This is a genomic window from Streptomyces sp. NPDC048297, from assembly GCF_043201585.1.
Lineage (GTDB): Bacteria > Actinomycetota > Actinomycetes > Streptomycetales > Streptomycetaceae > Streptomyces.
On record NZ_JBICZA010000015.1, the window covers coordinates 57,275 to 110,914 of the forward strand.

At 71.4% G+C, this 53,640-nt stretch carries 43 protein-coding genes and 3 pseudogenes (1 of these 46 running past the window's edge); 29 read left to right on the plus strand and 17 right to left on the minus strand.

Translation table 11 applies throughout. From position 1 onward, the window contains the following. Window positions 1-241, minus strand: the start of a protein-coding gene (locus tag ACGFYV_RS18380) for an ADP-ribosylglycohydrolase family protein (protein ID WP_393879429.1). The gene continues 848 nt to the left of window position 1, outside the view; only the first 241 of its 1,089 coding nucleotides appear in the window; the start codon lies at window positions 239-241; its stop codon lies off the left edge, out of view. Between the two features lie 193 nt (window positions 242-434). On the opposite strand from ACGFYV_RS18380, the gene ACGFYV_RS18385 reads away from it, so the two are divergent. Further along, the gene (locus ACGFYV_RS18385) at window positions 435-1,586 is read left to right on the plus strand and encodes a glycerate kinase (protein ID WP_393879430.1); all 1,152 of its coding nucleotides are present in this window, start codon (window positions 435-437) and stop codon (window positions 1,584-1,586) included. Window positions 1,587-1,819: 233 nt separating this feature from the next. Here ACGFYV_RS18385 and pssA read toward each other — a convergent pair whose 3' ends face one another. The 9 genes from pssA to ACGFYV_RS18430 form a co-directional block, all read right to left on the minus strand. After that, window positions 1,820-2,638: a CDP-diacylglycerol--serine O-phosphatidyltransferase gene (pssA, locus tag ACGFYV_RS18390; protein WP_094220827.1), complete on the minus strand. Its 819-nt coding sequence runs from the start codon at window positions 2,636-2,638 to the stop codon at window positions 1,820-1,822. Window positions 2,639-2,660: 22 nt separating this feature from the next. Then, window positions 2,661-3,317 (minus strand): phosphatidylserine decarboxylase, encoded by a 657-nt coding sequence (locus tag ACGFYV_RS18395; protein ID WP_393879431.1) that lies wholly within the window; start codon window positions 3,315-3,317, stop codon window positions 2,661-2,663. A 170-nt stretch (window positions 3,318-3,487) separates the two neighbouring features. Beyond that, window positions 3,488-4,702, minus strand: a complete 1,215-nt coding sequence (locus tag ACGFYV_RS18400) for an acyl-CoA dehydrogenase family protein (protein ID WP_393879432.1) — start codon at window positions 4,700-4,702, stop codon at window positions 3,488-3,490. Window positions 4,703-4,705: 3 nt separating this feature from the next. Next, the gene (locus tag ACGFYV_RS18405) at window positions 4,706-5,218 is read right to left on the minus strand and encodes a MaoC family dehydratase (protein ID WP_393879433.1); all 513 of its coding nucleotides are present in this window, start codon (window positions 5,216-5,218) and stop codon (window positions 4,706-4,708) included. Window positions 5,219-5,233: 15 nt separating this feature from the next. Then, complete coding sequence (locus ACGFYV_RS18410) at window positions 5,234-6,196, minus strand: HpcH/HpaI aldolase/citrate lyase family protein (protein ID WP_393879434.1); 963 nt, start codon at window positions 6,194-6,196, stop codon at window positions 5,234-5,236. Then, window positions 6,193-8,241: a protein meaA gene (locus ACGFYV_RS18415; RefSeq protein WP_393879435.1), complete on the minus strand. Its 2,049-nt coding sequence runs from the start codon at window positions 8,239-8,241 to the stop codon at window positions 6,193-6,195. Before ACGFYV_RS18415 ends, ACGFYV_RS18410 begins: the two co-directional genes overlap by 4 nt. 17 nt (window positions 8,242-8,258) lie before the next feature. Then, window positions 8,259-9,596 (minus strand): crotonyl-CoA carboxylase/reductase, encoded by a 1,338-nt coding sequence (gene ccrA / locus ACGFYV_RS18420; RefSeq protein ID WP_393879537.1) that lies wholly within the window; start codon window positions 9,594-9,596, stop codon window positions 8,259-8,261. Between the two features lie 534 nt (window positions 9,597-10,130). Beyond that, window positions 10,131-10,955 carry a TetR family transcriptional regulator gene (locus tag ACGFYV_RS18425; protein WP_393879436.1) on the minus strand — a complete coding sequence of 275 codons (825 nt, stop codon included), beginning with the start codon at window positions 10,953-10,955 and terminating at the stop codon, window positions 10,131-10,133. Between the two features lie 319 nt (window positions 10,956-11,274). Continuing rightward, entirely contained in the window at window positions 11,275-13,080 is a 1,806-nt protein-coding gene (locus ACGFYV_RS18430) for a 3-hydroxyacyl-CoA dehydrogenase family protein (protein WP_393879437.1), read from the minus strand. 410 nt (window positions 13,081-13,490) lie between these two features. On the opposite strand from ACGFYV_RS18430, the gene ACGFYV_RS18435 reads away from it, so the two are divergent. Both ACGFYV_RS18435 and ACGFYV_RS18440 read left to right on the plus strand, forming a co-directional pair. Then, entirely contained in the window at window positions 13,491-14,075 is a 585-nt protein-coding gene (locus ACGFYV_RS18435) for an adenylosuccinate lyase (protein WP_393879438.1), read from the plus strand. A gap of 68 nt (window positions 14,076-14,143) precedes the next feature. Beyond that, on the plus strand, window positions 14,144-14,869 hold the full coding sequence (locus tag ACGFYV_RS18440; protein ID WP_393879439.1) for a hypothetical protein: 726 nt from the start codon (window positions 14,144-14,146) through the stop codon (window positions 14,867-14,869). Here the strand turns inward: ACGFYV_RS18440 and ACGFYV_RS18445 are convergent. The 3 genes and pseudogenes from ACGFYV_RS18445 to ACGFYV_RS18455 all read right to left on the minus strand — a co-directional run. Beyond that, window positions 14,856-15,374, minus strand: coding sequence for a GNAT family N-acetyltransferase (locus tag ACGFYV_RS18445; RefSeq protein ID WP_393879440.1), 519 nt, complete (start codon window positions 15,372-15,374; stop codon window positions 14,856-14,858). The genes ACGFYV_RS18440 and ACGFYV_RS18445 overlap by 14 nt on opposite strands. Before the next feature lie 101 nt (window positions 15,375-15,475). Then, entirely contained in the window at window positions 15,476-17,056 is a 1,581-nt protein-coding gene (locus tag ACGFYV_RS18450; protein ID WP_393879441.1) for an alpha/beta hydrolase, read from the minus strand. Between the two features lie 219 nt (window positions 17,057-17,275). Further along, a pseudogene (locus tag ACGFYV_RS18455) lies at window positions 17,276-17,947 on the minus strand (radical SAM protein); the annotation flags it as partial. Window positions 17,948-17,985: 38 nt separating this feature from the next. Here ACGFYV_RS18455 and ACGFYV_RS18460 point away from each other — a divergent pair. Then, window positions 17,986-19,620 carry a recombinase family protein gene (locus ACGFYV_RS18460; protein ID WP_393879442.1) on the plus strand — a complete coding sequence of 545 codons (1,635 nt, stop codon included), beginning with the start codon at window positions 17,986-17,988 and terminating at the stop codon, window positions 19,618-19,620. Window positions 19,621-19,741: 121 nt separating this feature from the next. Continuing rightward, the gene (locus ACGFYV_RS18465) at window positions 19,742-19,918 is read left to right on the plus strand and encodes a hypothetical protein (RefSeq protein WP_393879443.1); all 177 of its coding nucleotides are present in this window, start codon (window positions 19,742-19,744) and stop codon (window positions 19,916-19,918) included. Between the two features lie 64 nt (window positions 19,919-19,982). On the opposite strand, the gene ACGFYV_RS18470 is transcribed toward ACGFYV_RS18465, so the two are convergent. Next, entirely contained in the window at window positions 19,983-21,122 is a 1,140-nt protein-coding gene (locus ACGFYV_RS18470) for an IS30 family transposase (protein WP_393879538.1), read from the minus strand. 311 nt (window positions 21,123-21,433) lie between these two features. Between ACGFYV_RS18470 and ACGFYV_RS18475 the strand changes: the two genes are divergently transcribed. Continuing rightward, window positions 21,434-22,921, plus strand: coding sequence for a flavin-containing monooxygenase (locus ACGFYV_RS18475; RefSeq protein ID WP_393879444.1), 1,488 nt, complete (start codon window positions 21,434-21,436; stop codon window positions 22,919-22,921). Window positions 22,922-23,097: 176 nt separating this feature from the next. Beyond that, entirely contained in the window at window positions 23,098-23,280 is a 183-nt protein-coding gene (locus tag ACGFYV_RS18480; RefSeq protein ID WP_393879539.1) for an AraC family transcriptional regulator, read from the plus strand. A 1,295-nt stretch (window positions 23,281-24,575) separates the two neighbouring features. Here ACGFYV_RS18480 and ACGFYV_RS18485 read toward each other — a convergent pair. Beyond that, window positions 24,576-24,818: pseudogene (locus ACGFYV_RS18485) on the minus strand (radical SAM protein); the annotation flags it as partial. Between the two features lie 134 nt (window positions 24,819-24,952). Here ACGFYV_RS18485 and ACGFYV_RS18490 point away from each other — a divergent pair. The 15 genes from ACGFYV_RS18490 to ACGFYV_RS18560 all read left to right on the plus strand — a co-directional run bounded on the left by ACGFYV_RS18490 (window position 24,953) and on the right by ACGFYV_RS18560 (window position 44,556). After that, a complete protein-coding gene (locus tag ACGFYV_RS18490; RefSeq protein ID WP_393879445.1) occupies window positions 24,953-25,396 on the plus strand; it encodes an SRPBCC family protein in 444 nt (147 codons plus the stop codon). A 163-nt stretch (window positions 25,397-25,559) separates the two neighbouring features. Further along, the gene (locus tag ACGFYV_RS18495) at window positions 25,560-28,004 is read left to right on the plus strand and encodes an MFS transporter (protein ID WP_393879446.1); all 2,445 of its coding nucleotides are present in this window, start codon (window positions 25,560-25,562) and stop codon (window positions 28,002-28,004) included. Window positions 28,005-28,157: 153 nt separating this feature from the next. Then, complete coding sequence (locus tag ACGFYV_RS18500; protein WP_393879447.1) at window positions 28,158-30,719, plus strand: SpoIIE family protein phosphatase; 2,562 nt, start codon at window positions 28,158-28,160, stop codon at window positions 30,717-30,719. Between the two features lie 145 nt (window positions 30,720-30,864). After that, the gene (locus ACGFYV_RS18505; RefSeq protein WP_393879448.1) at window positions 30,865-31,584 is read left to right on the plus strand and encodes a class I SAM-dependent methyltransferase; all 720 of its coding nucleotides are present in this window, start codon (window positions 30,865-30,867) and stop codon (window positions 31,582-31,584) included. Window positions 31,585-31,816: 232 nt separating this feature from the next. Next, window positions 31,817-33,412 (plus strand): glycosyltransferase family 2 protein, encoded by a 1,596-nt coding sequence (locus ACGFYV_RS18510; RefSeq protein WP_393879449.1) that lies wholly within the window; start codon window positions 31,817-31,819, stop codon window positions 33,410-33,412. After that, window positions 33,409-34,428, plus strand: coding sequence for a glycoside hydrolase family 26 protein (locus ACGFYV_RS18515; RefSeq protein ID WP_393879450.1), 1,020 nt, complete (start codon window positions 33,409-33,411; stop codon window positions 34,426-34,428). Before ACGFYV_RS18510 ends, ACGFYV_RS18515 begins: the two co-directional genes overlap by 4 nt. An 11-nt stretch (window positions 34,429-34,439) precedes the next feature. Continuing rightward, the gene (locus ACGFYV_RS18520; protein ID WP_393879451.1) at window positions 34,440-36,203 is read left to right on the plus strand and encodes an ArnT family glycosyltransferase; all 1,764 of its coding nucleotides are present in this window, start codon (window positions 34,440-34,442) and stop codon (window positions 36,201-36,203) included. Window positions 36,204-36,259: 56 nt separating this feature from the next. Continuing rightward, entirely contained in the window at window positions 36,260-37,093 is an 834-nt protein-coding gene (locus ACGFYV_RS18525; RefSeq protein WP_393879452.1) for a M55 family metallopeptidase, read from the plus strand. Further along, window positions 37,086-38,390, plus strand: coding sequence for a M20/M25/M40 family metallo-hydrolase (locus ACGFYV_RS18530; RefSeq protein WP_393879453.1), 1,305 nt, complete (start codon window positions 37,086-37,088; stop codon window positions 38,388-38,390). The genes ACGFYV_RS18525 and ACGFYV_RS18530 overlap by 8 nt, the downstream gene beginning before the upstream one ends. Before the next feature lie 14 nt (window positions 38,391-38,404). Beyond that, window positions 38,405-40,381, plus strand: coding sequence for a prolyl oligopeptidase family serine peptidase (locus ACGFYV_RS18535; RefSeq protein ID WP_393879454.1), 1,977 nt, complete (start codon window positions 38,405-38,407; stop codon window positions 40,379-40,381). Further along, complete coding sequence (locus ACGFYV_RS18540; protein ID WP_393879455.1) at window positions 40,378-41,304, plus strand: LD-carboxypeptidase; 927 nt, start codon at window positions 40,378-40,380, stop codon at window positions 41,302-41,304. The genes ACGFYV_RS18535 and ACGFYV_RS18540 overlap by 4 nt, the downstream gene beginning before the upstream one ends. A 77-nt stretch (window positions 41,305-41,381) precedes the next feature. Then, window positions 41,382-41,507: a hypothetical protein gene (locus tag ACGFYV_RS18545; RefSeq protein WP_393879456.1), complete on the plus strand. Its 126-nt coding sequence runs from the start codon at window positions 41,382-41,384 to the stop codon at window positions 41,505-41,507. 94 nt (window positions 41,508-41,601) lie between these two features. Beyond that, entirely contained in the window at window positions 41,602-41,847 is a 246-nt protein-coding gene (locus ACGFYV_RS18550; RefSeq protein ID WP_393879457.1) for a DUF1049 domain-containing protein, read from the plus strand. Window positions 41,848-41,914: 67 nt separating this feature from the next. After that, window positions 41,915-42,487, plus strand: a complete 573-nt coding sequence (locus tag ACGFYV_RS18555; RefSeq protein WP_393879458.1) for a GNAT family N-acetyltransferase — start codon at window positions 41,915-41,917, stop codon at window positions 42,485-42,487. An 89-nt stretch (window positions 42,488-42,576) separates the two neighbouring features. Further along, a complete protein-coding gene (locus tag ACGFYV_RS18560) occupies window positions 42,577-44,556 on the plus strand; it encodes a DUF5107 domain-containing protein (RefSeq protein ID WP_393879459.1) in 1,980 nt (659 codons plus the stop codon). Between the two features lie 22 nt (window positions 44,557-44,578). Here the strand turns inward: ACGFYV_RS18560 and ACGFYV_RS18565 are convergent, their stop codons facing one another. Next, a complete protein-coding gene (locus ACGFYV_RS18565; RefSeq protein ID WP_393879460.1) occupies window positions 44,579-44,926 on the minus strand; it encodes a VOC family protein in 348 nt (115 codons plus the stop codon). Window positions 44,927-45,073: 147 nt separating this feature from the next. Between ACGFYV_RS18565 and ACGFYV_RS18570 the strand changes: the two genes are divergently transcribed. From ACGFYV_RS18570 to ACGFYV_RS18580, 3 genes and pseudogenes are all read left to right on the plus strand, one after another. Then, a complete protein-coding gene (locus ACGFYV_RS18570; protein WP_393879461.1) occupies window positions 45,074-45,574 on the plus strand; it encodes a phage holin family protein in 501 nt (166 codons plus the stop codon). Window positions 45,575-45,650: 76 nt separating this feature from the next. Then, window positions 45,651-47,510: pseudogene (locus ACGFYV_RS18575) on the plus strand (transketolase); the annotation flags it as partial. A gap of 139 nt (window positions 47,511-47,649) precedes the next feature. Further along, the gene (locus ACGFYV_RS18580; RefSeq protein WP_393879462.1) at window positions 47,650-48,378 is read left to right on the plus strand and encodes a GvpL/GvpF family gas vesicle protein; all 729 of its coding nucleotides are present in this window, start codon (window positions 47,650-47,652) and stop codon (window positions 48,376-48,378) included. Between the two features lie 49 nt (window positions 48,379-48,427). Here the strand turns inward: ACGFYV_RS18580 and ACGFYV_RS18585 are convergent, their stop codons facing one another. After that, window positions 48,428-49,312, minus strand: a complete 885-nt coding sequence (locus ACGFYV_RS18585; RefSeq protein WP_393879463.1) for a class I SAM-dependent methyltransferase — start codon at window positions 49,310-49,312, stop codon at window positions 48,428-48,430. Window positions 49,313-49,503: 191 nt separating this feature from the next. On the opposite strand from ACGFYV_RS18585, the gene ACGFYV_RS18590 reads away from it, so the two are divergent. The 4 genes from ACGFYV_RS18590 to ACGFYV_RS18605 all read left to right on the plus strand — a co-directional run bounded on the left by ACGFYV_RS18590 (window position 49,504) and on the right by ACGFYV_RS18605 (window position 53,208). Further along, a complete protein-coding gene (locus ACGFYV_RS18590; protein WP_393879464.1) occupies window positions 49,504-50,160 on the plus strand; it encodes a histidine phosphatase family protein in 657 nt (218 codons plus the stop codon). 151 nt (window positions 50,161-50,311) lie between these two features. Further along, window positions 50,312-51,931, plus strand: a complete 1,620-nt coding sequence (locus tag ACGFYV_RS18595) for an ATP-binding cassette domain-containing protein (RefSeq protein ID WP_393879465.1) — start codon at window positions 50,312-50,314, stop codon at window positions 51,929-51,931. 97 nt (window positions 51,932-52,028) lie between these two features. Next, window positions 52,029-52,316: a DUF6158 family protein gene (locus ACGFYV_RS18600; RefSeq protein ID WP_393879466.1), complete on the plus strand. Its 288-nt coding sequence runs from the start codon at window positions 52,029-52,031 to the stop codon at window positions 52,314-52,316. 196 nt (window positions 52,317-52,512) lie between these two features. Then, window positions 52,513-53,208, plus strand: a complete 696-nt coding sequence (locus ACGFYV_RS18605; RefSeq protein WP_393879467.1) for a hypothetical protein — start codon at window positions 52,513-52,515, stop codon at window positions 53,206-53,208. Window positions 53,209-53,640: the final 432 nt, after the last annotated feature.

Below are 53,640 nucleotides of genomic sequence, written 5' to 3' on the forward strand. Positions count from 1 at the left end.
CGCCGCGCACGCACTCACGCCACTCGGGACGCAGGACCGCGCCGTCGGCCGGGTCGGCGGGCTCGGGCAGGTAGTCGGTGAGCGGCAGGGCGCCGGCCCGGCGCAGATAGCCGTCGATGCGCTCGCGCGTCCACACCTCGCCCTGCTCGACCGGCTTGCCCAGCATGTTGCCCGCGATCCGGCCGAGCCAGCCGCCGTGGACGCGGTCGGCGAGGCCTGGGCCCGTGTCGAGGTCGGTCATGGCTGTGCTCTACCCGCTGCCCCGCCTGATCTCACGGCCGCGCTCATGGCCGTGCTCACGGCCGCGCCGTCCGCGCGCGGGCACCTTCCAGGGGGCGGGCGGGGCATGACGGCGAGGGTGTCCTGAGGTTAAGGTCGCAGCGGCGCGACTGGCCCTGACGTGCGCAGGGCCCGGAGAGCAAGGGGAATGCAAGGTGGCGGAGGCTGCAGGCAACGAGACCCGTCGGGTGCTCATCGCCGCGGACAAGTTCAAGGGCTCGCTGACGGCCGTGCAGGTCGCCGAGCGGGTGACGGCCGGGCTGCGCCGGGTCGCGCCGGAGGCCGAGATCGAGGCGTTGCCCGTCGCCGACGGCGGTGACGGGACCGTGGACGCGGCGGTCGCCGCCGGGTTCCGGCGCCGGGAGGTCCGGGTCGCCGGACCGCTCGGGGACGAGGTGAGCGCCGCGTTCGCGCTGCGCGGTGACACCGCGGTCGTGGAGATGGCCGAGGCGAGCGGGCTGCAGCGGCTGCCGGCCGGTGTCCTCGCCCCGCTGACGGCCTCCACGTACGGCTCCGGGGAACTGCTGCGCGCCGCGCTGGACGCGGGCGCGCGCACCATCGTGTTCGGCGTGGGCGGCAGCGCCACGACGGACGGCGGCGCCGGGATGCTGTCCGCGCTGGGAGCCCGTTTCCTGGACGCGGACGAGGAGCCGGTGGCACCGGGCGGCGGCGGTCTCGCGGGCCTCGCCCGCGCGGACCTGTCCGGCCTCGACCCGCGTCTGGCCTCCGTCGAGCTGGTGCTCGCCAGCGACGTCGACAACCCGCTGACCGGCCCGAAGGGCGCGCCCGCGGTGTACGGCCCGCAGAAGGGCGCCTCGCCGGACGACGTGGCCGCGCTGGACGCCGCCCTGGCCCACTTCGCGAAGGTCCTGGAGGCCGAGGTCGGGTCGCGGGCGGCGGAGCACGCGGCGGCGCCGGGCGCCGGGGCGGCGGGCGGTATCGGCTACGGCGCGCTCCTGCTGGGCGCCCGCTTCCGGCCCGGCATCGAGGTCATGCTCGACGTGCTCGGCTTCGCGCCCGCGCTGGAGCGTGCCGACCTGGTGATCACCGGTGAGGGCTCGCTGGACGAGCAGACGCTGCACGGGAAGGCGCCGGCGGGTGTCGCCGCTGCGGCCCGTGCCGCGGGCAAGGAGGTCGTCGCGGTGTGCGGCCGGCTGGCCCTGCCGCAGGAGGCACTGCACCGGGCCGGGATCGGCCGGGCGTACCCGCTGACGTCCGTGGAGCCGGACGTCGCCAAGTGCATCGCCGACGCGGGCCCGATCCTGGAGCAGGTCGCCGTACACATCGCCGAGAACCACCTGCGCTGAGGCCCCTGGAGGCTCCACCCCCAGACCCTCGACCTACGCCCGCCCACCACCCGACTCGGTGAGAGGGCACCGCCCAGCCGATCGAGACGGGTGGGCGGGTGGGAAGCCGGGGGTCTGGGGGGGCGGAGCCCCCACACAGTCACCCTGGCACGGAGCCCCGCACACAGCGTAGCGTCCCGCACACAGCGAAGGGCCCCGGACCCTGCCGGGTCCGGGGCCCTTGAAGCGGAGCGTTACGGCAGTTGCGCCGCTCGCGCCTCGCGGCGGTTGTCGCGGAAGTTGTTCACCCGGCGCGCCGTGGCGAACAGCGGGATCACCGCGCCCATGACGAGCTGCAGGGCGCAGCCGGTCTGCAGGAGCAGCTGCCCGCCCGGGGCGTCGAAGGCCCAGGCGGTCAGGAGGCCCATGGACAGGACGATCCAGGACAGCATGGCCACGGCGAGGCGGCCCCGCGGCTTCGGGTACTCGACCCGGCTCACCATCAGCCAGGCCGTGCCCAGGATCGCGAGGAGCGTCGCGAAGAAGGGCAGTTCCAGGAGGACGATCGAGACGACCGTCAGCGCGCCGAACGGGGAGGGCATGCCCTGGAACATGCCGTTCGTCGGTGTCACGCACGAGAAGCGCGCGAGCCGCAGGACCACGGCGAGCAGGACGACGATCGCCCCCACCGCCGCCACCTTCTGGTAGGCGTCGTCGGCGACCATGCCGTAGACCAGCACGAAGTACGCCGGAGCGAGGCCGAAGCTGATCAGGTCCGAGAGGTTGTCCAGCTCGGCGCCCATGGGCGAGGAGCGCAGCTTGCGCGCGACCAGGCCGTCGAACAGGTCGAAGACGGCCGCGCACAGCATCAGGATGACCGCCGTGGCCGCGCTGTTGCGCGCCATGCCGGACTCCTGGCTGTCGGTGAGGTGCGGGATCAGGATCCCGGTGGTGGTGAAGTACACCGCCATGAAGCCGCACGTGGCGTTGCCGAGCGTGAGGGTGTCCGCTATCGACAGGCGCAGAGAAAGAGGCATCTCCTCCTCGTCGTCGACCTCGTCCGCCTCGGGCACCCAGCCCGCCTGAGTCTCCGGATCAATCACGGTCAATGCGAGTCACCCCAGCCACGGTCTTCTGGCCGACCTCGACCGCGACCTCCACGCCCTCGGGCAGGTAGAGGTCGACACGCGAGCCGAAGCGGATCAGGCCGATGCGGTCACCCTGCTCGACCTTCGTGCCCTGCGGGATGTAGGGGACGATGCGGCGGGCCACCGCGCCGGCGATCTGGATCATCTCGATGTCGCCGAGTTCGGTGTCGAAGTGCCAGACTACGCGCTCGTTGTTCTCGCTCTCCTTGTTGAAAGCGGGAACGAAGCCGCCGGGGACGTGCTCGACGGACGTCACCGTGCCCGCGAGGGGCGCGCGGTTGACGTGGACGTTCAGCGGGCTCATGAAGATCGCGACGCGGGTGCGGCCGTCCTTCCACGGCATGATGCTCTGCACCACACCGTCGGCGGGGGAGATGACCCTGCCGGGGGCGATCTCGCGCTCGGGGTCGCGGAAGAACCACAGCATGCCCGCCGCGAGTGCGGTGGCGGGCACGGCGACGGCACGGGCGGCGCCGGAGCGGCGCGCACGGGCCAGGCTGAGGGCTGCGGTGGCGACGGTCGGGAGAAGCCACGGCGATGCTCCGCGCGCGAGGCGTACGCCGGCTCGGCTGTCGCGAGGTGCAGAGGTTTGGCTGTGGGGCATGGATGACCTTCGTAGCGGATGATGCCGCGCAATGACGGGGGACGGCGGCTTTCCGGGGATCGTACCGGTCGCGGGCTACAACTGGGCAAGCCAGGAAGCCGAGTCGGCGGCTGAAGACTGTCAACGGGGTGTGATCTTCTTCTCGAAGAAAACACCCCGTACACGGACAATCAGCCCTGGAATCGATACTCTTCGAGCAACCTGCGCCCGATGATCATTTTCTGGATCTCGGCGGTGCCTTCGCCGATGAGCAGCATCGGGGCCTCCCGGTAGAGGCGCTCGATCTCGTACTCCTTGGAGAAGCCGTAGCCACCGTGGATCCGGAAGGAGTCCTCCACGACCTCCTTGCAGTACTCGGAGGCGAGGTACTTCGCCATCCCTGCCTCAAGGTCGTTTCGTTCCCCGGAGTCCTTTTTGCGTGCCGCGTTGACCATCATGGCATGGGCGGCCTCGACCTTGGTGGCCATTTCGGCCAGTTTGAACTGGATCGCCTGGTGCTGGGCGATCGGCTTGCCGAAGGTGTGCCGCTGCTGGGCGTACTGGATGCCCAGTTCGAACGCGCGCTGAGCGACGCCGCAACCACGGGCAGCCACATTGACGCGGCCGACCTCCACGCCGTCCATCATTTGGTAAAAACCTCGGCCGGTGACGCCACCGAGCACGCGGTCGGCGGGGATCCGCAGGCCGTCCATGATCAACTCGGTGGTGTCGACGCCCTTGTAGCCCATCTTCTCGATCTTGCCGGGGATCGTCAGGCCGGGCCGGACCTCGCCGAAGCCGGGCTCCTTCTCCACCAGGAAGGTCGTCATGGACTTGTGGGGCGCCGCGGCCGTCTCCGAAGCGGAGTGTCCTTCGTCACTTCGGACCAGAACGGCCACCAGGGACGACGTGCCGCCGTTCGTCAGCCACATCTTCTGACCGTTCAGGACGTACTCGTCGCCGTCCCTGACCGCCTTCGACGTGATCGCCGACACGTCGGAGCCGAGGCCCGGCTCCGACATCGAGAAGGCGCCGCGGATGTCGCCGGCCGCCATGCGCGGCAGGAAGTGGTCCTTCTGCTCCTGCGTACCGTGCTGCTTGAGCATGTACGCGACGATGAAGTGCGTGTTGATGATGCCGGACACCGACATCCAGCCGCGGGCGATCTCCTCGACGCACAGGGCGTACGTCAGCAGGGACTCGCCCAGGCCGCCGTACTCCTCGGGGATCATCAGGCCGAAGAGGCCGAGTTCCCTGAGGCCGTCGACGATCGCTTGCGGATACTCGTCGCGGTGCTCCAGTTCGGTCGCGACCGGGATGATCTCCTTGTCCACGAAGTCGCGGACGGTGGAGAGGATCTCCTGCTGGACGTCGGTCAGACCGGCGGTCCGGGCGAGACGGGCCATCGCTTACTTCCCCTGTTCCTCAAGCTCGGGGCGGCCCGGCTGCTCGCCGCCGCGCTCCTTGATGTACGTCTCGGTGGGCACCATGACCTTGCGGCGGAAGACGCACACCAGGGTGCCGTCCTGCTTGTAGCCCTTGGTCTCGACGTACACGATGCCGCGGTCGTTCTTCGACTTGGACGGCCACTTGTCGAGCACCGTCGTCTGGCCGTAGACCGTGTCGCCGTGGAAGGTCGGCGCCACGTGCCTGAGCGACTCGATCTCCAGGTTGGCGATCGCCTTGCCCGAGACGTCCGGCACGGACATGCCGAGCAGCAGCGAGTAGATGTAGTTGCCCACCACGACGTTCTTGCCGAAGTCGGTCGTCTTCTCGGCGTAGTTGGCGTCCATGTGGAGGGGGTGGTGGTTCATGGTGAGGAGACAGAACAGGTGGTCGTCGTACTCCGTGACCGTCTTGCCCGGCCAGTGCTTGTACGTCGCCCCGACCTCGAACTCCTCGTAGGTGCGTCCGAACTGCATCGCGCTCAGGGCTCCTCAGTTGTCGGGGGTCTCGAACGCCGACGTACGGGTCATCCCCGCCGCCCGTCCCTTGCCGGAGATGACCAGGGCCATCTTGCGGCTGGCCTCGTCGATCATCTCGTCGCCGAGCATCGCGGAGCCCTTCTTGCCGCCCGCCTCGGACGTGTAGTAGTCGTACGCGTCCAGGATCAGCTCGGCGTGGTCGAAGTCCTCCTGCGAGGGCGAGAAGATCTCGTTGGACGCCTCGACCTGGCCCGGGTGCAGCACCCACTTGCCGTCGAAGCCGAGCGCGGCGGCGCGGCGGGCGACCTCGCGGTAGCCCTCGACGTTGCGGATCTGCAGGTAGGGGCCGTCGATCGCCTGGAGGTCGTTGGCGCGGGCGGCCATCAGGATCTTCATCAGGATGTAGTGGTAGGCGTCCGCCGGGTAGCCGGGCGGCTGCTCGCCCACGACCAGGGACTTCATGTTGATGGACGCCATGAAGTCGGCCGGACCGAAGATGATCGTCTCGATGCGCGGGGAGGCCTGCGCGATCGCGTTGACGTTGTTCAGGCCCTGCGCGTTCTCGATCTGCGCCTCGATGCCGATCCGGCCGGTCTCGAAGCCCATCGTCTTCTCGATCTGGGTCAGCAGCAGGTCCAGCGCGACGATCTGCTCAGCCGTCTGCACCTTCGGCAGCATGATGCAGTCGAGGTTCTGGCCGGCGCCCTCGACGACCGTGACGACGTCCCGGTACGTCCACTCGGTCGTCCAGTCGTTGACGCGCACGACCCGTGTCTTGCCCGTCCAGTCACCCTCGTTCAGGAACTTGACGATGGTGTGCCGCGCCTCCGGCTTGGCGAGCGGCGCGCACGCGTCCTCCAGGTCGAGGAAGACCTGGTCGGCGGGGAGGCCCTGCGCCTTCTCCAGGAAGCGCGGGTTGCTGCCCGGCACGGCCAGACAGGAGCGCCGCGGGCGAAGGCGGTTGACGGTGGTCATGCGGGGACCTCCAGGGGGTCGAGCTTGTTCGCTTTGCGGATCTCGTCGACGATGCGGCCGATGATTGCGGTGATGTCGAAGTCCTTCGGGGTGAAGACCGCGGCCACTCCGGCGGCCCGGAGCTGGTCGGCATCACCATTCGGGATGATGCCACCGGCGATCACCGGTATATCTGTGGCACCGGCCACACGGAGTCGCTCCAGCACGTCGGGGACCAGCTGGGCGTGCGAGCCGGACAGGATCGACAGGCCCACGGCGTGGACGTCCTCCGCCAGGGCCGCGTCCACGATCTGCTCGGGCGTGAGCCGGATGCCCTGGTAGACCACCTCGAAGCCGGCGTCACGGGCGCGTACGGCGATCTGCTCGGCGCCGTTGGAGTGCCCGTCCAGGCCGGGCTTGCCGACCAGGAAGCGCAGCTTGCCGGTGCCCAGGTCGCGGGCCGTGGCGTCCACCTTGGCGCGGACCTCGGCGAGGGCCGAGCCCGCCTCGGCGGGGACCGCCACGGGAGCGGAGGAGACGCCGGTGGGCGCCCGGTACTCGCCGAACACCTCGCGCAGGGCACCTGCCCACTCGCCGGTGGTGACACCGGCGCGGGCGCACTCCAGCGTGGCCTCCATGAGGTTGTCGGTGCTCTTGGCGGCCTCCTTCAGCCGCTCCAGCGCCTTGCAGGGGCGCGGGTGGTTGAAGGGCGGCTGGTAGCGGGTGTCCCGCCAGCCCTCCAGCGCCTTGGCGACGCGGGCCTCGACCGCCGGGTCGACCGTCTGGATCGCGGTGTCCAGGTCGGCGGTGAGCGGGTTCGGCTCGGTGCCCTCGAAGGCGTTGACGCCGATGATCTTCTCCTGGCCCGACTCGATCCGGGCCCGGCGCTCGGCGTGCGAGGCGACCAGCTGCGCCTTCAGATAGCCGGACTCGACGGCGGCCATCGCGCCGCCCATCTCCTGGATCCGGTCGATCTCCGCGAGGGAGTCGGCGACCAGCCGCTCCACCTTGGCCTCGATCACCTTCGAGCCCTCGAAGATGTCGTCGTACTCCAGCAGGTCGCTCTCGTAGGCGAGCACCTGCTGGATGCGCAGCGACCACTGCTGGTCCCAGGGCCGGGGCAGGCCCAGCGCCTCGTTCCAGGCCGGGAGCTGCACGGCACGCGCGCGTGCGTCCTTGGAGAGCGTCACGGCCAGCATCTCCAGCACGATCCGCTGGACGTTGTTCTCCGGCTGCGCCTCGGTCAGGCCGAGCGAGTTGACCTGGACGCCGTAACGGAACCGGCGCTGCTTGGGGTCCTCGATGCCGTACCGCTCCCGCGTGACCTTGTCCCAGATGCGGCCGAAGGCCCGCATCTTGCACATCTCCTCGACGAAGCGGACGCCCGCGTTGACGAAGAAGGAGATACGGGCGACGACATCGCCCATGCGCTCCTGCGGCACCTGGCCGCCGTCGCGCACGGCGTCGAGGACGGCGATCGCGGTGGACATCGCGTACGCGATCTCCTGCACCGGCGTGGCCCCGGCCTCCTGCAGGTGGTAGCTGCAGATGTTGATCGGGTTCCACTTCGGGATGTGGGAGACCGTGTACGCGATCATGTCCGTCGTCAGCCGGAGCGAGGGACCCGGCGGGAAGACGTGCGTCCCCCGGGACAGGTACTCCTTGACGATGTCGTTCTGGGTCGTGCCCTGGAGCCGGGTGATGTCCGCGCCCTGCTCCTCGGCGACGACCTGGTAGAGCGCCAGCAGCCACATGGCGGTGGCGTTGATCGTCATCGAGGTGTTCATCTGCTCCAGGGGGATGTCCTGGAACAGCCGGCGCATGTCACCGACGTGCGAGACCGGCACGCCGACCCGGCCGACCTCGCCGCGGGCGAGGATGTGGTCGGGGTCGTAGCCGGTCTGCGTCGGCAGGTCGAACGCCACCGACAGGCCGGTCTGGCCCTTGGCGAGGTTGCGCCGGTACAGCTCGTTGGACGCCTCGGCCGTCGAGTGGCCGGCGTACGTCCGCATGAGCCACGGACGGTCCTTCTGCCTCTCGACCGCGGCGGGCTGACGCTCAGTCATCTATGACCTCGGGTGGCTCAGATGTTGCGGAAGCGGTTGATGGCGTCGATGTGCCTGGCACGCAGTTCCTCGTCGCGCACGCCGAGGCCTTCCTCGGGTGCGAGGCACAGGACGCCGACCTTGCCCTGGTGCAGGTTGCGGTGGACGTCGTAGGCGGCCTGGCCGGTGTCCTTCAGGGAGTACACCTTCGACAGGGTGGGGTGGATCTTGCCCTTGGCCACCAGCCGGTTGGCCTCCCAGGCCTCGCGGTAGTTGGCGAAGTGCGAGCCGATGATCCGCTTCAGCGACATCCACAGGTAGCGGTTGTCGTACTCGTGGTTGTAGCCCGAGGTGGAGGCGCAGGTGACGATCGTGCCGCCCTTGCGGGTGACGTACACGGAGGCGCCGAAGGTCTCGCGGCCCGGGTGCTCGAAGACGATGTCGACGTCCTCGCCACCGGTGAGCTCGCGGATGCGCTTGCCGAAGCGCTTCCACTCCTTCGGGTCCTGGTTGTGCTCGTCCTTCCAGAACCTGTAGTCCTCGGCGTTGCGGTCGATGATCGCCTCGGCGCCCATCGCGCGGCAGATCTCCGCCTTCTGCGGGCTGGAGACCACGCAGATGGGGGTGGCGCCGCCGGCCAGCGCGAACTGGGTGGCGTACGACCCGAGTCCGCCGCTCGCGCCCCAGATCAGGACGTTGTCGCCCTGCTTCATGCCGGCGCCGTTGCGGGAGACCAGCTGGCGGTAGGCGGTGGAGTTGACCAGACCCGGGGCCGCAGCCTCCTCCCAGCTGAGGTGCTGGGGCTTCGGCATCAGCTGGTTGGACTTGACGAGCGCGACCTCCGCGAGGCCGCCGAAGTTGGTCTCGAAGCCCCAGATGCGCTGCTCGGGGTCGAGCATCGTGTCGTTGTGGCCGTCGGAGGACTCCAGCTCGACGGACAGGCAGTGGGCGACGACCTCGTCACCCGGCTTCCAGGCGTTGACCCCGGGGCCGGTGCGCAGGACGACGCCCGCGAGGTCGGAGCCGATGACGTGGTACGGCAGGTCGTGCCGCCTGGTGAGCTCCGAGAGCTTGCCGTAGCGCTCCAGGAAGCCGAACGTCGACAGCGGCTCGAAGATCGAGGTCCACACCGAGTTGTAGTTGACCGAGGAGGCCATCACGGCCACCAGGGCCTCACCCGGGCCCAGTTCGGGCACCGGAACCTCGTCCAGGTGGATCGACTTGCGCGGGTCCTTGTCGCGGGTCTCCAGGCCCGCGAACATCTCCGTCTCGTCCTTGTGCACGGTGATCGCGCGGTACGACTCGGGGAGCGGCAGGGCGGCGAAGTCGGCCGACGTGGAGTCGGGCGACTGGATCGCCTCCAGGATGTCCTTCACGGTCACGGTGTTGCCTCCGGCGGTGAGCACCCTGAGGGAGGGGTGCTGAGGGTTCGTCGGTGCTGGGAGTGCTGCTGAGGGTTCGGGGAAAGGCGCCGTCGGTTCGGCGGGGTGGTGCTTCGGCAGCGCTTTGTGGCGCGGGAGGTTGCCTGTGACGCAGGCGTCCGGGCGCGCAGGCCATGTGGCTTGCTGGGACAGCCGGCGAGCGAGTGGTCTCTGCCCGCCGGCCGCCCGGACTCCTTCAACGTATGACACCGCGTGTCAGGTCGCAAGGCACTGAGTGCCAGGAAATCGGCTCAGGTGAAATCTTTACTTGACAGATGAGCGATGATCGATCGAACGGCCCGTGAAATCTGCCGGAAAAGGGCCCCTGACATGCCAAAATGGCCACCCGGGCGGGTGGCCGTCGTCACAGCGTTCGTGAGGTTCGCGGTCGCTCCAGAACCGCACGGAGCCGCACGCGGCGGCTCAGGGGCCCGCTCCGAGCCGCTCAGGGACCCCCTGCGGAGTCGCTCTGCGGTCCTTCAGGGTCGCTCAGCGGTCCTTCAGTGCCTCCTCGATGGTCCGCATGACCTCTTCCAGCGGGGCGTCGGTGCGGGCGACGGTCACCAGGACCTCGCCGTGCGCGGAGACCGTCGCGGGGACGTGGCCGGCGACCGGCCCCGGGGCGGTGCCGCGCCCCACGCCGATGCCGGTGCCGAAGGTCTTGCGGACGATCGCGAAGGCGTGGTCGAGCTGGGTCTCCACGTCGCCCTGGCCGCCGGCCCGCAGCCAGCGCCGCAGGACGTGGTTGTGGGCGGTGACGACGGCGGAGGCGGCGACCTCGGCCAGCAGCGGGTCGTCGTTGGCGTCGTCGGCGTGCGCGTGCTCGTCGAAGTGGCCGAGCAGATAGCGGGTGAACAGCCGCTCGTAGCGGGCCACCGAGGCGATCTCGGCCTCGCGCAGGGTGGGGACCTCGCGGGTCAGCTTGTAGCGGGCGACCGAGATCTCCGGCCGCGCCGCGTACATCTTCATGACTTCCTTGATGCCGCGGCACACGGTGTCGAGCGGATGCTCGTGCGCCGGGGCCGCGTTGAGGACCGCCTCGGCACGGATCAGGGTGTCGTCGTGGTCCGGGAAGATCGCCTCTTCCTTCGAACGGAAGTGGCGGAAGAAGGTGCGGCGGGCGACCCCGGCCGCGGCCGCGATCTCGTCGACGGTGGTCGCCTCGTACCCCTTCGTCGCGAAGAGTTCCATCGCGGCGGCCGCCAGTTCTCGGCGCATCTTGAGCCGCTGGGCCGCCGCGCGGCTGCTTGCGGCACTCTCGGGCGGCGCGTCGGGCGTAGCTGGTGTACGGGAGGACTTGGCGGGCTGGGACATGACCCGAACGTACTGCATATGTGCGCCCCGGTGCGCCGCCGCGGGCTCTCCCCCGCCCGTGAGGGACGAGGGAGGTCCGGACGGGCGGGGCGGAGGAGGAGCGGACCGACTGGGAGGGGGAGGAGCGGACCGGCCGGGTGGGGGAGAAGCGGACCGGCCGGGTGGAGGAGGGACGGACCGGCCGGGCGGCGGGAAGCCGCCCGGGGCGAGCAGCCCGCCCCACTCCGCCTCCGCGCGGGACGCGGTGGATGCGCGGGACGCAGGGGACTCGGTGGGCGCAGGGGACTCGGAGGACGCGGGGGACCGGTCGCCGCCGCCGTCAGCGGCGGGCATACTCGCGAAAACCGCGGCCGGTCTTGCGGCCGAGGCAGCCCGCGGCCACCAGGTGCTCCAGCAGCGGCGCCGGGGCCAGGCCCGGGTCGCGGAACTCGCGGTGCAGCACCTTCTCGATGGCCAGCGAGACGTCCAGACCGACCACGTCCAGCAGTTCGAACGGGCCCATCGGGTAGCCGCCGCCCAGCTTCATCGCCGCGTCGATGTCGTCCAGGGACGCGTAGTGCTCCTGCACCATCTTGATCGCGTTGTTGAGATACGGGAACAGCAGGGCGTTGACGATGAAGCCCGCCCGGTCGCCGCAGTCGACCGGGTGCTTCTTCACCTTCACGCAGACCTCGCGGACCGTGGCGTGCACGTCGTCGGCGGTCAGCACCGTGCGCACGACCTCGACCAGCTTCATCGCCGGGGCAGGGTTGAAGAAGTGCATGCCGATCACGTCCTGCGGGCGCGAGGTGGCGCGGGCGCAGGCGACGACGGGCAGCGAGGAGGTGGTGGTCGCCAGGACGGCGCCCGGCTTGCAGACCTTGTCCAGCGCCGCGAACAGCTGCCGCTTGACCTCCAGGTCCTCGGCGACCGCCTCGACGGCCAGGTCGACGTCGGCGAAGGCGTCGTAGGAGCCGGCCGCGGTGATCCGGTCCAGGGTCTGCGCCGCGGCCTCGGCGGTCATCCGGCCCTTGTCGACGGAGCGCGAGAGCGACGTGCCGATACGGGCCTTGGCGGCCTGCGCCTTCTCCTCGCTGCGCGCGGCCAGTACGACGTCGTAGCCCGCCTTGGCGAACACCTCGGCGATGCCGGACGCCATCGTGCCGGACCCGGCGACGCCGACCGAGCGCACCTCGCGGCCGGGGATCCCGGAGCCGGCGTCGGCCGGAGTCAGGGAGTCGGCGACGACCGCGGCGCTGCCCGGCGCCTCGTAGGTGTAGAAGCCGCGCCCGGACTTGCGGCCGGTCAGCCCCGCCTCGCTGAGCTGCTTCAGGATCGGGGCGGGGGCGTGCAGCCGGTCACGGGACTCGGCGTACATGGCCTCCAGGACCGTACGCGCGGTGTCGATGCCGATCAGGTCCAGCAGGGCGAGCGGGCCCATCGGCAGACCGCAGCCGAGCCGCATCGCCGCGTCGATGTCCTCGCGGGAGGCGTAGCGGGCCTCGTACATCGCGGCGGCCTGGTTGAGGTAGCCGAACAGCAGCCCGTCCGCGACGAACCCGGGGCGGTCGCCGACCGGGACCGGCTCCTTGCCCAGCTCGATCGCCAGGTCGGTGACCGCGGCGACGGCGGCCGGCGCGGTCAGCACGGAGGAGACGACCTCGACCAGCTTCATCGCCGGGGCCGGGTTGAAGAAGTGCAGCCCGAGCACGCGCTCGGGGCGCGCCGAGTCGGCGGCCAGGCGGGTCACGGACAGCGCGTTGGTGCCGGTCGCGAGGATCGTCTCCGGGCGGACGACGGCGTCGAGCGCACGGAAGATCTGGTGCTTGACCTCGTACGACTCCGGGGCCACCTCGATGACGAGGTCGGCGTCGGCCGCCGCGGCGAGGTCGGTGCAGGTGCGGACCCGGGCCAGCACGTCCGTGCGCTCCTGGTCGGTCATCCGGCCGCGCTCCACGGCGCGGGCGGTCGCGTTCTGAAGGGCGGCGAGCGACGTCGCGGCCTGGGCCTCGCTGATGTCGATGCCGATCACCTCGCGGCCGGCCTTCGCCAGGACCTCGGTGAGACCGGTGCCCATGGTGCCGAGGCCGACGACTGCGATCGTCTTGAGCGGGGACAGGGGGGTGTCGGACAGGGGAGTGGCCATCGCGGGACTCCAGGAATGAGGGGTGACGACGAGGAACGCGCCGTGTGCGCCGAAGGCGCACGCCGGAGCGGAGAAGAGAAACCGAGATTGCGGGTGTCGCCGGGCTGCGAGCGCACACGCCCGGTGCCGTCCGCACGGGCGTGCACACGCCCGCCGGCGGCGGATTCCGACCGGCCCTGTCCCGGAGCCGGGTCGTACTGCGGTACCGATGTACCGAACCGACCACTGCTCACGACGGCTGCGTCACCAAACCGTCGTCAGCGAAGCGCGAGTGGGTAACTCGCTCGTATGAGCTTAACCCGCCGGTAACGAGCGCGCCAGACCCCGGGCCGAACTCGACTTTGTGATGTAGCTCCCTCGGCTTCGCGATGTGGCTCCCTCGGCCCGTGCCACCCGCCTAGGCTGGCCCCGTGGACGAAGAGTTGCGATCGCTCACGGACCGCTTACGGCAGGAGTCGCGCGGCACACCGGCGTACGAGGGCCTGCTCGCGACCGGGAACCACGACGACCTCGCGGACGTGCTCACCGCGCCCGGACAGCCGCTGTGGGCCAGGGAAATGGCCGCCTTCCGGCTCGGCGTCGCCGGCGACCGGCGTGCCTTCGAGTCCCTCGTGCTCCTCCTCAACCACCGTGACCCACCGCGCTGCGCCTCCGCCGCCCACGCCCTCGCCCGGCTCGGCGACCCGCGCACGGCCAGGGCGGCGGCGGCCCTGGCGACGAACGAACTGCGCGTGGCCTACGCCCTGCACCCCGTCCGCCTCCTCGCCGAACTCCGTGCCCCCGAGTCCGTCCCCGCGCTCATCACCACCCTGGAGCGCCGGCTGCGCCCCCACGACCCCTACCGCGGCGTCGCCCTCGCCTGCGTCGAGGGCCTGGGTGCCCTCGCCGATCCCCGCGCCCGCCGCGTACTGAAGGAGGCCCTCGCCCATCCGGCACTGGCGCGGGCGGCGGTGCGGGCGCTGGCGCGCATCCCGGAGGAGGAACAGGCCAGGTGAGGGGCGCCGGCCGTGAGTGACACAGCCGTGAGTGACATAGCCATGAGAGACACAGCCGTGAGTGACATATGAGCGCCGCGCGCCCCCGCCGTCCGCGCAAGCCCGGTCCCCGGGGCGAGTGGCCCGATCCCCGGGACGAGTGGGAGGCGCCGCTGCGGCTCGTCGCCCGGCGGTGGTCGGAGCTGATCGCCTTCGACCTCGCGATGGTGGCGGTCACCGCACTCGTCGCCGTGAAGGCGGGAAGCCTGCCCGCGGTCGGCTCGTGGGTCGCGTTCAGCGCCGTGTACGTCTTCTGGCTCCGGCGGCGGATGCCGCACTCCCCGGGGCGCAAGGCGGCCGGCGTCCTCGCGGGGCTCGGCTTCGTCGCCCTGGTCGTCGGCGCGGGCTACGGCACGACCCGGGTCTACCTCGACCTCTGGGGCAGGACCGGTACGGCGACCGTCATCGACAAGAGCAGTGGGACGACGCGCGGCGGCGGCAGGGCCTACACGTGCACGGTCGTCCTGCCCGACGGCGACGAACGGCAGTTGCAGGCGTCGAACAGCACCTGCGAGCGCGCGCATCCGATGCTCGAAGGCAGCCGTGTGCCGGTGGTGTACGACCCGGCGCACGTGGTCCGTCCCATGGCCGGCACGAAGGACCAACTGGCGACCGGCAAGAGCGTACTGCCGGGCGGTATCGGGCTGTTGCTGGTGATCGGCGCCGCCGCCCACGCGATCGGGAGCACGGCGATCGCCGAGCGCGACCGCCGCGCCGGGCCCGGCCGGGATGCCGCACCGCTCAGGGATTCCTGACGTACCGCACCTCGGGCACGGCGACACCGTCCACGTCGAAGGGTTCCTCGGCGCCGTCCGGACGGAATCCGGCGCGCTCGTAGAAACGGCGGGCGCGGCCGTTCTCCCTCAGTACCCACAGGAACATCCGCGGGTATCCGGCGCACCGCTCGACCGACTCGGCCAGCAGCGCCCGCCCGATCCCGGTGCCGAGGTGGCCGGGGTCGACGTAGAGCGCGTACAACTCGGCGTCCGCGGTGCGCACTTCCTCGTCCCGGTACGGCCCGAGCGCGGCCCAGCCGACGATCCGGCCGTCCCGCTCGGCCACCAGGTTCAGCACCGTGCCGTCGCCCTTGGTGAACCAGGTCCGCCGGCGCTCGGCGTCGGCGGGGACGCTCAGCGCGTCGAGATACGTCTGCGGCATGAGCCCTCGGTAGGCGTGCTGCCAGCCGCGGATGCGGATCTCCGCCACGCGGTCGCAGTCGGCGAGGGCCAGCGGGCGGATGCGGGGGAGCCGGTCGTCCATGACAGCACCCTAGGGAGGGGACCGTTCGCCCGCCCATGAATTACCGGCCGGGCCGGCCGCCCCCGCTCACCCGCCCCGACGGGCGAGCGGGGGCGGGAGGACTACCGGCGGTAGCCCAGCAGGCCGTGCAGGGCCGAGCCGCGTGACGACGTCGAGGCCGCCTTCGACTTCAGGGGCCTCGGGTCCGGGGACTTCTGGCAGACCGCGTCGGCCTCGCCGGTACCGCGCGGCACCGTGCCGTCGGTGAGGTAGTCGGCGAGGTACTTGTCCAGGCAGGCGTTGCCGCTCAGCGTGACTCCGTGGTTGCCGCCGCCCTGTTCGACCACCAGGCTGGATCCGGCCAGCAGCCGGTGCGCCGCGACACCGCCGGAGTACGGGGTCGCCGCGTCGTCCGTCGCCTGGAACAGCAGCGCCGGAGGCAGCGTGCCGTTGGCGATGTCCATGGCCTTGCGGGTGGTGCCCGACCAGAAGGCGCACGGCGCGTTGTACCAGGCGTTGTTCCAGGCCATGAAGGGCGCCTTCTCGTACACGGCCCAGGTGTCCCGCGTCCAGCGCTGCCAGTCGCGCGGCCAGCCCGCGTCACGGCACTGCACCGCCGTGTAGACGCTGTAGCCGTTGTCGCCCGAGGAGTCGACGGCCGCGAAGTTGTCGTACGCCTCCACCAGCGGGTCGGCGTTCTTGTCGTGGACGTAGGCGGCGAAGGCCTCGGCGAGGTAGGGCCAGTAGCCGTCGTAGTAGCCGCCGGGGATGAAGGTGTCCTCCAGCTCGGAGGCGCCGATCCGGCCGGCCGCGGGCTTCTCGGCCAGGGCCGCGCGCATCGCGTACCACTGGGCCTCGACCTTCGCGGGGTCCTTGCCGAGCCGGTACGTGGAGTCGTACTGGGCGATCCACGTCATCAGGGCGCGGTGGCGGCGGTCGAAGGCGTAGTCCTGGCCCAGGTTGTCGTCGTACCAGACGCCCCTCGGGTCCACGACCGAGTCCAGCACCAGGCGGCGCACCCGGTCGGGGAAGAGCTTCGCGTAGACGGCGCCGAGGTAGGTGCCGTACGAGTAGCCGAAGTAGCCGATCTGTGGGGTGCCCAGGGCCTGCCGGATCAGGTCCATGTCCTGGACCGCGTCGACGGTGTCGATGTACGGCAGGACGTCCGCGTGCGTGCGGGCGCAGGCGGCGGCGAAGGACTGCACGCGCTTCAGGCTCGCCTGCTCCTTCGCCGCGGTGAGCGGCACCGTGTCCGGGCGGACCTGCCCGAAGTAGCCGGGCGAGCAGTTCAGCGCGGGTTCGCTCTTGCCCACGCCGCGCGGGTCGAAGCCGATGACGTCGTACTGGGCCGCCACGCTCTTGGGCAGCGACGAGGCGACGAAGCCCGCGAGGGTCAGACCGCTGCCGCCGGGGCCGCCGGGGTTGACCAGCAGCGGGCCCTGGGAGGTCTTCGCGGTGTGCGGGACCCGGGACAGGGCGAGGCTGATCTGCCGTCCGGAGGGGTGCGCGTGGTCGAGCGGCACCTTCAGGGTCGCGCACTGGAGGGTCGGGTAGTCGCCGGTGCCGCACTTCTTCCAGGTGAGCTGCGCGGCGGCAGGAGCTGGAGCCGGTGCGGGGGCGGGGGCCGCCTGGGCGGGCAGGGCGCTGACCGAGCCCGCGAGTACGACGGCGGTGGCGCACAGCACGGCTGCGCGTTCTCTCATGGATCCTCCCGGGACGGAGGGTGACGCGAACCGCGAGGATCACGGTTCTCGCCGGATCGTCCCGGAATTGGGGCCGCTCAGAACGCGTTCCCGCGAGAGTTGACCCAATTGGGCCGAGGGATGCCCTCGAACGCCCGCGGCCTCGAACGCCCGCGGCCTCGAACGCCCGCGGCCTCGAAGGGCCGCAGTCCCGAAGGGCCTCAGCCTCGAACGCGCGCGTCAGATCAGGGTGAGCTGGGTCGGCTCGGCCACGGCGGGCCGCCCCGGTACCCCCTCCGGCTGCTGAGGCTCGGCCGCCGGGCGGATCCGCCGGGGCAGGCCCGCGCGCGTGGGCCCGATGCCGTACTCCTGGGCCAGCTCGTGCACCTGACGGGTGATCCGGCGCTGGTACCAGGTGGGCGCGTAGGCACCCTGCGCGTAGAGCCGTTCATAGCGGCGCACCAGGTGGGGGTGGTGCTGCCCCAGCCAGGCCATGAACCACTCCCGGGCGCCCGGCCGCAGATGCAGCACCAGCGGGGTGACCGAGGTGGCCCCGGCCGCCGCGATCGCCCGCACGGTGGCCCGCAGTTGGGCGGGGTGGTCGCCGAGGAACGGGATCACCGGTGCCATCAGCACCCCGCAGCCGATGCCGCGTTCCCCGAGGGCCCGTACGACGTCCAGCCGGCGCTCGGGCGCCGGTGTGCCCGGCTCCACCGTGCGCCACAGCTCGGTGTCGGTGAAGCCCACGGAGACCGAGATGCCGACGTCCGTCACCTCGGCCGCCCGGACCAGCAGGTCCAGGTCGCGCAGGATCAGGGTGCCCTTGGTCAGGATCGAGAACGGGTTCGCGTGCTCGGTCAGGGCCGAGATGATCCCCGGCATCAGCCGGTAGCGGCCCTCGGCCCGTTGGACACTGGCGGTCCCGGTCTCTGACGTGCGAATCTTGGCCCATGAGTACCCCAACCGAAGACACCAGCACCCTGATTGACCTGGTGTGCCGTAAGAGCCAAGCCGTGAAGTCGAAGACCGGGCGCCGGGAAATCTCCGTCAGTGCCCAGGAAGCACGGGGGCGACGCACAGCGGCTGAGCTAGGTCTCACCGTGCGGCACGTGTGGCGGGAAGTCGGCAGCGCTAGCCGGTTCCGCCGAAGTAAGAAGGTGGCCCAGCAAGACCTAGCTTTGCAGGCACTTGAGAAGGGCGAGATTGGCGCGCTCTGGGTATTCCGTCTCGACCGTTGGACCCGACGCGGGGCAGGAGCAATTCTCAGCATTGTTGAGCCGCAAGACGGGCGGCCCCGGCGATTGCTGGTGGACAACGGTGACCCGGAAACCCCTGGAATCGGACTGGATTCCGCTAACCCGCGTGACCGCTCCGAACTGATTCGCCGTGCCGAGGACGCTCGCGAAGAGACGGAAATCTTGAGCGAGCGCGTTCGGAACACGAAAACCTTTCAGCGTGACAACGGGGAATGGCTTAACGGAGTTGCCCCGTACGGCCTCAGAATCGTCATGGTCACGGCTGAGGACGAAGACGGGGAACAGATCGAAGAGCGCAAGTTGGAGCGTGACCCCGAAACGTCCGCCGGAATCCCCGGTGAGCCTAAGGTGACCAAATTGGATATCGCCCGATGGGTCACATACGAAGCTCCGCTTGCCGGACATGCCAAACGGAAAATTTCCCGGATGCTCAACGATCGTGGCGTTCCGTCACCTACCGGCGGCACGTGGGCGTTTAGCACGGTCGCCAACATGATTGACAACCCTGCCTATGCAGGCTGGCAAGTGACCGGGCGCGAAGACGGAAAGTCTAAGCGGATGCTGTACCGCAATGCTGCCGGTGAGCGAGTCAGCGTCATGGTGGGACCATCAGTGTTGAGCGAAGAGGAGTACAACGCGGCTCAGGCGGCATCCAGGGGAACCGGCCCTACCGCTGATAAGGAATCATGGCGAGCGCGGCACGTTCTCACTGATCTCCTTGAATGTGCCGGGTGTGGGTCTTCAGTCACATGGCGCGGAAAAGGATATTGCTGTTGGCGTCCGGGGGCGGGGGGAGTGTGTCCGGCCCCGGCTTACGTGGCGCAGAAAAGCGCTGAAGAGTACGTCTACTTGCGCTGGTCTTCGCGACTTGCAGCGACTGAGCCCCATGACCGTCTGTTGGCGATTGTGGCGGAGCGCTGGCAAGCCCGGCAGGACCCCCAAGCGTCAGCGGACGAAGCGGCGGCACGTGCGGCCCTAGCAGATGCGGAAGCGGCCCTCAGTCGCCTTTGGAAGGACCGGCGCGCCGGACTCTACGACGGCCCCTCAGAGCGCTTCTTTGCCCCGGCACTGGCTGAGGCGAATGAGGCAGTCCTAGACGCACAGAGGGCTGTCGAGGCAACACGCGGGCAGGAAGGCGTGGATATCTCGTTCCTTCTCGACACTTCGTATCAGCACGAAGCATGGGAAGACGCAGATGACGCGCTTAAGCGAGACCTGTTGCGCTTGGCCATTCGACGTATTCGGGTCAAGAAGGCGGACTATCGGGGACAGGCATTCAACGGAGACGCGCGCATGGAAATCATTTGGCATGACGACGAAGGCGCCTAGGGAAACGAACACACCACGCAGCGAATCCGCAGAATTGGTCTCAGGAAAGAGAATGGCACCGGTCCGGCAGGACTTTGGCGAGTGACAGCCGGACCGGTGTCCCCAAGGGGAAGGCACCATCATGACACGCGAGGAATACGCGGCACAGTGCGACGCCGAAGAGGTGGCGTTCAACCGCGAGTTGGAGTGGAAGCGCATAGCGCGAACCCTGGAAGCCCTGTACGGCGCTGTGAGGGCCGGAGACAGTTCCGTCTACACCCGACAGCGCATCACCCGGCTTGAGGCGCTGGCCGCCTGAGACTCCCTGGCCCCGTCTGGCATCGGCGAATTCGAGGGGTCGTTGCAACACCGTGGTCGGTTGATCAGGCCGCAAGCAGTTTAGACAGACGCTCGGCTGGGGTTTCCCAGCCGAGCGTTTTGCGTGGGCGGCTGTTGAGTTCGGCGGCGACGGCGTCCAGGTGCTCGCGGGTGTGGGCCGAGAGGTCGGTGCCTTTCGGGAAGTACTGCCGCAGCAGGCCGTTGGTGTTTTCGTTGGAGCCGCGCTGCCAGGGGCTGGCCGGGTCGCAGAAGTAGACCGGGATGTCCGTGGCGATGGTGAACGCCCGGTGGGCGGCCATCTCGGAGCCCTGGTCCCAGGTCAGGGAGCGTCGCAGGTGGGTGGGAAGCCTCTTCACGGTCTCGACCAGGGCGTCCCGGGTGCTCGGAGCGGTGTGGTCGATGGGGAGGTGGACCAGCATTACGTAGCGGGTGGAGCGTTCGACGAGCGTGCCGATCGCGGAGCGGTTGTCCTTGCCCGTGATCAGGTCGCCCTCCCAGTGGCCCGGGACGGCCCGGTCGGCAGCCTCGGCGGGACGGTCGCTGATCATCACCATGTCCTTGACCGCTCGGGTCTGGCGCTTGTTGGACTGACGGTGAGGACGGCGGCGGGCGCGTCCGGTCCGAAGGGCCTTGGCCAGTTCTCGGCGGAGCTCTCCCCGGCCCTGGACGTAGAGGGCCTGGTACACCGTCTCGTGGGTCACGTGCATCTCCGGCCGGTCGGGGAACCCTCTACGCAGAGCGTGGCAGATCTGCTCGGGGCTCCACCGCCGGGTCAGATGGTCCTGGATGAAGTCGCGCAGCTCGGGGTTGTGCCCGATCCTCCCGGGCTTGGGGCGGGGCCGGCGGGCGTCGGCGCGGGACTGGGCCGCGTGCGGCCGGTAGTGCCACTGGCCGCGAGGATCGACGGTGCGGTTGCGGCGGATCTCCCGGCTGACGGTGGACGGGCTGCGGCCCAGCTCGGCCGCGATGGCCCGGATGGTGGCCTTCTCCCGCAACCGGTCCGCGATGTGGATCCGCTCGTCCTCTCGCAGGTACCGCGACGAGGTGGACCGTGGCGTCCGCGGAGCAAGCGCGGGTGCCACGGTCCGGTCGGGACTCGTCCTGCCGTTCCGCCATTCACGGCCGGTCCTCAGGTTGATCCCGACGACCTGGCAGGCTTCCTTGTTCGAGTACCCCAGCTGCATGAGGCGGAAGTATTCCTCCCGCTCCCGTCGCAGCTTCTTGGGCCCCTGGGCCTTGCGGATCTTGCGAACCTCGAAGTCCATCGCACCCCTTGAGCTGGAGTGTTGCGACGACCACTAGAACTCAAGCATCCGGGCGGGGCCGGTAACTGCGAGCCCAGGCGACAGAACCACCGCGGGGCCCGCCGATCGCGTTTTTCATCCGGGCTGGACACAGCGCCCCCGTGCCGGGCGGCGAGGTGGACTGCACCCTGTCGAGCTGCCGCGAGCAGCTCGGGGAAGACCAATCCGTAAATCCATCTCAGGTGTCACCTGTGAAAAAGAAGTCGGGGAGAAACCCCGTCATAGCCATCGCCGGAGCGGGCTTCGGCGGTCTCTGCATGGGTGTGGAGCTGAAGAAGCGAGGAATTGATTCCTTCACCATATTCGAGAAGGCAACCGATGTCGGCGGCATCTGGCGGGACAACACCTATCCCGGGTGCAGTTGCGACGTTCCGTCCCACCTCTACTCCTTCTCCTTCGAGAAGTATCGCGGTACCACCCACCGCTATCCGTCCCAGAAAGGGATTCTCTCCTATCTGCAGGGAGTGGCACAGAAGTACGATCTGCGTCGGCACTTGAGACTGGACAGCCCGCTGACATCAGCGGAGTACAGCGATCAGACCGGCAAGCGGACCCTCGCCACCGGGCAGGGCGAGGTTCACGTCGTCGACATACTGATCAGCGCCGTCGGCCAGTTGCACCGTCCGCAACTTCCCGACATACCGGGGCTGGACGATTTCGGCGGCGCCCGTTTCCACACGGCGCAGTGGGATCACGGTCAGGACTTGACGGGCCAGAACGTCGCAGTGATCGGTAACGGCTCCAGTGCCGCCCAGCTCATCCCGATCGTCGCGGACAAGGCCCGTCGGACGTATGTGCACCAGCGCACGCCCAACTGGGTCATCCCCAAGCCGAAAGCCGAGTTCGGTCCGGTCACCCGGTCGGCCCTGCGCACGTTTCCGTTCCTGCACTCCTTCTACCGTACGGTCACCTACCTCGCGGCGGACCTCGCCCTGACCCCCGTGATCTCCCGGGGCTGGTCGGCCCGTCCCGCGGAGTGGCTGGCGCGACGGCATCTGCGTCGACAGGTCGGCGACCCGGAGAAGCGGGCGAAAATGACCCCTGACTATCCCATCGGCTGCGAACGCATCGTCATCGACAGCGACTTCCTTCCGGCAATGAACCGCGAGGACGTCGAACTGGTGACAACTCGCATCTCCCGTATCACGAATTCGGGCATCGAATACACGGACGGGACGCATCAGGAATTCGACACGATCGTCTGCGCCACCGGCTTCCGGGCGTCGGAGTTTCTCGTTCCCATCAGCATTCGGGGGAAGGATGGTGTGTGGCTCCACGAGGAATGGAAGCAGGGTGCTCAGGCATGCCTGGGAATGGCCTTCCCCGGCTTCCCCAACCTCTTCTTCATCCACGGTCCGAATGCGATCTTGGGTCACAATTCCAACGTGTTCATGATCGAATGCCAAGTTCACTACATCATGAACTGCCTACGCCTGCTCGGGCGCACGGATGCGACCAGCGAGATCGAAGTCCGGCCCGATTCCATGCAGCGCTACCGGCAGGCGCTCGACCACCGGATCGACCGGACCGTGTGGGTGGCCGGCTGGCAGAGCTGGTACCAGAACTTCTCCGGGAAGGTGACCAACCCCTGGCCCGCCTCGACCCTGCGTTACTGGAGACTCACCCGGCGGTCCCCTGAGGCGGCCTTCGTGACACGCGAAGTACCGTCACGGACGTAGGAACAGGATGCGCATGACGGGGGCCGAGACCCGGGTTGGTCGGCGTGCCCGGCACGAGGTGCAGCAGGAGAAGCCGCTGCCGGAACAGTCGCAGGGCGGTTTCGAGGCTCGCGGGTGTCGAGGCCAACGGCTGCGGGCGACGGGCCTGTTGGAGGCTTTCCTGGTTGGCCGTGGACATGTTGGCCAGCGCCGCGATCCCGTCGCGGCGCAGGGCCTCACGGCGACGGCGGAGGAAGCCCCCAGGTGGATCTGGCCCGTCACTCGCCGCCCACTGGCAGTTCGCGGACACCAGCCGCTTCACCCGGGCCTTCAAGAAGCACTACGGTCAGACTCCCACCGAGTACGCACACATGAGCTGATGTTCCACACGGGCGACGCTGTGGTTCAAGCGCCTGTCGCGGCCTCCTGTCTAGGCTTCGGCGGGTATGAGCAGCCCAGGATGTTCCGGTGCCCGGTATCTGCCGAGCCTGGCCGGCCACCACCACGAGGACCACCGGAAGAAGCACATCCCTCCGCCGTGATCCACAGCTGTCCCTTCCCCGGCGAAACGGCGGTCCGTCTCCATGGCAGCGCGGCGCCTGTCTCATTCACGGCTCGTCAGCCCGTCGTACGAGCGAGAACCCGGCTGACCCAACGGTGAGGCGGCGCTGGTGAGTAATCCCCGCCGCGGTCGGCCCGATGCCGCCGATCGCCGTCCTGGCAGGTCTTCCGGGGAACGCCCGTCGAATGAAGGACTGCTCTTCAACGAGCAGGCAAGAAGAAGAGAAGGTGCATCCACCCGCATACGAGGGGCTGCGCAGACGGCTGAGCCGCATGCTGTCGCGGCACCGAAGACGTTCCTCATGGCCGGCGACCGTGGCCGCGGTGCTGGCCACGGCGCTGATCTGCGGCCTGGGGGTGCCCGCCGAGGCGGCGGTGCCAGGCCCGTCCGCCCTACAGGTCGCTTCCGCGCAGGCCGCGGCCTCGTCCGGCGCAGGAGCCCTCAGTGTCGCCCCGGACGCCGCCGGGGACCTGACCCTGAGCTTCGACGCGGGCGAGAACCTCGACCAGAACATCCTGGGACACCACCGGAACTCGAAGATGTCCATGGCGAGACGTCGTCAGAAGAGCAGCTCAGGCTCAACTTCCGAGAAGCATCCTCCGCGGTCCTCCGCGGCGAGGACCCCGGGGACGACCGTCGGCCTCTCCCGGTCGGGGAAGACCACGACGACACAGACGGCCTGCGCTGACCTGAGCGCACACACGGAATCGCTCCGGTGAGCGTCAGGGAAGTCACAGGGGTCGTCTGGGCCTCGCGGGGCGATTGTCCGCAGGCTGGTTCCGCGTGGCCTGTACGGGCCGGTGCAGGATTACCTCGATGGTGTCTTGGCGACTGGCGCGTCCCTGAAGTGTGGCTGCTGCTGGTGCGTCGGTTACAGGCGCTTGGCTGTGCGGTCGCGCAGCAGCAGCCACTGACTCGCGTCGGCGCCGCCTGAGCGTGCATCCGGTCCATGCAGCAGCACGGCGTAAGCCGTCCTCTCCGCCTTGCTCGGGGCGGCATACTGGCCTGGCGCCTCCGGGGTCGGGAATGACCTCGTCATGCCTTTCCAGGCCTTGTCCGCGTTCGGAGTGCTGAGCATCGGCCCTCCCGGGCTCAATAGGGTCATGAAGTGAAGTACACGCACGCGTGCGAGCAACCGCGGTACGGGTTCACCGTCCACTCGAACGGCATGCGCGAGGCGCCGGGGACCCGGTTCAGGATCGAGCGGGCCCGGATCTCGTGGAAGGTGATTCCGCGGAACTCGGGCGTGTCGACGGTGCGGGTCGTGACGGCGTCCGCGCCGAACAGCGCGGCATCGGCGGCCCGGCCGTGACCGGCGGACTCCTCGGACTCCACGGTGAGGTTCTCCCAGCGCATGACGCCTCCTCGGTAGCTCGTCGCACACAATAGAACATCTGTTCCCATGATCGTGCGACCCCCGATTTGGGCGGCCGGGTGCGAGGGTGGTTGGCTTGTCCCCGTCCCGAGAGAACAGGTCCTGGAGGAACGCGATGGCGCAGGTCGAAGCCACTACCGAGCGGGTCGTCACAGCGGACGCGGACACGGTGTTCGACGCGCTCGCCGACTACAGCGGCACGCGGCAGAAGCTGCTGCCCGAGCAGTTCAGCGAGTACGAGGTGCGCGAGGGCGGCGACGGCGAGGGCACCCTCGTCCACTGGAAGCTCCAGGCCACCAGCAAGCGGGTGCGCGACTGCCTCCTGGAGGTCAGCGAGCCCACCGACGGTGAGCTGGTCGAGAAGGACCGCAACTCGTCGATGGTCACCACCTGGCGCGTCACCCCCGCCGGCGAGGGCAGCTCCCGGGTCGTCGTCACGACCACCTGGACGGGGGCCGGCGGCATCGGCGGCTTCTTCGAGAAGACGTTCGCGCCCAAGGGGCTCGGCCGGATCTACGACGGGATCCTCGCCCGGCTCGCCACCGAGGTCGGGAAGTAGCCCCAAACACCCACCGGTGAGGGGGCGTTGCTCCGCTCACGATCCCTCACCGGTTCGAGTGGATCTCCTCACGAACCACGGCCATGCCGTAACTCGCCGTACTTGTTCGCAGTTGTCGCCTTACGCGGGAAATGTGCGACAGGTGCGACGAGGGGAGCGGTACGTGGGCGGGACGACTCTGGTGCGGGACGAGCCGGTCACGGCGACGGCCGAGCCTCCCGCACCGCCCCCACCGGCCGGCGCCGCCGGACTCGCCCCGCGCCGTGTGCGGTTGGTCTTCCTCGGCCTCATGCTGGCGCTGCTCCTCGCCGCGCTGGACCAGATGATCGTCGCCACCGCGCTCCCGAAGATCGTCGGCGAACTGCACGGCCTGGACAAGATGTCCTGGGCGATCACCGCCTACCTGCTCACCTCCACCATCGGCCTGCCGCTGTACGGCAAGGTCGGCGACCTCTTCGGCCGCAAGGGCGTCTTCCAGTTCGCGATCCTGGTCTTCGTCGTCGGCTCCGCGCTCGCCGGACGGGCGCAGAGCATGGACCAGCTGATCGCCTTCCGCGCCGTGCAGGGCGTCGGCGCGGGCGGGCTCATGATCGGTGTGCAGGCGATCATCGCCGACATCGTGCCGCCCCGGGAACGCGGCCGCTACATGGGCCTGATCGGCGCCGCGTTCGGCCTCGCCTCCGTCGCGGGGCCCCTGCTCGGCGGCTACTTCACCGACCACCTCTCCTGGCGCTGGTGCTTCTACATCAACGTGCCCTTCGGCCTGGTCACCCTCGCCGTCGTCACCGTGGTCCTCAAACTGCCCCGGACGCGGGTCCGCGCCCGCCTCGACGTCCTCGGCGCCCTGCTGCTCGCCGCGGCCTCCACCTGCCTGGTCCTGCTGACCAGTTGGGGCGGCACCGAATACGCCTGGGGCTCACGGCAGATCCTCGGGCTCGGCGCGGGCGCGCTCGCCGCGGTCGTCCTCTTCCTCGTCGCCGAACACTTCGCCGCCGAACCCCTCATCCCGCTGCGGCTGTTCCGGGACCCCGTCTTCAACGTCACCGCTCTGGTCGGCCTGGTGATCGGCGTCGCCCTGTTCGGCGCCGCCAGCTACCTGCCCACCTTCCTGCAGATGGTCGACGGAGCCAGCGCCACCGGGTCCGGACTGCTGATGCTGCCGATGATGGCCGGCATCGTCGGCGCCTCGATCATCGGCGGACAACTCATCAGCCACACCGGCCGCTACAAGATCTTCCCCCTCCTCGGCGGCGCCCTGTCCGCCGTCGGCATGTGGCTGTTGTCCCGCCTCGACATCGGCACACCTCGGCTGCAGTACAGCATCTGGATGGCCGTGCTCGGCGCCGGCATCGGCCTGGTCATGCCCGTCCTGGTGCTCGCCGTGCAGAACTCCGTGCGCCCCGCCGACCTCGGCACCGCCACCAGCGCCAACAACTACTTCCGGCAGATCGGCGGCAGCGTCGGCGCCGCCGTCTTCGGCACCCTCTTCGCCGACCGGCTCACCGGCTCCCTGCGCGAGGAACTCCCCCCGCGCGCGAGCGCCGGCCTGCCCGACCCCGAGTCCCTCACCCCGCAGCTCGTCCACGCGCTGCCGGCGGCCCTGCGCGACGCCTACATCCGCGCCTACGCCGACGCGATGCCCCGGATCTTCCTCTACCTCGTCCCGGTGCTCCTCGTCGGCCTGCTCATCGCCTTCTTCCTCAAGGAGAAACCCCTGGTGTCCCACAACGCCCCCGCCACCGACCCGGATACCGCGCCGCTCAACGCCTCGATCCCGGGGGCCCGCCCCGAGCCGCCGGCCGGAGCCGCCGCCCACGCGCACGCCCACGCCCACCGCGCCTCGTACGCCGCCGGGATCCCCGTCTGCGGCACGGTGCAGCACCCCGACGGGACCGTGGTGCCCCGCGCGGCCCTCACCCTCATCGACGTCGCCGGACAGCAGATCGGCCGGGGCGCCAGCGGCGACGACGGCCGCTACGCGCTCGCCACGCCCGGCTCCGGGTCCTACGTGCTGATCGCCGCGGCCGGCGGCCACCAGCCGCAGGCGGTCTCGGTCACGGTCGGCGAGCGGCCCGTCGAACTCGACGTCGTCCTCGGCGGCGCGGGACGCCTCGCCGGCAGCGTGCTCACCGCCGACGGCACCCCCGTGCGCGACGCCACCGTCACCCTCACCAACGTGCACGGCGAGGTCGTCGCCACCACCCGCAGCGGGCGCGAGGGCGGCTACGTCATCACCGAACTGGTCGCCGGCGAGTACACCCTCGCCTCCAGCGCCCCCGCCTTCCGCCCCGCCGCCCTCCCCGTCACCGTGCAGGCCGCCCGGGAGACCCGGCAGGACGTCGAACTCGCCGGCGGCGCCGTCCTCAAGGGCACCGTCCGCGCGGGCGGCGGACGGCCGGTCGAGGACGCCCGCGTCACCCTTCTCGACGCCGCCGGGAACGTCGTCGACACCCTCACCACCGGAGCCGACGGAACGTTCCGCTTCGTGGACCTGTCCTCCGGCGAGTACACCGTCATCGCCGCCGGTTACCCGCCGGTCGCCACGGTTTTGCAGGTCGCGGGCGGCGGCCGCACGGAACGGGACCTCCAGTTGGGCCACGAGGACTGAGCGGGGCGCCCCCAGGGGGCCGGTCCGCGCGCCGGTGCCGCCCGGCACGGCCAATTCCAGGATTGCCGCACATCGCGACCGACGGCCGCCGTACCGTAGTGGCGGGCGGCACAGATCGTTTGCGGACAGCCGTGGGGAGAGAGGGCCTGGGCCATGGACCATGGCAGCGAGCGGGACACACCTCCCGGCAGCGGCGCCGGTGACGCCGCGGCGGGCCGGATCCCGCTGGCCGTGGTCGTCGTCGACCGCGACGGACTGGTCTCCCACTGGAGCAGCGGCGCCCGCAGGCTGTTCGGCGCGAGCCGTGAGGACGCCGTCGGGCGCCCCGCCGTCGACCTGCTGCCGGTCTCCGGCGCGTTCTGCGACGACCACGCGGGCGACGAGCGGCCCGGCGGCTACGCACGGTACGAGACGGAGGACGGGCTCGGCCCCGATCCGGAGGGCTTCCTCGCCGGCCGCACCGCCTACCCGAGCGCGGGCCGCGCCCGGGTCTTCCCGCAGGACGCCTCCCGCCGGGGCGGACAACCCGCCCCCGACGCCCCCGGGTCCGGCGTGCCGGGGTCCGGCGTGCCCGACCCCGAAGGCGCCGACGGCGGGCGGGTCGACGTGCTGTGGTGGGCCTACCCGCTGGTCGGCCCCGGGCCGTTCCGGCTGCTGGTGCTCGCCGCCGACGCCACCCCGCTGCGCGACGGGCGCGGCTACGACGACGAGAGCACCCGACGCGTCTCGCCCGGCTTCGCCCACCACGGCGACCTTCCCGCCTCCGACGAACTGGAGCGACGCCTGCCCGAGATCCTGCCCAACATGGGTCCGGGACCGAGCAGCCACATCGTCTCCCAGATCCTCGAACTCGGCTATCCGGTCCTGGAGTTCAGCCAGTTCGACAGGGTGCCCGTCACCCCGTACTGGGGTGTGCCCCGGCGCGCCGGACGCGCCCGCCCCGAGCCCGTCCTCGTCTCCCGCCCCGAGCCCGTCCTCGTCCCCCGCCAGCGCACGGCCCCGGTCGTTCCCGTCGGCGCCGAACGGGACCTCGAGTACGCCGCCGTGCGCGAGCGGCTCGAGTTCCTCAACGAGGTCAGTTCCGGCATCGGCACCTCCCTCGACCTCGGCGAGACCATCCGCGAGGTCACCAGCGCCGCCGTGCCCCGCTTCGCCGACTTCGCCGGCACCCATCTGCGTTCGGCGGTCCTGGCCGGCGAGGGCTTCCCGGACGGCCCGCCCGACGCGACCACGGTGATGCACCGCGTCTGGGTCGAGCACAACGACGAACCGGGCCGCTGGGACGACACCGTGCCGGTCGGCGAGGCGTTCGCCTTCCCCGAACACACCCCGTTCTACACCTGCATGGTCACGGGCGAACCGGTCCTCATCCCGCGCGTCACCGAGGAACTGTCCGAGCGGATCTCCGGCGAGTTCGAGAAGCGCGACCTGCGGCCCCTCATCGGCGGACGTTCCCTGCTGATCGTCCCGCTCAAGGCGCGCAACGTGGTCCTCGGCTTCATGGTCCTGATGCGCCGCCCCGACCGCCCCGCGTTCGACGACATGGACCGCACCACCGGCGCCGAACTCGCCGCACGCGCCGGTCTCGTGCTCGACAACGCCCGCATGTACACGTACCAGGAGAACGTCGCCGACACCCTCCAGGACAGCATGCTGCCGCAGGTCACCCCGCGGATGCCCGGCTGTGACGTGGCGACCCGCTATCTGCCCGGCACCCGGCTCGGACGGATCGGCGGCGACTGGTTCGACACCATCAAGCTGCCCGGCTCCCGCACCGCGCTCGTCGTCGGCGACGTCATGGGCCATGGCCTCAACTCCGCGGCGATGATGGGCCAGTTGCGTACGGCCGTGCAGACCATGGCCGCCATGGAGACCCCGCCGGTCCAACTCCTGCGCAACCTCGACGACCTGGCCCGCAGGCTCGGCGAGAACTACCTCGCCACCTGCCTGTACGCCGTCTACGACCCCATCCGCGGCGAGGTGCGGCTCGCCAACGCCGGGCACATCCCGCCCGTGCTGGTGCGCGCCGAGGACGGCAGCAGCGAACTGATCGACCTGCCCACCGGCGCTCCCGTCGGCGTCGGCGGTGTCCCCTTCGAGTCCGCCGTGATCCGCGTCCGGCCCGGTGACCGGCTGGTCCTGTGCACCGACGGCCTGGTCGAGGTGCGCGGCTCCGACATCGGCGAAGGCCTCGCCGCGCTCTGCGAGTCCGCGGCGCACCCCGCCGCCTCCATGGACGACGCCTGCGACACCATCATCCGCGCCCTCAACACCCACGGTGGCCGCAAGGACGACGTCGCCCTCCTCATGGCCCGGCTCAACGGCATCCCGGGCGACCACGTCGCCGAGTGGCGGCTCGACGCCGATCCGCGCGAAGTGGCCAGGGCGCGCGGGCTGGTCCGCGGGCAACTGGATCGCTGGGGGCTGCCGGGGGCCGTCGAGACGGCACAGCTGCTGGTCAGCGAGGTCGTCACCAACGCGGTCCGGCACGGCACAGGCGGGACGGTCGGACTGCGTCTCGTGCGCACCGACGCGCTGCTGTTCGAGGTCACCGACGACGAGCCCGCCCTGCCCGCCATGCTGGCCGTCGGCCCGTCCGACGAGTCCGGGCGCGGTCTGCGCGTGGTCAGCCGCCTGGCCCGCGAATGGGGCGCCACCACCAGCGGCCACCGCAAGACCGTCTGGTTCGAGCAGTCCCTCACCGGAGGCCACTGAACGGGGCCCTGCCGAACGGGCCCCGCCCAGCGAACCCCACGGAACGAACCCCACCGAACGAACCCCCCGGAACGGGCCCGCCCTCTTGCCGTGGACGCACCGACCGCGATATCCCGATCACGGAACCGACCGTGGGGAGATCGCAATGAACGTTTCGGACAACTACCGCAACTCCTGGGAGAGTTACTGGCGCGAGACGTCGGACGAGACGGGCGAGGCGATCTGGGACTCCGACCCGTCCCTCACCGCCGAACCGCACAGCGAACTGCTCCTGCCGTACGCCGACACCGCCCGCACCATCGTCGACCTCGGCTGCGGCAACGGCACCCAGACCCGCTACCTCGCCACCCGGTTCGCCCGCGCCGTCGGCGTCGACCTCTCGCACGCGGCCGTCGAGCACGCCCGCCGAGCCGTCGCCGACGACACGATCGAGTTCCAGCAGCTCGACCTCACCGACACCGAGGCCGTACGCGCCCTGCACACCCGGCTCGGCGACAGCAACGTCTACATGCGTGCCGTCATCCACCAGAGCGAACCGGGGGCGCGTGCCGCCGTGGCCGCCGCCGTCGCCGAGATCATCGGCAGTGCGGGACGCGCGTTCGTCGTCGAACTCACCTCCGGCTCCCGGAACGTCCTCAAGCACGCCGCCTCCGGCCCCGAGGGTCCCGGACCCAAGCTGCGCCGGGTCTTCGAGCACGGCCTCAAGCCCGCCGACGCCGGGGACGAGGAGATCCCCGAACTGCTCGCCGACGCCGGCCTGGACATCCTCGCCACCGGCGAGACGGTCCTGCCGCAGACCGAGAACCTCGCCGACGGCACCCGCATCGACCTGCCCGCACGCTGGTTCGTGCTCGCCGGGAAGTGAGCGGGGCCCGGACTCCCTGAGACCGGGCGGCGCGGGGCGGACGGCACGGTGCCGCCGCCCCACGCGCATAGCCCCCCACCTGGCCGGATCCGGCCCCGCCCGGCCGGTGTCCGCCACGGAACCCACCCCGCCGTGACGCGGTCGTGTCTCATCCGTGAAGACCTGTCCTATAGCATTCCCTTCGCACAAGCACCCGAAGGTGCACCCGCAGGTGTAGAGGGGGGCCTCACACGTGACCGTCCGCACGGCCGAAGTACGCAGCCGGGGGCGGCGGCGTGCTCCGCGCTCGGGGCGCCTTACGGCCCCCGAGGGGCTGCTGCCGACACCGCCCGACGAGCGGGAGAAGTACAGCTACGTCAAGCGCCACACCTGGGTGCTGACGTCCAGTTCCCTCATCGGCTTCGTCTGCGTGCTGCTCAGCCAGGCCGACACGGCCCGGCACAGCGTGTGGATCTGGGTGTTCGCGCCCACCCTCCTGCTGGCCGTCGTCGGATTCCTGATATCCATGCGCCTGGAGGCGTTCGCCCCCAGCTTCGACCTCAAGGGCCACCGCCGCCTGGTGCGCGACTGGCAGCCGCCGCACCACCCGAGCGTCGACGTCTTCCTGCCGGTGTGCGGGGAGCCCATCGAGGTGCTGCACAACACCTGGCGCCATGTGCGGATCCTGGCCGACACCTATCCGGGCCACGTCGAGGTCCTGGTGCTCGACGACGGGGACAGCGCGGAAGCGGCGGCCATGGCCGCCGACTTCGGCTTCCGCCACCTGGTGCGGCCCAATCGGGGCTGGATGAAGAAGGCCGGAAACCTCCGCCACGGCTTCGAGCGCTCCAGCGGCGAGGCGATCCTCATCCTGGACGCCGACTTCGTCCCGCGCCCCGACCTGCTCCACGAACTGCTGCCGTACCTGGACGCCGACCCGCGCTGCGCCATCGTCCAGTCCCCGCAGTTCTTCCGCGTGCTGGACCAGCAGAACTGGATCGAGCGCGGCGCCGGCGCCGTCCAGGAGCTGTTCTACCGCTCGGTGCAGGTCTCCCGGCAGCGCAGCGACGGCTCCATCTGCGTCGGCTCCTGCGCGGTGTACCGGCGTGCCGCCCTGGACGAGATCGGCGGCACCAGCCTCATCGAGCACTCCGAGGACATGCACACCGGCTTCGACCTGCGGGCCCGCGGCTGGGACCTGCACTACGTCCCGCTCGCGCTGTCCACCGGCATGTGCCCGGACAGCGTGGGCGCCTACTACAACCAGCAGTACCGCTGGTGCATGGCCTCCATGAGCATGCTCGGCAGCCTGCGCGAGTTCTGGCAGGTGAAGATGCGCTTCGCCAGCCGGCTCTGCTACATGTCCGGGTTCATCTACTACATCGAGACGGCGCTGCTCACCTTCACCACGCCGCTGATCGCGCTGACCCTGCTGATCCACTACCCGGACCAGCTGCAGGCCACCAACTACTGGATGGTGCTGCCCAGCCTGCTCTACCTGACCGTCGTCTACCCGCTGTGGCACCGCAACCCCTACCGTCTTGAGGCCTGGGCGACCCGGGTGATGTACGGCTGGGCGCACGTCTTCGCCATCTGGGACGTCGTACGCCGACGCCCGATGGGCTGGCAGCCCACCGGTTCCAGCGGTGCGAAGAAGAACAAGACCCGGCGTTTCTGGGGCGGCATGTGGCTGTGGAGCGCCCCCACCGCCGTGCTCTGGCCGGCCCTCGCCCTGTGGCGGATGAACGGCGCCCACCCGGAGAACTTCGCGCTGATGCTGGCCTCCGGGCTGTTCTACGCGGTGGCCGTCGGCCGGGTACTGATCCAGCCCAAGGAGGTGACCGCGTGAAGGCCACCCTCGCCCGGACGCTGGCGGCCCTGCTGACCGCGATCGTCTGCCTGTCGGGCTGCGTCAGCTCCGGTGAGAAGCCCGTCGGCGCCGGCGGCGACGGCGCCCAGCCCGCCGCGACCATGCCGGGCGGCGGCAAGCTGTACGCGCATCCTCAGCCGTACGACGTCACCCCGCTGCTGCACCCCGGCAAGAAGTACTTCGGCGCCACCTTCGACGGCGTCCCCAAGGACCTCGGCCCCGTCAGCCGCTACGCCTCCCAGGTCGGGCGCAACCCGACCATGCTGGAGTACTACCTCGGCTGGGGCGACGCGCTCCAGGCCGACCAGACCCGGGCCGTGTGGAACAACGGTCAGATGCCGTACATCGCCTGGGAGCCCCACAAGGCGACCCTCGCCCAGATCGCCGACGGCAGCCAGGACGCGTACATCGTCGACACCGCCCGCACCCTGCGCGCCGTCAACGTGCCCGTGGCCATCAGCTTCGCCCACGAGATGAACGGCGCCTGGTACCCCTGGGGCACCAAGGACGCGACCCCCGCGCAGTTCGTGAAGGCGTGGCGCCATGTGCACGACGTCTTCCAGGACGAGGGCGTCTCCACCGTCATCTGGGTCTGGAGCCCGAACGTCATCAACCCCGTGCCCCAGGTGGCCCTCAAGCCCTTCTACCCCGGGGACGGCTACGTCGACTGGATCGGCGTCGTCGGCTACTACGCGCGCTCCGGCGCCCAGGACTTCCAGGGCCTGTTCGGACCCACCTTCCAGCAGGTCAGGACGTTCACGCAGCGCCCGTTCCTGCTGGCCGAGACGGGCGCCCAGCCCAACCCCCGCAAGAGCGCGCAGATCACCGAGCTGCTGAAGACCGTCGCCGACCGCCGCGACATCGTGGGCTTCATCTGGTTCGACCTGGACAAGGAGACGGACTGGCGGGTCGACAGCAGCCCCGACACCCTCGCCGCGTTCCGCACGGCAGCCCAGAACCCCGCCTACGGCCTCGACTTCACCGCCCTGAAGTAGACGAGAAGAACATGACCCACACCGAGCCCCCGACCAAGGCTCGCACCGACACCGAGGGCCACGACTGGCTCGACGGGAGCGACGACGCGTCCGCACCACCGCCGCTCCCGGTGCACGAACGGACCATGCAGCTGCGGGTCCTGCCACCCCCGCCTACGGAGGCGGACCCCGGCTTCTCCTTCGTCGAGGAGCCCCTGCCCGGCTGGACCCTGCCGCCGCCCGCCCTGATGGGCTGGGCCGCCGACACCGGGCGCCGGCGCCGCATGGTGGGCCTCGCGCTGCTCGCCGTCATCCTGCTCGTGCAGGCCGTGCTGTCGCTCCGGCTCACCAACTCCGCCTTCGAGGACGAGGCGCTGTACGTGTACGCCGGCCACGTGGAGATCGGCCGTCTCTTCTACGGGAAACCGGACTTCGGCGGCTTCGACGCCTACTTCTCGGGCGCCCCCGTCCTGTACCCGGTGCTGGCCGCGGCCGTCGACTCCGTCCTCGGCCTCGCCGGGGTCCGCGCGCTCAGTCTGCTGTTCATGCTGACCGCCACCGCCTGCCTGTACGGGCTGACCCGGCGGCTGTTCAACGAGCGCGCCGGGCTGTGCGCCGGTGCGCTGTTCGCCGTCTCCATGCCGACCCTGTTCCTCGGCCACTTCGCCACGTACGACGCCATGGCGGTCTGCCTGCTGGCCCTGACCGCCTGGCTCCTGGTGGTGATCGCGCCCCGGCACTGGGCGTACGCCGTGCCGGTCGGGTTCGTCGCCGCGCTCGCGGTCGCCGTGAAGTACGCCTCCGCGCTGTTCCTGCCCACCCTGGTCCTGCTGTACGTGCTGGCCGCCTACCGGCACCACCATGTGCGCCGGGCCCTGGTGCACGGCGCGGTCTTCAGCGCGGCCACCCTCGCCGTGCTGTTCGGCGGCCTCGCGGCCAGCGGCTATCTGACGGCCATCCAGAGCACCACCACCGCCCGCGCCCACGGCGGCACCCCCGCCTGGCAGATCATCCAGGACACCGGCCGCTGGGCGGGACTGCTCGTCGCCGTCGCCCTGGTCGGCACGGTCACCTACGCGCGCACCGCCCGGCTGAGCGAGATACCCGGCTGGCGCCGTGCCGTGCCCGGCCGGCGCTGGCGCACCTGCCTGGGAGTGCTGCTCACCGGCACCGCGCTGCTCGCGCCCGCCTACCAGATCCATCTGCAGACCGAGACGTCCCTGCAGAAGCACATCGGCTTCGGGCTGTTCTTCGCCGCGCCCATGGCGGGCGTCGGGGTGACCCGGCTGATGGGCGCCCACCTCAAGTTCCCGCAGTGGGGCATCGCCATCGGGGTCGTCGCCCTCACCCTGGGCCTGAGCCAGTCCGCCGCCTACTTCGGCAGCTGGCCCGACACCCGCTACCTGATCCCGCAGTTGTCCTACACGGTGCGCCCCGGACAGCACTGGCTGGGCGATCCGAAGGAGGGCCCGGTCTACTACCTCAGCCGCGAGCGCCGCACCTCCTACCAGGACTGGCTGTCCTTCTTCTTCATCGACTACAAGACCCCGGACGGCCGCCATCTGTCCGGCATCCCCGGGTACCGCGCGGCCGTGCGCGACGGCTACTTCGACGGCGTGGTCCTGAACTACTCCGGCGGGCTGCCCGCGGCCGAGGAGGCGGTGCGCCAGGAGATGCGCTCCAGCGGACGCTACCGGCTGACCGGATCGCTGCCGTACCGGACGTCGACGGGCGGCGGGCACTTCGAGATCTGGATCAGACAGGGAGGTGCCGGGCCCGGAAACGGTCACGGCTGAGGTCGGGGGCGTCATGTCGTAGCCCTGCCGCCCACCGGACGCGTAACGTGCCCCGCATGAAGATCCTCATCAGTGCGGACATGGAGGGGGCCACCGGTGTCACCTGGCCGGCCGACGTGCTGCCGGGCACGCCGCAGTGGGAGCGGTGCCGGTCGATGTTCACCTCGGACGTGAACGCCGCCGCTCTGGGCTTCCTCGACGGCGGCGCCGACCAGGTCCTGGTCAACGAGGCCCACTGGAGCATGCGCAACCTGCTCCTGGAACAGCTCGACGACCGGGTCGAGATGCTCACCGGGCGGCACAAGGCGCTGTCCATGGTGGAGGGCGTCCAGCACGGCGACGTGGACGGCATCGCGTTCGTCGGCTACCACGCCGCCGCCGGCATGGAGGGCGTCCTCGCCCACACCTACCTCGCCAACCAGATCACCGGGGTGTGGCTGAACGACGTCCGCGCGAGCGAGGGCCTGCTCAACGCGCACGTCGTCGCCGAGTACGGCGTCCCGGTCGTCCTGGTCACCGGCGACGACGTGGCCTGCGAGGACGCGCTCGGCTACGCGCCCGAGGCGCCGAAGGTCGCCGTCAAGGACCATGTGTCGCGCTACGCGGCGGTGTGCCGCACCCCCGCCCGCACCGCCGCCGACATCCGCGCCGCCGCCAAGGAGGGCGCGCGCCTCGCGGTCCGTCACGCGCCGGTGGAGGCCGGGCCGTTCACCGTCGCGGTGGAGTTCGACGCCGAGCACCTGGCGATGGCCGCCACCGTCGTCCCGGGCGTCGCCCGCGTCGGGGAGCGGAAGGTCGCGTACACCACCGCGACCATGTACGAGGGGATCCGTACGTTCAAGGCGGTCACCACGATCGCCTCGGCAGCCGTGGAGGAGCAGTATGGCTGACCAGCAGGCCCTGGACGAGGTCGTCGAGTTCACCTCCGGCCTGATCCGGATCGACACCACCAACCGGGGCGGCGGCGACTGCCAGGAGCGGCCGGCGGCCGAGTACGCGGCCGAGCGGCTGGCCGGGGCGGGCCTGGAGCCGGTGCTGCTGGAGCGGACGCCGGGGCGGACCAACGTGGTCGCCCGGCTCGCCGGCACGGATCCGTCCGCCGACGCGCTGCTGGTCCACGGCCACCTCGACGTGGTGCTGGCCGAGGCCGCCGACTGGAGCGTGCACCCGTTCTCCGGCGAGGTCCGTGACGGTGTGGTGTGGGGGCGCGGCGCCGTCGACATGAAGAACATGGACGCGATGATCCTGGCGGTCGTCCGCGCCTGGGCCCGGCAGGGGGTACGGCCCCGCCGCGACCTCGTCATCGCGTTCACCGCCGACGAGGAGGCCAGCGCCGAGGACGGCTCCGGGTTCCTCGCCGACCGGCATCCCGGACTGTTCGAGGGCTGCACCGAAGGCATCAGCGAGTCCGGCGCGTTCACCTTCCACGACGGCGCCGGACGCGAGATCTACCCGATCGCGGCGGGGGAGCGCGGCACCGGCTGGCTCAAGCTCACCGCGCGCGGCCGGGCCGGGCACGGCTCCAAGGTCAACCACGAGAACGCGGTGACCCGCCTCGCCGCCGCCGTCACCCGCATCGGCGAGCACGCGTGGCCGCTGCGCCTGACCCCGACCGTACGGGCCGCCCTCACCGAACTCGCCGCGCTCTACGGCATCGAGCCGGACTTCGGCGACGTCGACCGGTTGCTGGAGAAGCTCGGCCCGGCCGCCAAGCTGGTCGAGGCGACCGTCCGCAACAGCTCCAACCCGACCATGCTGGACGCCGGTTACAAGGTGAACGTGATCCCCGGCGAGGCCGTCGCCTTCGTCGACGGACGCTGTCTGCCGGGCGGCGAGGAGGAGTTCACCAGCACGCTGGACCGGCTCACCGGGCCGGACGTCGACTGGGAGTTCGACCACCGCGAGGTCGCCCTTCAGGCCCCCGTGGACTCGCCGACCTACGCCCGGATGCGTGCGGCGGTGGAGGAGTTCGCGCCCGAGGGACACGTGGTGCCGTACTGCATGTCCGGCGGCACCGACGCCAAGCAGTTCTCGCGGCTCGGCATCACCGGCTACGGCTTCTCGCCGCTGAAGCTGCCCGAGGGCTACGACTACCAGGCGCTGTTCCACGGCGTCGACGAGCGGGTGCCCGTCGAGGCGCTGCACTTCGGCGTCCGGGTGCTCGACCGGTTCCTGCGCACGGCCTAGACGAGGGGGAGAGGGTGCTGGAGACAAAGGGGGACGAGTTGCTCACGTCGGCGTACGGTTCCTGGCCCTCGCCCATCGACGCGGCGCTGGCCGCCGCGCACGACGGGCAGCCCGAGTGGGTGGCCTTCGTCGGGGACGAGGTCTGGTGGACCGAGCCCCGGCCCGCCGAGGGTGGCCGCCGGGCCCTGGTGCGGCGCACCGCGGCCGGCACCGAGGAGTCGGTGCTGCCCGCGCCGTGGAACGTGCGCAGCCGGGTCATCGAGTACGGCGGCCGGCCCTGGCACGGGGACGTGCGCGACGGCGTCCCGCTCGTGGTGTTCACCCACTTCGCCGACCAGCGGCTGTACCGGTACGAGGGCGGCGGCGAGCCCGTCCCGCTGACCCCGCTGTCCTCGGTGGGCGGCGGACTGCGCTGGGCCGAGCCGCGCGTGGACCTCGCACGGGGCGAAGTGTGGTGCGTGCTGGAGGAGTTCACCGGGGACGGACCCGGTGACGTGCGGCGCGTCCTGGCCGCCGTACCGCTGGACGGCTCGGCCGCCGAGGACCGGGCCGCCGTACGCGAACTCACCGAGGAGCGGCACCGGTTCGTCACCGGCCCCCGCCTCTCGCCCGACGGGCGCCGGGCCGCCTGGCTCGCCTGGGACCACCCGCGGATGCCCTGGGACGGGACTCAGCTGTGTGTGGGCGAGGTCGGCGACGACGGCACCCTGCACGCGGTGCACACCGTCGCGGGCGGGCCCGAGGAGTCCGTCGCGCAGGTGGAATGGGCCCCGGACGGCGCCCTGTTGTACGCGAGCGACCGCAGCGGCTGGTGGAACCTGTACCGCGACGGCACCCCGCTGTGCCCCCGCGAGGAGGAGTTCGGCGGGGCGCTGTGGAAGCTCGGCTCGCGCTGGTTCGCGCCGCTGGACAACGGGCTGATCGCGGTCGTGCACGGGCGTGGTTCGACCCTGCTCGGGATACTGGACCCCGAGTCCGGCGAGGTCGTCGACGCCGCCGGACCATGGACCGAGTTCGCCGCCACCCTCGCCACCCACGGCACCCGCGTCGTCGCGGTCGGCGCCAGCCCGCGCACCGCGTACGAGGTCGTCGAACTGGACACCTGTACCGGCCGCGCCCGCGCGATCGGCGCCCGCCACCAGGACGCCGTCGACCCCGCCTACTACCCGGAACCGCGGATCCGCACCTTCACCGGCCCCGCAGGCCGCGAGGTGCACGCCCACGTCTACCCGCCCCACCACCCCGGCCGCACCGCACCCGACGGAGAACTGCCGCCCTACGTGATCTGGGCGCACGGCGGGCCGACCAGCCGGGTGCCGCTCGTTCTCGACCTCGACATCGCCTACTTCACCTCCCGGGGCATCGGTGTCGCCGAGGTCGACTACGGCGGCTCCACCGGGTACGGCCGCGAATACCGCGAGCGGCTGCGGGAGCAGTGGGGCGTGGTCGACGTCGAGGACTGCGCGGCCGTCGCGCTCGCCCTCGCCGAGGAGGGCACCGCCGACCCCGGCCGGCTGGCGATCCGGGGCGGCAGCGCGGGCGGCTGGACCACCGCCGTGTCCCTGACCACCACCGACGTCTACGCCTGCGGCACGATCATCTACCCCGTCCTCGACCTCACCTCCTGGGCCACGGGGGAGACCCACGACTTCGAGTCCCGCTACCTGGAGTCGCTGGTCGGCCCGCTCGCCGAGGTGCCCGCCCGGTACGCCGAGCGCTCGCCCGCCGCGCACGCCGACCGGCTCACCGCCCCCTTCCTGCTGCTGCAGGGCCTGGACGACGTCATCTGCCCGCCCGCGCAGAGCGAACGCTTCCTCGCCCGGGTCCAGGGCCGGGGCGTGCCGCACGCCTTCCTCACCTTCGAGGGCGAGGGGCACGGCTTTCGCCGGGCGGACACGATGGTGCGCGCCCTGGAGGCCGAACTGTCCCTGTACGCCCAGGTGTTCGGCCTGGACGTGCCCGATGTCCCGACGCTGGAGCTGCGCACATGAGAGAGCTGGTACGGCCCGCGAGGCTGGCACCCGGAGCGCGCGTGGCCGTCGTCGCGACCAGCGGGCCGGTGCCCGAGGAGCGGCTGGAGGCCGGCCTCGACGTGCTGCGCGGCTGGGACCTCGACCCCGTCGTCGCCCCTCATGTGCTCGACCGGCACGAGGAGTTCGGCTACCTCGCGGGCTCGGACGCCGACCGGGCCGCCGACTTCCAGAACGCCTGGTGCGACCCGGCGGTGGACGCGGTGCTGTGCGCCCGCGGCGGTTACGGCGTCCAGCGGATGATCGACCTGCTCGACTTCGAGGCGATGCGCGCCGCCGGCCCCAAGCTGTTCGTCGGCTTCAGCGACCTGACCGTCCTGCACGAGGCCATCGCCACCCGCCTCGGCCTCGTCACCCTGTACGGGCCGATGGCCGCCGGCATCGACTTCATCAAGAACGAACGCGCACAGAACCATCTGCGGGCCACGCTGTTCGCGCCGGAGACGGTGCGCACCATCGGCTCCGCCGGTGGCCGGGCCCTCGTCCCCGGCCGGGCCCGCGGGGTCACCCTCGGAGGCTGTCTGTACCTGCTCGCCGCCGAACGCGGCATCCCGCACGCCCGCCCCTCGGCGAGCGGCGGGCTGCTGTGCCTGGAGGACGTGGGCGAGACGACGTACCGGCTGGACCGCTACCTCACCCAACTCCTGCGCTCGGGCTGGTTCGAGGGGGTGCGCGGGGTGCTGCTCGGGTCCTGGGACGAGTGCGACCCCTACGACCGCCTGCGGCCGATGCTCGCCGACCGGCTCGGCCCGCTCGGGGTCCCCGTCGTCGAGGAGTTCGGGTTCGGGCACTGCGCGGGCGCGCTGACCGTCCCCTTCGGAGTGACGGCCGAACTCGACGCGGACGCGGGCACGCTGACGCTGGACGAACCCGCTCTGCGCTGAACTCCCCGGATCCGCCTACTGAGTCTCCCTTCTGAGCCTCCCTGCTGAATCTGCCTACCGGAGTCTGCCTACGCTTCGTGAGCGCGGCGAGCGACGACGCGTACGCCGGCAACCGGGGCATCAAGCCGGTCACCGTGGTCAGCGCGCCCGGCGGCACCGGGGTGGTGCGGCTGCCGGTCGTCGGCGGCCAGGCCGTGTCGTGAAAGCCGGCCGGCCGCCGTCCCCGCCGGCCGGCCGAGTCACCCGGAGGGCGCCGTCCGCCGTGCGGGGCGGCGCTCTCGCGCCCACCCTGGTCGCATGAGCCCGAAGACCCCGGACAACGGCGCCGCGACCGGCGGCAAGGGCCGGCTCACGGGGCCCACCCGGATGACCGTGCTCGCCCTCGCGGTCCTCACGCTGGTCTTCGTCCTCCAGAACACCGCGCCCGTCCGGATCGGGCTGCTGGGCTCCGAGGTCACCGTGCCCCTGTGGACGGCGCTGCTCGCCACCGGCGCCCTCGGCGCGCTGTGCGGGGCGTACGCCGTGAAGCGCCGTGACCAGTGACTCCTGCCGTCTCCTGTGTTCCGATTCCCGCGAGCGGCACGGCAGGCGCCGCGCGTAGTCTGGCCCGATGCCCCACACCGCGCCCCATCACCTCGCCGAAGGCCCGCGCGTGGCCATCCGCCACTTCACCCTTGAGGACGGCCCCGAGTTCACCGCCCGGACCAGGCAGAGCAAGGACCTGCACCGGCCGTGGCTGTTCCCGCCGGACACCGACGAGGCGTACGCCGCCTACGCGGGCCGGCTGATCGAGGACCCGACCAAGGCCGGGTTCCTGGTGTGCGAGCGGGACTCCGGGGACATCGCCGGGTTCATCAACATCAACAATATCGTCCGGGGCGGCTTCCTGTGCGGCGCCCTCGGCTACGGCGCCTTCGCGCACGCGGCCGGACGGGGCCTGATGCGCGAGGGGCTGGACCTGGTGATCGGGTACGCGTTCGGGCCGCTCGGCCTGCACCGGCTGGAGATCAACGTCCAGCCCGAGAACACCGCCTCCGTCGCCCTCGCCCGCGGCGCCGGCTTCCGCCTCGAAGGCTTCTCGCCCGCCATGATCCACATCGACGGCGCCTGGCGGGACCACGAGCGCTGGGCCCTGACCGCCGAGATGCGCTCCGCGACCGCCGGGACGCGCGCCGCGGGCTGACGGCCGCAGACCTCGCGCCGCCGCCGTGGGCACCTTTGCGCAATCCTGACCCGTACGTCCCCTGGCCGTGGCGCGCCCCGGGAGGTTCCATGGTCATCGTGACGAGGATCCGACGTGAGGTACTGACCCTGCCCGCCGCGCAGTTGGGACCGGACAACCCCCTGCCCCCGCTGCGCCCGCTCGACGAGGTCCACCACATCGACGCCCGGGACCGGGAGGAGATGCCCCGGGACATGGCCCGCCAGCTCGGCCACGCGCCACTGACCAGTCTCCTCCCGGTCCGCGTCCGCGACGGATACGGCAGACACCGCGAACCCCGCACGCTGGACGCGCTGGTGATCGAGAACGACCGGCTGCGCGCCACCGTCCTGCCCGGCCTCGGCGGTCGCGTCGCCTCCCTCGTGCACCTGCCCACCGGACGCGAACTCCTCTACCGCAACCCGGTGTTCCAGCCCGCCAACTTCGCCCTCAACGGCGCCTGGTACTCCGGCGGCATCGAATGGAACATCGGCGCCACCGGCCACACCACCCTGTCCTGCGCACCCCTGCACGCCGCCCGCGTCCCCGCCCCCGACGGCGGTGAGATGCTGCGCCTGTGGGAGTGGGAGCGGCTGCGCGACCTGCCCTTCCAGGTCGACCTGTGGCTCCCGGACGGCTCCGACTTCCTCCACGTCGGCGTCCGCGTCCGCAACCCGCACGAGCGGCCCGCCGCCACCTACTGGTGGTCCAACATCGCCGTTCCCGAGGACCGCAGGATCCTCGCCCCGGCGCAAGAGGCCTGGCATTTCGGCTACGAGCGCCGGCTGCGCCGCGTCCCCGTCCCCTCGTACCACGGCACCGACCGCACCCACCCGCTCAACAGCCCTTATGCCGCCGACTACTTCTACGAGATGCCCGACGGCCGGCGCCGCTGGATCGCCGCGCAGGCCGCCGACGGGCACGCACTGGTGCAGACCTCCACCGACGTGCTGCGCGGCCGGAAACTCTTCGTGTGGGGCAGCCGCCCCGGCGGCCGTACCTGGCAGCGCTGGCTCACCGAACCCGGCACCGACGGCTACTGCGAGATCCAGGCCGGCCTCGCCCGCACCCAGCTCGAACACGTCCGCATGGAGGCCGAGAGCGAGATCTCCTGGCTGGAGGCGTACGGCCCGCTCGACACGTCCCCCGGCGGCGACGACGGCGACGACGGCGACTGGGGCGACGCCGTCCGGGCGGTGGAGGAGCGGCTGGAGGCGGCGCTGCCCCGCACCCGCGTCGAGGAGGCGTACGCGGCCTGGAAGCCGTACGCCGACGCCGAGCCCGGCGAGTACCTCGCCACCGGATCCGGCTGGGGCGCGCTCGAAGTGCTGCGCGCCGACCTGAAGCTGTCCGGCACGCCCTTCCCGGAGTCCGCTCTCGGCGAGGCGCAGGCACCCTGGCGGGAACTGCTGCGCACCGGCTCCCTGCCCGAGCCGCGCCGCGTCCGCCCGCCCGGCGAGACGCTCGTCGCCCCGCACTGGCGGGACATGCTGGAGACCGCCCCGGCCACCCCGCACACCGAGTACCACCTCGGCGTCGCCCAGTGGCACGCCGGCGACCGGGCCCAGGCGGTCCGCAGCTGGGAACGCGGCCTCACGCTCGCCCCGTCCCAGTGGCCCCTGCTGCGCTGTCTGGCCGTCGCCGACCAGGAGGCCGGCCATCACGAGCGCGCCGCCGAACGGTACGCGGACGCCTTCGACGACCTGTGCCGCGAGCGGCGCGACGACGGCGAGACCTGGACCGCGGCGCTCGCCGCGCTCGGCCGCGAGACCCTGGAGGCGCTGCTGCGGGCACGGCGGGCGGCCGACGCCCGCTCCGTCTGGGAGCGGCTGCTGCCCGCCGTACGGCAGCGCGGCCGGTTCCGGCTGCTGGAGGCCGAACTGCTCCTCGCCGAGGGACGGCCGGCGGGCGCCCGCGCCGTCTTCGAGGAGGGGTTCGAGGTGGACGACCTGCGCGAGGGCGTGATCGCGATCGACCGCCTGTGGGCCCGCCTGACCGCGGAGCCCCTGCCCGCCCGGTACGACTTCCGGATGCGCCCGGACACGCCCTGAGAGGGGCCCCGGAACAGTTCGGTCAGCCCGTCTGGTCGACGTACTCGAAGATCGAACCGTCCGGGTGCACCGCGAGGAGGTTACGGCCCGCCGGCGTCGACACCGGCCCCGCGACGACGTGGGCGCCCAGCTCGGTCAGCAGCCGGTGGGCCTCCTCCACGTCCTTCACCGCGATGGTCGCCGTCACCTTGCGCAGCACCTCCAGCTCGGACTCGGGCCCGCTCATCACAAGAAAGGAGCCGACCGCGGCGACCTGCACGCCACCCCGCTCGAACCGGAGCGCACTGGCGCCCGCCAGACGCTCGTAGAACGGGATCGCGGTGTCGAGGTCGTCGACGCAGATGCGCAGCGAGGCGCCCATAATCTCCATACGCAGGAGCCTAGTTGGGCCGCCCGGCCGCGCACAGGGGCCCCACGGCCGCACGCCCTGCCGGCACCGCCGCCCCCGGCCGGCTCCGCCTCCACCCGGTCCGCGCCTGCGCCGTTACACGTGGTGTCCGAGGGGTACCCGGGGGCCATGGAGCGCTTGGATCACCTGGAACATCTGGACAAGGACCTCGTCGACGAGCTGGCTCAGGTGGCACGCGAGACGGTCCGCGACGAGCTGCGCGAGCAGACCCGCAAGCAGCGCCGCACGGCCGTCCTGTACGCGGCGTCCGGCACCCTCGCCCTGTACGCGGGTGCCGCGGTCGCGCTCGCCGTGGGCCTGGCCCTGGCGACGGTCCTGCCCGCCTGGGCAGCCGCCCTGATCACCGCCGCGATCCTGGGCGTCCTCGCCCAGGTGCTGCGCGGCATCGCCCACCCGAGGCACCCGCACGGCCCCGGCCTCGGCACCGGCCTCGGCACCGGCCTCGGCACCGGCACCGGTACCGGCACCGGTACCGGCACCGGCACCGGCACGGCCCACGGTGCCACCGGCGGCCTCGGCGTGCGCTATCCGCCCATGCCCTCGACGCCCCCGCCGCCCCCGGCCGTCCCCCCGGACCCCGACTTGGGAGGCCCCCACCACCGGGCCTGAGAGGACCGGCCCGGCGCCGCGCCCAAGCGAATAGCAGCGCACAAGCGAACAGCAGCGCACCAGGAGAAAGCAGCGCACAAGGAGACACATGAACACCGACGAACTCGTCGACCTGGGACAGCAGTTGCGGGTGGACAGCGTGCGGGCCGCCGCCGCGGCCGGCTCCGGGCACCCGACCTCCTCGATGTCCGCCGCCGACCTGATGGCCGTACTCCTCGCCCACCACCTGCGCTACGACTTCGAGCGCCCCGAGCACCCCGCCAACGACCGCTTCGTCCTCTCCAAGGGCCACGCCTCGCCCCTGCTGTACGCCGCCTACAAGGCGGCCGGCGTGCTCGACGACGGCGAACTGCTCACCTTCCGCAAGCTCGGCAGCCGCCTGGAGGGACACCCGACCCCGCGCCGGCTGCCCTGGGTGGAGACGGCCACCGGCTCCCTCGGCCAGGGCCTGCCCGTCGGCGTCGGCATCGCCCTCGCCGGGAAACGGCTCGACCACTCCGGATTCCGCGTGTGGGTGCTGTGCGGCGACAGCGAGCTGGCCGAGGGCTCGGTCTGGGAGGCCGCCGAAGCGGCGGGGTACGAGCACCTGGACAACCTCACCGCGATCGTGGACGTCAACCGGCTCGGCCAGCGCGGCCCGACCCGGCACGGCCACGACCTGGACGCCTACGCCCGCCGCTTCGAGGCCTTCGGCTGGCACACCGTCGAGACCGACGGGCACGACGTCGAGGCGGTCGACCGGGCGTACACCGAGGCCCGCTCGACCACCGGACGGCCCACCGCGATCCTGGCCCGCACCTTCAAGGGCAGGGGCGTCGCCTCCGCCGAGGACCGCGAGGGCATGCACGGCAAACCGCTGCCCCACCCCGAGGAGGCCGTCGCGGAACTCGGCGGACGGCGCGAGCGGCACGTCCGCGTCGGCGAACCGCCCGCCGCCCCGGTCCGCCGCTCGATCAACGGCGAACCCCTCCGGCTCCCGCGCTACGCCCGGGGCGAGCGGGTCGCCACCCGGGACGCCTTCGGCAAGGCCCTCGCGGCGCTCGGCTCCGCCCGCGGTGACGTCGTCGCCCTGGACGGCGAGGTCGGCGACTCCACCCGTACCGAACTCTTCGCCAAGGAGCACCCCGACCGGTTCTTCGAGTTCTACATCGCCGAGCAGCAGCTCGTCGCCGCCGCCGTCGGCATGGCCGTGCGCGGCTGGCTGCCGTACGCGTCCACGTTCGCGGCCTTCTTCAGCCGCGCCTACGACTTCGTGCGCATGGCCTCCATCAGCGGTTCCGGGATCAACCTGGTGGGCTCGCACGCGGGAGTCGCCATCGGGCAGGACGGCCCCTCGCAGATGGGCCTGGAGGACCTGGCGATGTTCCGGGCCGTGTACGGCTCCACGGTGCTGTATCCGTGCGACGCCAACCAGGCCGCCCGGCTCGTCGCCGCGATGGCCGACCTGGACGGCATCCGCTATCTGCGCACCTCACGCGGTGCGAGCCCGGTGATCTACGGCCCCGACGAGGAGTTCCCGGTCGGCGGCAGCAAGGTGCTGCGCGCCGGCGAGGCGGACCGGCTGACCGTCGTCGCGGCCGGGGTCACCGTGCACGAGGCGCTGGCAGCCGCCGACCGGCTCGCGCAGGAGGACATCCCGGTCCGGGTCGTCGACCTGTACTCCGTCAAGCCCGTCGACGCCGGGACTCTGCGGCGGGCCGCCGAGGAGACCGGCTGTCTGCTGACCGTCGAGGACCACCGCGAGGAGGGCGGCCTCGGCGACGCCGTCGCGGAGGCCTTCACCGACGGACGGCCCGTACCCCGCCTGGTCCGTCTCGCCGTGCGCACGATGCCGGGCTCCGCCGACCCCGACGAGCAGCTGCACGCCGCGGGCATCGACTCCCTGAACATCACGGCCGCCGTGAAGCTGTTGGTCGAGGAGGCGGTCGTGCGGTGAGGGCGGTCGTGCCGGTGAGAGTGAACCTGCTGGTGAAGGCGATCGTGCGGTCAGTGGTGACATCGGCGCGTACCTTTCCTGAGGACATGGCGAGGGCCGATCCTGAGAGCATGACGGGGACCGGTCCCGAGGAGGCGCCATGACCCGACTGCGCTACGTCTACGCCATCTGCCGCCCTCTCGACGCGCCCTTGCAGGCCGAGCTGACCGGCGTCGGGGGCGTCCCTCCGGCGCTGCTGCACCACCAGGGGCTGGTCGCGGTCGTCAGCAAGGTCCCGGAGACCGAATTCGACGAGGAGGTGCTGCTCGCCCATCTGGAGGACGCGGAGTGGCGGGCCGCCGCCGTCCGCGCTCATGAGGGCGTGATCGACGCGCTCACCACCGTCACCACCCCGCTGCCGCTCCGGCTCGCGACCGTCGTCCCGGACGACAGCGGGGTGCGTACGATGATCGAGTCCCGCGGGGCGGCCTTCCGGCGGATCCTGGACCGGCTGGAGGGCAGGTTGGAGTGGGGCGTACGGATGTACCTGGAGCCGGGGACCGAGCCGGGGACCGAGCCGGAGACCGGGACCGGGCTGGGGGAGGGGTCCGAGTCCGCCGAGCCGGTGCCCGCCGGTGCCGTGGTGTTCGCCCGGTCGGTGCACGAGCGGCTCGCCCGGTACGCCGAGGATTCCCGGCTGCACGCCCCGCACCACGTCGAGACGTCCGAGGTGCCCGGCCGCAAGGTCCTCGACGCGGCCTATCTGGTGCCCCGCGCGGACTGCGAGAAGTTCGTGGAACTGGTCGATCGCGCGAAGGACGAGGCACCCGGGCTCCGCGTGGAACTCAGCGGTCCCTGGGCCGCCTACTCCTTCACCGGGGAGGCGTGACCCGGCGGTACCGCGGAGTCACGCCTCATGCCACGCCTTATTTGACGGCTCACGCGTCCTTGCGGCACAGGATCTCCCCGTGCAGGACCGCGAACCAGCCGTCCTCGCGCCGGCCCCAGTCCCGCCAGGCCCGGGACACCGCCCGCAACTGCTCGGGGGTGGCGTGGCCGCCCTCCGTGGCGCGCTCGGCGTAAGCCGGGGCGAGGGTGCGGTCCGCCCACAGCCCGCTCCACCACTCCCGTTCCTCGGCGGTGGAGTACGTCCACGTCCCGGACGTGGCCGTGATGTCCGTCAGGCCGGCGGCCAGCGCCCACGCCTTCAGCCGGCGCCCGGCGTCCGGCTCGCCGCCGTTGGCCCGCGCCACCCGCCGGTACAGGTCCAGCCAGTCGTCCAGTCCGGGAACCTCCGGATACCAGGTCATCGCCGCGTAGTCCGCGTCACGGACGGCGACGAACCCGCCCGGCTTCGTCACCCGCCGCATCTCGCGCAGCGCCTGCACCGGGTCGCCGACGTGCTGGAGCACCTGGTGGGCGTGGACCACGCAGAAGGTGTCGTCCGGGAAGTCCAGGGCGTGGACGTCCGCGACCGCGAAGTCGACGTTGGTCAGTCCGCGCCCGGCCGCGGTGGCCCTGGCCTGCTCCAGGATGCCCGGCGCGTGGTCGACGCCGGTGACATGGCCGTCCGGGACCAGTTCCGCCAGGTCGGCGGTGATCGTGCCCGGACCGCAGCCGATGTCGAGGATCTTCATGTGCGGTTTCAGCGAACCGAGCAGGTAGGCGGCGGAGTTGGCCACGGTCCGCCAGGTGTGCGAGCGCAGCACCGACTCGTGGTGCCCGTGCGTGTAGACGGCGGTCTCCCGCGCTCTCGGCTGCGGTTCCTGCGGCTGCGGCTGCTGATGCGGATGCTGCGGCGGTTGCTGCTGCGCGTTCGGCATGGCGGTTGCCCCTTCGTCCTCGTCGACGGACCGGTCACGGGGCCGGACCCGGCCCCGTTCCGCGATGCGCCGAACGCTACTCCCGCATGTCGAATGATGAGACTCGTGTTTTGGTATATGGACTGACTAGGTGTCAGGTGTGCTGGTTCGGCGGGTGCGGTGCGGGTACCGCGGTGCGGTTACCCTGGAGCATGCGCCTGCTCCTCGTCCGTCACGGCCAGACCCCCTCCAACGTCGGTCACCTGCTCGACACCGCCGTGCCCGGCCCCGGCCTGACCCCGCTCGGCGAGGCACAGGCCGCCGCGCTGCCCGAGGCGCTCGCCGGGGAGGACATCGAGGCCCTCTACGTCTCCACGCTGCTGCGCACACAGCTCACCGCCGCCCCGCTGGCCGCGGCCCGGGGCCTGGAGGCGATCGTCCGCGACGGCATCCGCGAACTGTCCGCGGGCGACCTGGAGATGCTGCCCGGTGAGTCCCCCGAGGGCCGGGTGTACATGCGGACCGCGTTCGCGTGGGCGACGGGCGCCACCGCGCCGCGCATTCCCGGCGGGGAGAACGGCGAGGAGGCCCTCGGCCGGTACGACGCCGTGATCGCCGAGGCCGCCGCGAGCGGCGCCGGCGCCGTCGCCATGGTCAGCCACGGCGCCGCGATCCGGGTGTGGGTCGCCGCACGCGCGGACAACGTCGACGCCGCCTTCGCCGCCGCCCGCCCCCTCGCGAACACCGGCGTGGTCGTCCTGGAGGGCTCCCCGTCCGACGGCTGGAAGGCCCTGTCCTGGGAGGGCGCCACGGTCCTGCCGGCGGGGGAGAGCGGCCCGACGGGAGAACCGGTGGACACGATGGGGTGACGGTCGCGGTGACGGCTGCGATGACGGCCTGGTGAGTGGGCGCCGCCCCCCTCAGGCCCCCCTCGGGCGCCCTCGGCCCCCTCACCACCCGAAACTCACCACCCGAAACGGGTTTGCCCCGGCTCGGGCGCGCCCCGCAGAATGCCTGCCCATGGGACATCTGGAAGCCGCACACCTCGAGTACCACCTCCCCGACGGGAGGACGCTGCTCGGCGACGTGTCCTTCCGGGTGGGCGAAGGCGCCGTCATGGCGCTGGTCGGCCCGAACGGCGCGGGCAAGACGACCTTGCTGCGGCTGATCTCCGGCGAGCTGAAGCCGCACGGCGGCACGGTCACCGTCGGCGGTGGCCTCGGCGTCATGCGCCAGTTCGTGGGTTCCGTACGGGACGAGACGACCGTACGCGACCTGCTCGTCTCCGTCGCGCCGCCCCACATCCGCGCCGCGGCGAAGGCCGTCGACGAGGCCGAGCACCTCATCATGACCGTCGACGACGAGGCCGCCCAGCTCCGCTATGCCCAGGCGCTCGCCGACTGGGCCGAGGCGCGCGGCTACGAGGCCGAGACCCTCTGGGACATGTGCACCACCGCCGCGCTCGGCGTCCCCTACGAGAGCGCCCAGTGGCGCCAGGTGGGCACCCTCTCCGGCGGCGAGCAGAAACGCCTGGTCCTGGAGGCGCTGCTGCGCGGCACCGACGAGGTGCTGCTCCTCGACGAGCCGGACAACTACCTCGACGTACCCGGCAAGCGCTGGCTGGAGGAACAGCTGAAGGAGACCCGCAAGACGGTCCTGTTCGTCTCCCACGACCGTGAACTCCTCGCCCGCGCCGCCGAGAAGATCGTCTCCGTCGAGCCGGGGCCGGCGGGCGCCGACGCCTGGGTCCACGGCGGCGGCTTCGCCACCTATCACGAGGCCCGCCGCGAACGCTTCGCCCGCTTCGAGGAACTGCGCCGCCGCTGGGACGAGAAGCACGCCCAGCTGAAGAAGCTCGTCCTGAACCTCCGTCAGGCCGCCGCCGTCAGCCACGAGATGGCCTCGCGCTACGCCGCCGCGCAGACCCGCCTGCGCAAGTTCGAGGAGGCCGGGCCTCCGCCCGAGCCCCCGCGCGAGCAGGACATCACCATGCGCCTGAAGGGCGGCCGTACCGGCGTACGGGCCGTCACCTGCGTACAGCTCGAACTCACCGGCCTGATGAAGCCGTTCGACCTTGAGGTCTTCTACGGCGAACGGGTCGCGGTCCTCGGCTCCAACGGCTCGGGCAAGTCCCACTTCCTGCGCCTGCTCGCCGGCGAGGACGTCGCGCACACGGGCGAGTTCAGGCTCGGCGCCCGGGTCGTGCCCGGCCACTTCGCGCAGACCCACGCCCACCCCGAGCTGGTCGGCCGCAGCCTCCTCGACATCCTGTGGAAGGAACACGCCCAGGACCGGGGCGCGGCCATGTCCCGGCTGCGCCGCTACGAACTCACCGGCCAGGCCGAACAGGCCTTCGACCGGCTCTCCGGCGGTCAGCAGGCCCGCTTCCAGATCCTGCTCCTGGAGCTGGCCGGCGCCACCGCGCTGCTCCTGGACGAGCCCACCGACAACCTCGACCTGGAGTCCGCCGAGGCCCTCCAGGAAGGCCTGGAGGCCTTCGACGGCACCGTCCTCGCGGTCACCCACGACCGCTGGTTCGCCCGCTCCTTCGACCGCTTCCTGGTCTTCGGCAGCGACGGCCGCCTGCGCGAGACCACCGAGCCCGTCTGGGACGAGCGCCGGGTGGAGCGCGCCCGCTGACCCGGAAGTTCGTACAGTGGAGGCAGGAACGCGAGCTCCAAGGCTCCCTCCCGGAACCGCGCGGGGGCGGTGCACCTCGGGCGGGTACCCGGGCCGCATGAAGGCACTCGACGAGCGGGGTACCACCATGACCGGAGTCGACCCCGGCCGGCTGGACGACCAGCAGCTCATGAAAGAGCTGGAGACGATCCACCGCACACGGCACGACACCCTCCTGTACGGCTCGAACGACGCCCTGCGCACCCACAACGAGCGCATGGCCCAGCTGGAGGGCGAATACCTGCGCCGCAACCCGCGCCGCCTGGTCAGCGCCGGCCGCACCCGCGAGGGCGCCCGGGACCGCTGCTGCGGCGAACCGGCAGCCGCGGAGGCCTCCGGCGCCTGAGGCCGTGAGGTCACCCGCCCGGCCGTTCGCGTCCCGCGAATGGGGTCCGGCCGCGCGCGGTACGGCGGCCGGGGGGCTGTGATGGCAGCGAGGGCACGAGAGCCGTGTCCCTGAGGTGGACGGCGAGTGGTGCCGGGCCGGTGGTCGCCGGCCGGCCGCCGGTCGTCGGCCGCCGCCCTGCCGAGGAGCCCGTCCCATGCGCCGCACCGCCCGTGCCCTGTCCGTCGCCGTCCTGGCCGGGGCCGCGCTCGTCATACCGGGACCCGCCGCGTACGCGGACCCGGCCGCCGAGGCGACTCCCGGCCCGCTTCAGCCCGGCGGCCCGGCCTCCGCGCCCGCCGCCTGCGGCCCTTCGACCGGACCGGCACCACAGGCCCACGAGGCCACCCCGCAGGCCTTCGAGGACCACACCATGAGCCTGCGCCGGTCACCCGGCTCCGCCGACTGCTCCGCAGGTACGGACGGACAGGACAAGGCGTGGAGCCCGGACGCGGCGGGAGAGGGGGAAGGGGACGAGGAGGGGGACGGCCAGGATCAGGGCTCGTTCCAGGACGAGGACAGCGAGGACGCGGGCGCGGGCCAGGGCCAGGGTCAGGACCGGGGTCAGGAACAGGACGAGGGCGAGGGCGCGGGCGCGGGCCAAGGTCAGGACCGGAGTCAGGAACAGGGAGAGGGGCAGGACGAGGGACAGGGCCAGGGGCACGAGGAATGCGCGGACTCGCACAGCGGGGACTGTGCCCCGGCGAGCGTGCAGCACGGGGTCGAGGCCGGAGCGGGTGGATCGTTCAACGATTCGGTTCCTGCCCTGGTCATCGGCGGTGCGCTGATCGCCACCGCGTGCGGAGGCGGGGCCTACCGGCTGTACGGCCGCAGGCGCTCCCCGCAGGCCTGAGCGACGGCTCCGGGCAGACCGTGCCCGGGGCCGATTCCGGCCACGGGCCATGGAGAGCTGCCACCCCGGGTACACACCTTCCCGAGGGCACCACCCGCATCCCCCTACGCACCGACCACACCCACCCACCGACCCCACCCCACGCACCAGCCAGACCCCAGCACGACGCGGACGAGACCTCGCAGGACGGGCCGAGTCCCAGCGCCCCGTCGGCGGCGCGGAAACTGGAGCGGCGAACGAGAGGAGCGATGCCCGGACGAAACCTCATCGGGCACAGGGAGTCCCTGAGCCTGCCTACGGCCGAAGCGGGAGTAGCGGACAGCAGGAAGACGGCCCGGACGAAACCCCAGCCGGTACGCGGAGTCCCTGAGTCCCGGCGGCGGTCGAAGCGGGAGTAGCGGTCGGGAGGTGCGCGGTGTGGACGAGACCTCG

What these genes read in the sequence shown, in the direction of transcription:
- ACGFYV_RS18465 (WP_393879443.1), top strand. Translation starts at nt 19,742, where the DNA reads ATGACACGCGAGGAATACGCGGCACAGTGCGACGCCGAAGAGGTGGCG.
- ACGFYV_RS18440 (WP_393879439.1), top strand. Translation starts at nt 14,144, where the DNA reads ATGAGCGCCGCGCGCCCCCGCCGTCCGCGCAAGCCCGGTCCCCGGGGC.
- ACGFYV_RS18450 (WP_393879441.1), bottom strand. Translation starts at nt 17,056, where the DNA reads ATGAGAGAACGCGCAGCCGTGCTGTGCGCCACCGCCGTCGTACTCGCG.
- ACGFYV_RS18480 (WP_393879539.1), top strand. Translation starts at nt 23,098, where the DNA reads ATGTTGGCCAGCGCCGCGATCCCGTCGCGGCGCAGGGCCTCACGGCGA.
- ACGFYV_RS18520 (WP_393879451.1), top strand. Translation starts at nt 34,440, where the DNA reads ATGACCCACACCGAGCCCCCGACCAAGGCTCGCACCGACACCGAGGGC.
- ACGFYV_RS18550 (WP_393879457.1), top strand. Translation starts at nt 41,602, where the DNA reads ATGAGCCCGAAGACCCCGGACAACGGCGCCGCGACCGGCGGCAAGGGC.
- ACGFYV_RS18400 (WP_393879432.1), bottom strand. Translation starts at nt 4,702, where the DNA reads ATGGCCCGTCTCGCCCGGACCGCCGGTCTGACCGACGTCCAGCAGGAG.
- ACGFYV_RS18500 (WP_393879447.1), top strand. Translation starts at nt 28,158, where the DNA reads ATGGACCATGGCAGCGAGCGGGACACACCTCCCGGCAGCGGCGCCGGT.
- ACGFYV_RS18395 (WP_393879431.1), bottom strand. Translation starts at nt 3,317, where the DNA reads ATGCCCCACAGCCAAACCTCTGCACCTCGCGACAGCCGAGCCGGCGTA.
- ACGFYV_RS18585 (WP_393879463.1), bottom strand. Translation starts at nt 49,312, where the DNA reads ATGCCGAACGCGCAGCAGCAACCGCCGCAGCATCCGCATCAGCAGCCG.
- ACGFYV_RS18410 (WP_393879434.1), bottom strand. Translation starts at nt 6,196, where the DNA reads ATGACCACCGTCAACCGCCTTCGCCCGCGGCGCTCCTGTCTGGCCGTG.
- ACGFYV_RS18580 (WP_393879462.1), top strand. Translation starts at nt 47,650, where the DNA reads ATGACCCGACTGCGCTACGTCTACGCCATCTGCCGCCCTCTCGACGCG.
- ACGFYV_RS18490 (WP_393879445.1), top strand. Translation starts at nt 24,953, where the DNA reads ATGGCGCAGGTCGAAGCCACTACCGAGCGGGTCGTCACAGCGGACGCG.
- ACGFYV_RS18425 (WP_393879436.1), bottom strand. Translation starts at nt 10,955, where the DNA reads ATGTCCCAGCCCGCCAAGTCCTCCCGTACACCAGCTACGCCCGACGCG.
- ACGFYV_RS18560 (WP_393879459.1), top strand. Translation starts at nt 42,577, where the DNA reads ATGGTCATCGTGACGAGGATCCGACGTGAGGTACTGACCCTGCCCGCC.
- ACGFYV_RS18445 (WP_393879440.1), bottom strand. Translation starts at nt 15,374, where the DNA reads ATGGACGACCGGCTCCCCCGCATCCGCCCGCTGGCCCTCGCCGACTGC.
- ACGFYV_RS18525 (WP_393879452.1), top strand. Translation starts at nt 36,260, where the DNA reads ATGAAGATCCTCATCAGTGCGGACATGGAGGGGGCCACCGGTGTCACC.
- ACGFYV_RS18470 (WP_393879538.1), bottom strand. Translation starts at nt 21,122, where the DNA reads ATGCAGCTGGGGTACTCGAACAAGGAAGCCTGCCAGGTCGTCGGGATC.
- ACGFYV_RS18430 (WP_393879437.1), bottom strand. Translation starts at nt 13,080, where the DNA reads ATGGCCACTCCCCTGTCCGACACCCCCCTGTCCCCGCTCAAGACGATC.
- ACGFYV_RS18540 (WP_393879455.1), top strand. Translation starts at nt 40,378, where the DNA reads ATGAGAGAGCTGGTACGGCCCGCGAGGCTGGCACCCGGAGCGCGCGTG.
- ACGFYV_RS18590 (WP_393879464.1), top strand. Translation starts at nt 49,504, where the DNA reads ATGCGCCTGCTCCTCGTCCGTCACGGCCAGACCCCCTCCAACGTCGGT.
- ACGFYV_RS18405 (WP_393879433.1), bottom strand. Translation starts at nt 5,218, where the DNA reads ATGCAGTTCGGACGCACCTACGAGGAGTTCGAGGTCGGGGCGACGTAC.
- ACGFYV_RS18460 (WP_393879442.1), top strand. Translation starts at nt 17,986, where the DNA reads ATGAGTACCCCAACCGAAGACACCAGCACCCTGATTGACCTGGTGTGC.
- ACGFYV_RS18530 (WP_393879453.1), top strand. Translation starts at nt 37,086, where the DNA reads ATGGCTGACCAGCAGGCCCTGGACGAGGTCGTCGAGTTCACCTCCGGC.
- ACGFYV_RS18595 (WP_393879465.1), top strand. Translation starts at nt 50,312, where the DNA reads ATGGGACATCTGGAAGCCGCACACCTCGAGTACCACCTCCCCGACGGG.
- ACGFYV_RS18565 (WP_393879460.1), bottom strand. Translation starts at nt 44,926, where the DNA reads ATGGAGATTATGGGCGCCTCGCTGCGCATCTGCGTCGACGACCTCGAC.
- ACGFYV_RS18570 (WP_393879461.1), top strand. Translation starts at nt 45,074, where the DNA reads ATGGAGCGCTTGGATCACCTGGAACATCTGGACAAGGACCTCGTCGAC.
- ACGFYV_RS18605 (WP_393879467.1), top strand. Translation starts at nt 52,513, where the DNA reads ATGCGCCGCACCGCCCGTGCCCTGTCCGTCGCCGTCCTGGCCGGGGCC.
- ACGFYV_RS18415 (WP_393879435.1), bottom strand. Translation starts at nt 8,241, where the DNA reads ATGACTGAGCGTCAGCCCGCCGCGGTCGAGAGGCAGAAGGACCGTCCG.
- ACGFYV_RS18600 (WP_393879466.1), top strand. Translation starts at nt 52,029, where the DNA reads ATGAAGGCACTCGACGAGCGGGGTACCACCATGACCGGAGTCGACCCC.
- ACGFYV_RS18505 (WP_393879448.1), top strand. Translation starts at nt 30,865, where the DNA reads ATGAACGTTTCGGACAACTACCGCAACTCCTGGGAGAGTTACTGGCGC.
- ACGFYV_RS18555 (WP_393879458.1), top strand. Translation starts at nt 41,915, where the DNA reads ATGCCCCACACCGCGCCCCATCACCTCGCCGAAGGCCCGCGCGTGGCC.